The sequence below is a fragment of the Halomonas halodenitrificans DSM 735 genome (assembly GCF_000620045.1).
GTDB lineage: Bacteria > Pseudomonadota > Gammaproteobacteria > Pseudomonadales > Halomonadaceae > Halomonas > Halomonas halodenitrificans.
On record NZ_JHVH01000021.1, the window covers coordinates 1 to 54500 of the forward strand.

The following is a 54500-nucleotide window of genomic DNA, read 5'->3' on the forward strand; positions in this document are numbered from 1 at the left end:
CGATCGCGGAAGTCAGTATTGTTCGATGCTGTACCAATCGTTACTGACCCGCTACGAACTCCAGTGCAGCATGAGCGCCAAGGGCAATTGCTTTGATAATGCGTGCGCCGAGAGCTTTTTCCACAGCCTCAAGGTCGAGGCCATCCATGGCGAGCGATTCGAGACGCGGGATGCCATGCGACGACAGGTATTCGAATATATTGAGTTGGACTACAACCGGCAGCGCCGGCACAGTGCAATTGGGATGATCAGCCCAGAGGCTTTCGAAGCTCAAATGATCGCTTAGATCGGTGTCCACCAATGCTGGGTAAGATCACATTGATGGCCGGCTGCCCTGCCGTGGTAAAAACTTCGATAACTGGCTCAGCGAGTGCAGAACCTGCCAGGCAGGCAGATAGCCCGAAAGCCACTAGCCAGCGGCGTGGGTGGTGTCTCTCCATGCTTGCCACTCCAGAAGATCAAGGAACTGACAGAGCATTACCGGACACATCGAAACAGGCAGCAGGAAATGTTAATTCGCTTGCGAGATGTTTTCTGCAGCTGCCATCAAGGGCAAGCCCATCAATTCCCCCCACCACGACCCAATTCAATGAGCTTTATATTTCGAGATACATTGAGACTTGCTGTAACTGCCCTCATAATAGGGACAAACATTCACTCACCGTGAGGAAACGCATGTCCATTCTTAATACCTACATGCAGAAGGAACAGCAGCTGAAGCAGCTCCAGGAAGAGCTGGATAGGCTGAAGAATGACGACCGCCTGAAGACCGAGCTGGATTTCAAGAACCACCTCGAAGAACTGATGCACGAATACAACAAGTCAGCCGCCGACGTCATCAAGCTACTAGATCCGAAACCCGCGTCTACCAAGGCTACCAGCACCACGCCCACTGGCCGTGCCAGGCGTAAGCTGAAGATCTACGAGAACCCGCACACTGGCGAAGTCGTCAAGACCCGTGGCGGCAACCAGAAGACGTTGAAGGCGTGGAAGGATGAGCACGGAGCCGAGACCGTGGAGGGCTGGTTGGTTAAGACGGAAGATTAGTCAGCTTCAGCCCTGCCTGCTGCCACCAGCAGGCAGGGCTGCTTTCGGCCAGAAGCGGACATTCAACGATTGTTACAACTGCAATTCAATAAAGTTACAAGGAAATAAAAAAGTGGGTACATTCTTTTCCCCAACTAAGAATTAGACACATGGAGCAAGAAGCTAATATACCTAAGGACGGCCAGAAGCAGTCGCTTCTCATCTCAGTGAAGTACCTAGTACCACAGTCAAGCTAGGGGATTCTCCCAAACTGGTAAGCGTAATCGCATTGCTTTCTTGTCCGGAACAATGAAACCCAAGCTGTACCTAGCTCGCGTGATAGCAACATACAACTTATTCTGCGCCATCTCGGCATTTGCAGGAAAAGGAGTTGCGCCATCCAAGACGAAATGCATCTGACTGTCCACCGGCAAAATCAGCACGCGATCAAACCCCAATCCTTTGCTACCACCAAAGTTATAGCAGCGAGCCCAAGCAGGAAGAATCTTTTTTCCAGATGCCATATTCCAGCGCAGGACTACAGGATGATATGTCTTGATGTAATCGGTAACGTCAGATTGCTTGACGATGAAAACACCAATGTGATGGCTAAGCTCATTCGGCACATCGTCAACAGCTGATATAGTCGCCTCGTAAGCGCCTTTATGCACCTCGTCAGAAATAGCACAGATCGTTTGGATACTCCGAAAATTGCGCATGAGCGCCTCTTCTTTGAAGCCCATAGACTTAAACGCTGCAATCTTTTCTGCGGCCGTTTTAGGCGCCTTTTGGCCAAACGTTGTCTCGTAAACAGTCTGTCGGAAGTCTCCTACGCAAGTGATGGGTGATTTCATTTCTTTGCTCAGAGCCTTGAGTACTTCATAATCCCATCCAACCAGATCTTGCACTTCATCAAAATATATTCGGCTGTATATATCGCCGAGCCGAACTGCTGCAGCATTCTTCGTGGCCTTTGCGATCCGGGCCACCAGCTTAGCCAGAAAGCCTGTGTGAGCCTTAGTTTTGCACTGAGTAAGGAAGTGATTTGAGTTATAGCTCTTATCTTTTAGCTGTTCCTTGCGTCCGGGCAACATGTGTGTCGATCCCGGCTTCAGGTGAGGGTTTCGTTCGTTGAAAAATATTCCGTCGATCCGTTGCGAAAATAGAGCTTGCTGATACGGCCTCACCATATCTTCTAGGTAAAAAGAGAACAGGCCTTTCACTACGAACTGATCACTTTGTTTACCAAAAGAAGCTAGAAATCGACGCCGCAGTTCCTGCTGATTACTAATTGTGTAGGTTACTACTAAAACCTTGCCTCCGCGTTCAATCTCCGCTATCGACTCGGTGATGATCTTATGGGTTTTGCCTGATCCTGCTCCGGCTATACATAATATGTTAGTCAAAGCTCAGCACCTCACAGAGGAAGTCGGGATACTTGAATCGCTCTGTGGTATCAAACAACCTAATGGCCGAGTCGACCTTTCTCTTCCCCTTGCCATCGCCATCCTTGCTCTTGAACCACTCAACGATGAAAGTACGCTTGTCATCGAATGTTGGCTCCTTTGCTAGAAGGTTATATGTCTTGGCCGAGAGTACGATTTTCGCAAACGCCATCAGCTCTTTTTCCGATGTGGCATTTGCTGAGATCATTGCAGGCTCCAGTGAAAAATCATTGTTATCCGCAGATGAGATCAGCTTGACATTCGGATGCGCCGCGTACTCCTTTTGCGCTTCAACGACGTTGTTTAAATAATCACCATCGTTGTCCCGCAAGACATTTATTGCAGTACCTATTTCTTTTCCTATCTCGATGAACGTTTTGAATCCCACACCACGTACTACGATGATATCGATCCCATCCTGCTCAGGCAGACGCCCCTTATTATCTTTGTATATTTTCTTGATCACCAACTCATCAGATGGCCCTTCTACTAACACCACCTTTTTAGAAAGAGCGACACGCAGAGTATCGTAGCCTGGTAACCGCTTCAGCATCTTCACCACTTCTTTGTCTAAGAGGTTCAGCCGCTTATATGAGTCATGGAGTAAGCAGATCTTGTCAATGCTCAACTTGTTTAAAACATATGAACTGTGGGTAGTGATGAACAACTGCTTCTCGTCTCGCTGATCTTCGATATCTTTTACAAGCCTGCTCAGCTCGACGTGGGATAGGTGATTTTCTGGCTCTTCCATCATCACAAGATCAATGTCTTTCGACTTATTATGGAGGGCCAGTTTGATCTGGACCTTGCTCTGCTCACCCTTTCCTATCATGTGAAAAGGCACGGTTTCCACTTCCAGCTGTAAACCATTCTGGAGTGCACCTGCCGGCATCGTGTTAGCAGCAATGGTTAGCTTTTTATCGGTAATCCTATTATCTATATCTAATTCCCTGTTGACTTCTTTCACCTCCTCAGTGTCGTTAAATGATTGCAGGGTTTCACGATAATTGAGGCTCAAGCGGTACGCTTCATCCTTCTTGAGTGCGGTATTCAGGACATTCGAGATATACTGATTCTTGCCGAAGGTGGGATGAATGCGAGCCGGGTCGATGTATAATGCTCGGAACTTCTTGGTCATCGGCTTGATGACGTTCCATGCAAAGTCCATCCACTCTACTTTGTAAAATTCCACTGGTATGCTGGTTATTGGCGCTCCGGTGGCTAGATAGTCCTGATAGGCACCTAAGAAATCTGGATCGAAGCTCGCTTTGACTTGAACCCCCATTGCATCTTTCAACAGGCTGTTGTTCGCACCTCGGTAATCGGGCACGTTCTTCATATATGCCTCAATCACAAGGACTGGCAAGTCTTCAGGTGTTTTCGAAGATGCTAGGAATGCAGCGACTGCGTCACTGTTAAATAAATCGGGAGAAAACTCATTGTTGAACGGACGGCCACGATACTGGAAGTTGAGCACGATTTCCAATGCTTCTAGAACCGTGCTTTTTCCAGCGTTATTATCACCAACAAAGATATTTACATCCGGGTTGAACTCAAACGCTTGATCTTTGAACTTTTTGAAATTAAGCAAACGTAGCGATTCTACAAGCACTTTTCAACTCCCTATGATTTGAAACCGTCCTGTTGCGGAATGACAGCTTTGGGTCGCTAGCTGCCTTTTAAACTCCTAGAAAACCCTAGCCCAAGGCATGGATAATTGTCCAGCGATCAAAATCAAAAATGCTTACTCCTTGAGATAGCTCAGTGTCTGCTCCAGTAAGAACGCAGATTGGCCATGTTTTTCAGGATCCATCTTCCTGATATTGGCAAGCTTCCACATTACAGCGGGAAGTTGTCCTACGCCCGCGATAGGAAATAGCGACCAGTCAGGCTCTCCCTGTTTAAACGAAAGTAGAAAGTTAACATCATCATCGGTGACCAATTGGCCCAGCTGTTTCAACAACCTATGGCGCACATCCTCCAGCTGCGATAGCGGAATGTCGGTTATGGCCATGCCGACAAACTCCTTGTGGTAGATGGCCTCCAGGGACTTCATCCTTGGATTGAGGACTTCATTCATCGGCCTGGGATGACCGAGCAGGTAGACCAGAAAGCCCTCGAAGACGCTTCGATCCATGCCGCCTTGATCCAGCAACAGCTTCACATCGAAGAGATCCCGGGGATGCTGACGATCCAGCGCGGCGCAGAGCTTGCCGCCATAGAGGTCCGGCAGCGACACAGCCTGCACTGAGGCAAAGCCGTACTCGTCTTCTACGGCCTCTACAACATCGAGTCGTTGTGGTGGATACACGGTGCCGCGCAGCACCGGCGAGACTTCGACCTTCACCTGGCTCCGGCCGCGGCGTACCAGGATTCTCAACTCATCACGGCGGTTATCCTGAAGCTCGGCCTTTACCCCGGACAGTTGGGTACCGATCGCCTGTGCCAAGCGCTGCAGCGCCTGACGACAACGTTGCAGAGCTTCGTTACGAGGCTCCAGCGGCAAGTAGGCGAGATCGATGTCGACGGAAAGCCGCGGGAATGGCTGAACGAAGAGGTTGATGGCCGTGCCGCCTTTGAGGGCAAAGCAGGGCTCGTCGTTGAGAAAGGGCAGCAGCGCGACCAGCAGGCCCACCTGTTCGTGGTAGCGGGACTCAATGCTCATCCATGAATTCCTCCGGGACCGTGACCTGATACTCCTTGTCCAGCCGGCCCCCCTGGCAGAGCTGACGCTTGCCCTTGCCCAGGTCCAGACCCTCTGGATCCAATCGATGGTACCAGGCGTGGCCGGCATGGCGAGCCAACACCAGGAAAGCGCGCTTGGCTTTCACCGAGCGACACCCTGCCAGCAACGCCTGTAGGCGTCGCGGGCGCAGTGTATTGAGCCCGGTGAAAGTGTCCACGAGCTCACTGCTGAACAGCAGCTCGTTGGGCGTAATAGCGACCCACTCGAGGATAGCGCGCTCCGGCGTCGAGACCCGAAGGGAAAACCCCACTCTAGGCGGGTTGTAGTCAGTGAAGCTGCCGGGGAGGTGAGCCGGTAGCCCCTTATCCCGGTGCAGGTCGATAGCCCCGGCCCAGTCGGCTTGTTCCAGCCACAGCGGCAGCTGTGAGCGGCGCTCCGCCGCGTACAGGTGAGTGGCGGCATGCCCCATGGCTATGTAGTGGGCAAAGCCCTGAAGCGCCAGGGCGGTCTGACCGCCCGGCCAGAACGGAGGGGTAGCGGGGTCGCTCAGCGCCTGCAGTGCGAACACTCCACTTTCCCAGGTCAGCGAGTCGCCTGCTCGGCAGTAGGCGCCACGCCCGAGGCGACGCAACCAGCCGGCATCGGTGAGCTTGGCGGCATGGTTAGCGTTGATACCATGGGCATCTAGCCACACCGTGGTGATCACGGCGCCATGGGGGATCCGTTGCCACAGTTGGTTTATTTTCGTCACCACAGTTCGCCTAATCAGCCAATTCAGGTGTTATTTTTAAACCAATGCGGTTTAACTTCAACACCCAAAATGGAAGGTTAGGCCAATTGCAGCGACTTTTCTAAACCCACGCCTACTCCGTAGACCCGATGCCCCGGGCCTTGTCCAGCCGCTGAGCGATCTCCAACGTAGCCTCGAGCTCCGAACAGCCCCGCTCGCGCATCACCCGCATTCGCTCGGCCTTCTCCTCACCCTCGGTGCCGGCCAGGGCCAGGTAGAGGCTCGGCGGTACCACCCGGAACAGCGCCTCCAGACGCCCTGACAGCACCACCCCTTCGGTGTATTTCTTGGAGACCTTGGTGGCGGAGGCCATCAGCTTGCACTGGGTGGCAGTGAGCTCCTTGAAGCGGCTGACCTGCTCGATCTCGTCCGGGGGCATGTAGAGGCACAGCCAGAACTCGATCATGTTGAGCAGCTTGCGGGCCGCATCGGGAAAGTCCTCGAGGTTCTGGGTGGCCATCCAGATCCAGTGGGAGAGCTTGCGGCCCATCTTGCCCACCTTGACCAGGTAGGGGCTCAGCAGCGGGTTGACGGTGAGCAGGTGGCACTCGTCGATGACCTGGACGATCGGTCGCCCGCTGTACTGGTCGCGCTCGGCCAGGTTGGTGATCATGTTGGTCACGCTGATCACTGCCAGAGCGAGCTGGGCCTCATAGCCCTCCCGAGCGAAGTGGGCCAGGTCGATGATGGTCACGTCGCATTCGGGCCAGGCGGCACCGGGCCGGTTGAATACTTCGCCGTCGAAGCCGTCGCAGAACAACCCCATGGCCTCGCCCATATCATAGGCGCGGCGCTGACGCTCCTCCGGGATACCCGTGTCACGTGAGATCGTATAGAGCGCCTCGCGCACGTCCTGGGTCATGCAGTCGCGACCTTCGTCTCGGCAGCGCTCCGCCGCCCGGTAGATCGCATCGCGGACCATGCGCCGGTCGGCACGACGAAACTCCCGCTCCTCCTTGGGATCGCCGCCGGTGATCATCAGCCGGGCGGTGATCTCCATCTCCCCAAGCAGATCGCGCTCCTCGTCAGGCTGCCCCTCTTCCTCCTCCAGGGGCGCCTCCTCGAAGGGGTTGGCATCCTCGGCGTCTCGGGCCAGGCGCCTCTCTTCCACCTCGTTCTGCAGCAGCCGCGAGGCTGCCGCGAAGGGCGGCAGCCTCGCCCCGCAGCCCGGCGACAGCTTGACCTGATTGACGCTCATGCCCTTTCGCTCGAAATACTGGCCCAGCAACCCGAAGCTGTTGCCTACCTCGATGATAAAGAGCCGCGGACGGTGTATGGCCATGACCTGGCTCAGCACGCCGTTCAGAGTGGCCGACTTGCCCGCCCCGGTGGGACCGAACACCAGCATATGGGCGTTGGCCGAGCGGTCCTCGAGATTCAGTGGGTCGAAGCTGAAGGTTTCGCCGCCGCGATTGAAGAATGTCATGCCGGGGTGGCCGGTGCCGCGGCCGCGCCCGAACACCGGCGCCAGGTTGGCCAGGTGGTGGGCGTAATTGAACTGGGTGTACCAGCGATTCTTGCGATCCTGCTCCGGATCGAAGTTCATCGGCAGCCAGCGCAGGTAGGTGTTCAGGCCGGCGACCTCATCCTCCGGATCCACCGGTGAGAGGTTTACCTGCAGCAGCTGGGTAGCCAGCTCCATGCTGCGCTGCTGGAGATCCTGCTCATCCCCGCCCATCAGGTAAAACGCCAGTGTGCTCTGGTAGAGCTTGTGGTTTTGCCCCAGATAGAGGCGGGCAGTCTCGCAGTCTTCACGCACCTGGCGAGCCAGCACGCTATCGCCCACCGCCTTGTTGTGCAGGCGATTGATGTGGTCCTCCAGAGGCTCCTGGGGCGTGGCGACGATGGTCAGTACCGCCTCGGTGCCCTCGGGCAGTTTGTCCATCAGGGCGTTGCTCGCCTGGCCGTCGGAGCGACGCACTTCGCCTGTGAGATGCCCCACCACCGGCACCCGGCGCATCTCCTCCACCACCACGCAGCACTGCGGTAGTCCGTCGAACCACCAGAGCCCGGTCTCTACATCGCCCTGGGGCGAGTTGAAGAGCATTCCCTCGGCCAGATCGTAGTTCCAGGCCACCTCATCGGCTTCCTCGGGATAGTCGCACAGGGTATAGAAGCGCGACGGATCCTCCGGTGCCAGCCGCGGTCGCGGATTGAAGCGCGGCAGCAACCAGCGGTGAAAGGCGCGCCCGTCATAGCGCTTCAGGCGCAGGCCCGCGCCGTGCAGCGCAGCAGCCAACCGATCATAGACCTGATTGGCGGCCTGTTCGGGCGAAAGCCCCCGCTGGCGTTCTCCCGTCTGGCGTTTCTTGCCGAGCCAGCGGTAGAGCACCAGGCGCGTGCGGCGGGTCTGGCCTCGCCACTGGGTCTGGGTCACGCCGTCATCCTGAAACAATCCGCCTGGCTTGGAAATGGCCCTGAGATGAGCGCCCATGCTCATCAGCCAGTCCTGGGTAAACTCGGTCTCTCGAGCCCGAGGCCGCACATAATCACGCATGCGCTCCAGGTCGGGACGGGCATCGACTTCATCCTTGACGAAGAGCTGTACCACCCAGGGGTGCTGATCATACTCCGGCAGGCTGTCCTGGAAGGCGGCTTCAATCTGGTCACGAATTGCCTCAAGCGACTCCGGGGCGCGGCCCTCGGTGGCGATGGGGAAGACCTCGGCCACCACGCCTACCGACACCCCATCCTCCAGGAGGAAGCAGCCCGACTCCGGCAGGTACTCCACCCAGGGCAGATAGTTGCTGAACGACGGCGCCCGGCGGAAATGCGAGCGAAGCTCGGCCACGGAAGGCGCCTTGCCTCGCGGTAGGCTCAGAGGTCTGCCATGCATATCGTTGCTCAGCGCCGCCACCTCTGTGGGCGACGACGGCTCCGCAGGAGATATCGGCAGTGCCTCATCCAGGGGCTTCCCCTGGCCAGCCTTGGCGCTACCAAACAGCCGATTCACCAGATTATCGAACTGGGACATCAGAGTGCCCTCCCGTCGACCCACTCTGCGGTGGTTCGAGCGCTCTCCCCGGGCATCGCGTACTGGGTGCGCTGGTAGAAGGGGAACACCGTCGAGTAGCCGGGCACCGGCACCTGCTCCGTCCCGGCCAGGTGCGGGAAGACGTACATCACCAGATCCGGGTTGGGCAGACGGCGGAACTGGCTGTAGATCTCGTTGCCCACATCACGGCTGTAACGCAGCTGCTCAGTGATCATGTCGTCACCCTGCAGCGGACGGCGAAGTGCGCTGCGCGCGTCCAGCAGGCGACGCTCGTCGGTGCTGTAGCCGGCCTGGCTCTGCCAGATCTCCATCATGGTGGTACCTCCCACTGGCATCAGCTCCTCCTGGGAAGTGGCGCAGCCAACCACTGCCAGAGTGGTCATCAGGGCCATCAGTGGCCTGGCGGCGCTACGGCAGGCCGAGGTTGTCCGCACCAGAACGGTCATATCGCACCCTCCTTCCTTGTGTCTCATAGTCGATGGGCAGCTCGCGTTCAATATGGATGGCCACCGGCTGGCCGGGTGGCACATAGACGGCGTCGAAGGTCTGGCCGAAACGCTCCTGCACCCACTGGCGCACGTCGGAGACGCCGCCGGCCAGGGCCTGGCTGGCGGCATAGCGTCCAGAGTCACCGGTCAGGCCGCTGACCACGCCGCCGCTGTCCACACTGGTGGTGACCTCATTCATCGCCATGGCATCGGCACCGGCCTCGGCGGCGCCCAGAATGAAGCTGGTCAGCAGGAACTGCTGGGCGTTGGTCTTGCGATCTCCGGGAATGCAGGGCAGTCCGCGCGGATCGGAGAGCCAGCCGAGGGTGGCGCGATTCGAGCCATCACCGGAATTGACATCATCGGGAGTTGGCAGGGTGCGCACGGTGCCGTCCTCGAAGACGAAGGTCATCGAGTTGACCTGGCCACGCACGCAGGAGAGCGTCCAGTCGCCTGTCGCCGTGCCGCTGACAATGGCGCTCTCCACCTCGGGCAGGGTGACGCCGTTGGCGGTGAGGTTCTCGCGGCCGATCACTACCTTGAACGGATAGGGGTCATTGACGGTGCCGTCGATAGGTACCCGGCCCAGCAACGCCGTCATGGCCACCGAGCCCATCAGGGTGGAGTTCTCCGGCAGGGTATAGACAGGCTCCACGGAGGACTCATCGGGGCGACCGGTCACCCGACTCTCCACTGCGCTGGTGGCATGCTGGGCCGCTTCGCCAAACTGACCTGCCGCCTCGCCGAAGCGGGTGGGGAAGGCCGTTTCGCCACTCCCTCGCTCACCCTCCTGAGCGTCCAGCGGCTCGACCCAGGTCAGCGAATGCGTCGATCCAGGGCCTGAGTAGATCGTTCCGTTGTGACCGCCGCCACCTTCCAGACCGAGGCCAATGGGCAGATCCTCACTTCCCGTGTCATCCACCTGCTGACGCAGCTGATCCAATTGACGCTGAAGGGTGCTCAACAGTGGATTGCTCTGCTGTGTCTGTTCAACCTCCTGACGCAACCGTTCACGCTCGCGGCGCAGCGCCTCTTCGATGGCCCCATCCACATCCTGATCGCGACTCATCAGCCGTTCGTTCTGGTCGCGTAGCGCCTGGGTTTCCGCCTGTGCCCGCTCCAGGTCACGACGCATGGCCTGCACATGCCCAACGAGAGTGGCCACGGTATCCCGCGGGGTGTCCCCCTCGATGCCAAGTGCCTGCAACTCATCGTCATTCAGGGTCAGTGTCGGGTCTGTCTCCGCGGTTTCAGCATCTGTCCCAGCACCACCGCCACTCAGGCTGCGCACCACGATCAGCAGAACGATCACCAGCAGCGCAGGAACCAGCACCTTCAGCAGGGTATTACTGCGTTGCGTCATAAGGTGCCCTCCTTGGCGTCAGGCGCTTTCTCCAGCAAGCTCAGCGCCCTGTCCAGGCCACCGCCCCGGGTGACCAGAAAGACCGTAGTGGTATCCTCCAGGGAGCCCCGCGGAGCCAGGTAGGGGTGCATGAATGTCGCGGAGTAGAAGTCCCCCTGCAGCCAGCGCGGATCGAGCTCGAAGGCGCGCTGCCGGTCGTCGTTCTCCAGCATCACCGCCGTCACCGTCCAGCCATCGAACCGCCAGGCTCCCAGAGGCGTGGCAGTCACCGGTAGCGATGGCAGCAGAGTGTTCAGAGACTCGGGTAACCGCATGGGCACACGGGAGGCCCCTCGCAGAGGCTCGATGGTCCGCTGCGGCGCATAGAGGGACTGTGCCGCATGCCGGGTAAGCCGCACGGGTACTGGAGTGGCAGTCGGGTGCTGGACATCCCTGGGTGACGCGTCCTTCGTCGATGACGAGGCCTTCGTTACCTCCGCACCGCTACTGCCCGAGGAGGTGCTGTCTGAAGATGCCTCGCGGCTGTCCACCACCAGGACCTCCTCGCTGCTAGCTCCCTCACGGGCCAGGAGGTCCAGCAGCAGCACATCTCCACTCTCCACATCCTGAACTCGCACGCGGTGAGTCTCGAAGGCCTCAAAGGCTTTCAGGTAAAGCACACCCCCGGCACTCTGGACGCGCAGCACTTCAGAATTGGCCAGAGCCGATGGCAACCCTACCCGCACATTGCGCTTCAGGGTGACGATGCGTTCGTCACCCACCGGTAGCGGTATCTCCAGAGGACGGCGCTCCCAGTGCATGACCTCCACCGCCATGACATCGCCGATCAACACCGCACTCGTCAGGCAGGCCAATATCACGCGCTTCATAGCAGATCTCCTTCCTCCTCGCGGCCGGGCACGGCCAGGCGCTGCGGGGTGCCCTCAAAGCAGTCCACCTGAAGCCCCCAGGGGTTACGCTCTGGGTCCACGTCGGCCCGTACTACACGCAGCGGATAGCGAACGAACAGGTCGCGTACCGGCGTGCCGGCGTACCGCTCGTCGATAGCCATATCCAGGGTCACCACCCAGGCGTCGCGGCTTAGCACCTCGATGGCACTGGAGCGATACCCACGTCCGGGAATCTCGTAGATGCCACGCACGCGCCCGGAGAGCTCCTGACGGTGGTTGCGAGCCTCATAGTCGTTGCTCAGGTAGCGCTGACAGGAGGGGGTGAGAAAGGGCGAGTAAGACTGTAGATTGCGCTGGTAGTCGATCTGGCCATCGGCTGGCCAGCGGTTGATCTGCTGCCAGACATAAAACCCGAAGGCATAGACGCTCGACGGATCGACCTCCCACCAGGCGCGAGTGCTGCCGGAGCGCAGGTCCGGCGGGTTGTGGATGGTCAGGTTCTCCGGGGCCGACTTCCAGCCCCACCACAGACCGCCGCTCAGCAGTGCCAGTACCACAATGACCAGTCGCAGGGTGGTGATATGGGCATCCCGGGCGCTCAGGGCGTGACGAAAGCGACTCATGGCCGTCCCCCCGGCTGGTAGTGCAACCGACGCCGCGAGTAGGGACCGGAGCGGGTAATCAGGGTCTCGCCGCCCCACAGCCGGATGCCCTGCCGAGCCAGATGGAACTGCAGCCTGCGATAGAGCCAGGAGGCGGGTCGGCCGCGACGCAGCCGCCGCATGACGGCCCCGCCGAAGTAGAGCGACATGCCGGCACAGGCAAAGGCCACTGTGGGCACCATGGCGATGGCCCCCAGCAACCAGGCACCGATCACGCCCGGCAGCAGGCCCACGGCCAGGCCGCTCAGGGCCATCATCCCAACCTCGTGTCCGGTCATCCCCCGAAACACCACCGGTGCGGCGTTCAGACGGGTCGGCAGAAAGTCGAGACGGTTGGCCATCAGAGGATCTCCGCCGCCTTGGTCGCCAGCCAGATGATGGCGATGATCAGCACTACCCCAACGACTACTACCACGCCAAACTTCGACCACTCGCCGCGTACCCGGGCCTCGTTGAAGGTGGCGATAGAGGCGATGGCGACGATCAAGAAGGCCACCGTGGCCAGGATCAGGCCGCCCAGTGCGCCGAAGTCGAACAGATAGTTCTGGAGAGTGGTCAGCAGACCACCCCCCTCCCCTCGCGATGGCGCCTCCATGGTGGGTAGCCCCTGTGCCACGGCCTGCGGTACCAGCCCCACTGCGGCCAGGGCGGCAAAGCTTCGGGTACGGGCACGAGAAAAACGTGAACGCACGGTAGTCATAACGAGCTCCTTTTGCATGACAGAGGTGCGAGGCCAGTGGCCTCAGAGGAAAATCCAGAACATCACCACGATCAGGAAGACGGCACGCAGGGCGGCAAAGCCGAAGTCGTCGCCGCTAACACGCCTCTTGGCGTAGCCTCGATAGGAGGAAATGGCGCTCCAGCACGCCCAGAGCAGCACCACGGTGCAGCCCACTCCGGCGATCAGGACACCCAAGGGAGACGCCTCGAAGCCGGCACCGGCGGCAAAGGCCTCCATCAGTGCAGCTCCCGCAGGTAATCACCGGCGAGCGGTGCCGGCTGGCGAGGCGGCAAGCGAGGGGGAGCCAGTACCTCATCGATCCCCTCGGCGACGGACTCGATGTCACGACGCAGACGCGGCACATCCAAAAAGACGCGAGTGGTATCAGGATCAAATTCGCCGACACGGTTCTCGAGCCGATCCACAATGCGTTGGGTCTGAGTCAGCTGATCCTGGATCAAGGCCAGGTCCTGGCGGGCAATCTCATCGCGGATCCCATCACGCTCGGCGGCATGGACAGAGCCAGGTTGTGTGCCCAACAGTGTCAGAAGCAGGAGCGACAGGGCTTGTGGCAAGCGGCGAAGTGTCATGGCAAGACAGTCCATCCGTTGGCTGGGTTTTCCTCCATCCTGTCGCCCGCCTGGGTGCAGCGCAGCAGGAAACCATAAGCGCCGCACACGTTGTTTATCTGAGCCAGCTCAACCCCATAGATACGCAAGCGCCGGAGCCCGTCCAGGCTCCGGTGGGTGACGTCTGAAAAGCGGGTATACCTCAGAGGTACTTCTTGAAGCTCCCCGTGGCGATGCTGACTAACAGACCGAAGAGTGCCGCGCAAGGGAGAAGAAAGGCATTGGGATGGATGGCAAAGGGCACGCTCAGATAGAGCAGCCAGCCCACCACAAAGACCGGCGTGATGGCTCGTTTGGCATGGTGATAGACGAAGGCGGACTCGCGTCCCGCGCCGAAACGACGCAAGTCACGGCGTACCAGGCCGTCGACGAAACCCACCAGGGCCGCCAGGGCGAAGAGCGGCGAGGTCAGCAACAGGATGACCACCCGGGTCAGGGTCATCAACGTGACGTAGAGCGCCGCCTGCACGTAGATATGCAGGGTACCGAGCCAGCCGCCATGATGGGCGCTGTTCTCGAGCCATGCCGATATTCCACTCTTCACGAACAGCCACTCATGGGTATGGGTAACCGCCCGGGTCGCCAGGGCGACCGGGTCCGAGACCAGCAGCGAGCGGGTAAAGGTGGTATCCAGCCGGGCCACCTCCGCTTCCAGAGTCTCCAAGGCATGTTGTGCTCCGGGCTCTCCCCACCACTGCCAGTAAATCCCCGCCCACTCGACCAGCACGGACATCAGCAGCGACACCACCAGCACCGCCATGATCTGGAACGGCAGGCCGAACAGCATGGACAGCCAGCCGCGGCGTGTTTCCTGAGCTCGCTCAGCCGTGGCCACCTCAGTGCACCCTCACCGGCGTCAGCGAACAGAGTAGTGACCAGCGACGATCCTGGTAGTGCAGAATCAACCGCCCCTCATGAGGATGCTCGCCCTGCTCCCACACCGGCGAGAGCCCCTTGCGATAGGCGCGCTGAGTCAGCTCGATGCGGTCGATGCCGATGATCACGTAGTCGAGCAGCCCGAACAGGGTCTGAGGCAGCTCACTCAACGAGCCACTCTCCAGAGCGACGCTGGAGACAATGGCGGTTGCTGCGGTATCACTCGTCATGGGCGTTGTCTCGATGCTCATCATGGTTCTCCATCTCTTGAGCCAGCGGCCACTCGTCGAGCAGCTTATATTCGGCCTCCTCCCTGGAGGGCGCCTCAGCTCGAGATACTGTCTGAGTACGCGGCGCCTCTTGGGCATCATTGCGCTGCACCGCAAGCTCAGCCCCCAGATCCCCCAGTTCCAGGTTTACCGGCGGCGGCATCACCGCGGTCCACCACTGCTCGCCGGTGGTGTAGTCACGCTTCATCCGCTCGGCGAGCTCGGCGATGCTGCCGGGAATATCCTCGTGCTTGTCGGGCAGCGGTAGCGGCATACGTACCTTCCAGAGCTGGCCGCCCTCCAGCAGGGCGAAGGCTTGCCCCTTGGGCAGCGAGACCACGTCTGCCGGCTCGATCATCGGCACCTGTACGGTGCTGATGCGATCTCCGCCGGAGCTGGTGAAGTCGATATCGTTGGCGATATCACTGGAATCGGAGGCCATGCTGACCAGCATGCGCGTGGCCACATTGACCTGACGCAGCTGCCGAGTCAGCAGCTCGGCGGTCTTCTCCTCGCGCACCCGCAGCATCACCAGGTTGTTGAAGTTGCCGACCACCTGGCCGGCCTTGGCGGCACTGCCGATGCGCGCCTCGATGTCGGAAAGGGTCTGGGTGTAGGCGGTCACCTGAATCCCCGCGCCGCCCCCCTTGTTGATGAGCGGGATGAACTCGTCGCCCATCAACTCGTTGAACTCGTCGCAGTGCAGATTGATCGGCATCTTGCCCATGCGTTTGCCGTTCACTGCCGGCAAACCATCGTCGATGCCGTGCTTGTAGATATGGCCGGCCACCGAGACCAGGTCGGCGAACATCGAGTTGCCCACCGCCTGGGCTACCTCGAAGTCGCTCATGGCATCCAGCCCCACGTAGACGATGCCGCGCTTGCGGATGATCTGCTGCCAATCGATGATCGGCCGGGGGTCCTCGATGTCGTCATAGTCCGGCGAAAGCAGCTCGGCGATGCGCCCGGTGGTCAGCTTTTCCAGCAGCGGTAGCAGAGAGGCCACGATCTTGTCGAAGTAGGTCTTGTCGTAGCGCACGGCGCTGCGAAGCCCCTCGAGCACGGCGTCCACCACCTTGATCTGCTGCAGGTACTGCTCGATGGCCACCACTCGCTTGTCGCGCCCTTGAAACTGGCGTGGGATGTTCTTGTCGTTGAGCTTGCCCTCGATGGTGGTAATGCGCTCCCAGGCGTGCTGGTCATGGCGGGTCAGGGTCTGCTGGGCGTACTCGACCATCAGGCCATCGATGTTCACCACGTCCGAGAGGATCTGTTCATAGGTGGGACGCTGTCCCAGGGCATGACGGGCCCGGGCCACGATGTTGACGAAGCGCCAGGCGAACTCGCGGAAGGCGGCGCTGTTGCCCTCCCCGGAGAGCTGACCGGCGAGCCGGGTCGCCACTTCGGAGATGCGCCCGAAACGGCCTACGGCGTTGTAGCGCGCCGAAATATCTGGCCAGCCCAGGTGGAAGACATAGAACTCGTCGCCCCGGCCCGCCCGCTGGGCCTCGGCATACATGCGGATCATCAGATCGGCGTCGCCCTTAGGATCGAAGGCGATCACCACGTCGCCGCGGTGAATATCCTGAGTGATCAGGATCTCGGCGAGCCGGGTCTTGCCGACCCGGGTGGTGCCCTCCACCAAGGTATGGCCGACCCGCTCCCCGAGGGGCAGATAGACATCGCGCTCCCTCCACTCAACGGCATGCAGCGCCGGCATACCGCCCACCGGCGGCAGCGGGCGTACTGGATTCCAAGTCACATCCGCGGCGAGCAGCTTCACCAGCGGCCGACTGGTCCCATAGCGTTCCAGCCGATTCTCCAGCTCACGTGCCCAGCGGTAGGCTGGCCCCGGACGCAGATAGCGTTGCACGTGAGGCTGCTGGCTCTCATGGAGCCGCTGGGTGTGGCGCGCCTCCCACTTGAAGCCCTTGCCCATCCACAGCAGTCGCTGGCTGACCGGAATCTGCCAACTGCGCAGCGCGAAGCGCGGCAGGCGCTTCATGTTGCGACGGTAGCGAAGTACCAACCAGGCCTGTCGAACACGCCAAAACCCGAAGGCGGCAAAGCCTGCCGCCATGCCATAGCCCACGCTGGGCGACAAGGCCAGCGACCAGGGCGCCATGACGCAGAGCACCGCACAGGCCAGGCAGACCAGGGCAGTATTGAGCTCTACCGCTGGGCGCAGTAGCGCCTCCAGGGGGTGTGTCTGGTTCATCGCGCGTCCTCTACTGCTCCAGCCCTTGAGACGTCACCAGCACTGGGTAGTGAGCAAGTCCCAGCCGGCCGGCCAGGTCGTCCCCTGGCGTGGGCCGCAGCTCGAGCCCCGGCGCCGTCTCGCGCAAGCGCTGTAGTCCCTCGGGCGTGGCCACCTGAACGATCAGACCCACGGCGTTAAGCTCGCTCAGGATCTCCCCGCGAGCCTCCAGCCAGCGCAGCGACAGCGGATCGTCTCCGACCAGGAAGAAAGGCGTCATGCGGCCGGGCAGCTCAAGCGGGCGAAAGTCCACCTCCCCGGGGGATAGCCGCTCGCTGCTCACCGGCAGCATATCCGTCTCGCTGAACGCCACCGGCACACTGGGGGTCGGCACATAGCCCTCCGCCTCCGGCACATTAGCCATGCCGATGGCAACAAAGTAGGGACGGGCCGGTTCACCGCCATGATCGGCGAGCACCTCCAGCACAGGGCGCCCAGACGATGACATTCGGGCCATGGTTTCTGCCTGGGCACTGGCGACAAGTAGCCCGAAGAGCCCAACCATCAGCACAGATAAAGCCCGGCAGCGACAGTCACGCATCAGCATCAAGATCTTCCTCCAGCGCAACCTCACTGCTCTCCTCCCGATACTCTTCAGGGGAGCCATGGGCATCTCCGTGGCAGTAGTCGACGGGCGGCTCGATTTCGCGGGGCTCCCGCCAGGCCAGTGCCCCGCAGTAGGGGCAGCGATAGGGGGCAGAACAGGTCATTGATGGCATCTCCTTCAGTTGGCTGCCAGCTGCCGCTGGCGAGACGTGCTCAAGCGCTCGAGCTCTGCGGCAACGATGCGGCGATAGCGGGCCGCTGGCTCCCCGCCGGCGGGTCGGTGGTAGCGCCCGGCCGCCTGAACCCAGTCACCGGTGGCCTCGAAGTGGCCGCGCAGCAGCCGTGCCGCCTCCTCCAGGTTGGCGTAAGGGTTGAGGGCATCGCAGGGATTCGAGAAGCGCTTGCCGGCGCCGAATAGCTGCGGCTGCCAGCGCACGTTAAGCTGGGCAATGCCCACGTCCACCAGGCGGGTCTCCTGGAGGGCCTGCATCAGGGCGCTACAGGCCGCCCGGCGGGTTGCGAAGCGGAAGCCCTCCCCCGCCACGTTCAGCGTCCATGGCCAGGGACGGCGACCCGCCTTCAGGCTGACCACCGACTCAGTTGTCGCCACCGCATAGAGCACTTCAGGCGGGACTTGATGCAGGCTTGCTGCATCGAAATAGGCCGGAGGCACCGCTGCCGCCTTGGCCAGCGATGCCAGCACTGCCAGGCAACAACCTAGTGCCAGGCCCATCACCAGATGTGGACATGCTTTCCGCCCCATACTGACCGCCTCCCTCACCTGGGATAGACCTGGGGCAGCGACCCGACGGTGATACCCTGCTCTAGGTTCGGTTCGCCGTGGTTGAGGGTGATATCTCTTGCCCGCACGCGGGCAGCCGGCACATCCACGCGACGCGCCCAGTCGCGTATCACCGCATCGTCACCCCCGGTGTCGAGAACAAAGATATCCATCTGGGCCCCCTGGGCGATCAGCTCGCTGACGGTGCTGTCGCATCGCTCGCAGGCTTCGACCGCCACGTACACTGTCAATCGAGCCTGCAGTGAGCCCTCATCGGCGAAGTGAAAGGCTGATCGTGGCCGCAGGGTGAACTCGTTCACGGGCATCTCATCGGAGTAGAGGCGCTGCCAGGCTTTATCGTAGGCACGCTGGAATGCCAGCTCTCGCTCGGTGCGGGCGCGCTCCACCTCAACCAGCAGTTCTGCATAGCGGCGGCGCTCCTCGGGGCTGCGCGCCTCGACACCAAGGGTGGTAATGGGATCAAGGTTGGGCGACCAGATCCCTCGCGGCCCCTCCATCAGCGTCTCGTAGCGCTCCCAGTCTCGCTCGTTCAGCTTCCAGGCCTCGGCCTGCTCCGTCCGGGTACGGATGCGCTCACTCTCGAGCATCTGCTGCGCCTCTTGAATCACGGCGGAGGCATCGGACCGTCTCTCCAGGGTGGGCTCGGCACCACTCTGGCTTCCCAGCAGTGCCATGGCGACGGTCACCACGGACACAACAGAACGCTTCAGGTTTCTCATCTCAAGCTCTCCGGGGCCTCAGGGAATCTGGACGTCGACCGCGCGGCCGTTACGGTTGAAGACGGCGTGACTGCCGCGAATCCTGGTCAGCTCCCAGCCACCCTGGCGATCCCCGATGCCTAGCAGCCGGATATCGAGCAGGCTCGACAGGCCATTGGGTGACACGCCGACGTAGAGGCGGCCACCGCGGGACTCGACGCCGGTAACCTGGAACGGAGGAGACGGCGGAGCCGCTGACCGCGGCATCTTGCGGGCAGGTGTTGGGCGTGGCTCGGCCTGCTGACGCTGGCTCTGCTCAAGGCGCTCGCTCAGCGTCTGGATCTGCTCGTTCTGGGCGGTGACGCGCAGGTTGAGCTCGCTATCCAGGCGGCTCAGTTCCTCGGCCAGCCCAGCGAAGCGGGGCTCAATCTGCTTCAGCTGAGCTTGATTGGCAGCGCTTTCCTTAACTCGCTGCTCGGCCTGTTCGAGGCGCTGTCCCAGGTCCGTAAGGCGCTGCTCCAGAGTGGCCTGCTGGGACTCTACTCGAGCCAGTACCTCCTCCAGGGGCACCACCGCCCGCTGCACCTGGGACTGCACCAGGGATTCCACCGGCACCTCGTCGGGAGCCGCTCTCAACAGCAGGGCCCCTGACACCACAGCGCCGGCCAGGCTTACCGCCAGCAGGCCATATAGAGCCTTCCTGCTGCCCTTCCTGCTGCCTTTCCCTGCTCCTCGCTTGTCGCGATGCGGCGGCTCCATAGACTTGTGGTTGGGCGGCAGCTCGGTGGGCTCACTCATTGCTCACCTCCGCCACCGCTGCAGGGCTCTTATCGCGACTGTCGTCACCATGCTCCGGCATGTAGCGGATATCTCGCACCTGATAGCAGACCTCTCTGGCTACGGGATCGACCTCCAGCTCCCAGGCATCGCCTCCCAGTACCTGCAGGGCCTCACGTAACGGCATGGGGCCCAGCCGATAGTGAGCCGCCGGTAGCGGCTTGCGATAGAGAGTTCGCTGAGGTGGACCCAGGGTGGGACAGAGGGAGTAACCGGTATGGCGAAGGGTGTACTGCAGCGCATCCCCCACGCTGGCAGTCATCGACGCTGGAATGCGCACGTCGATGATCTGCTCCAGGAGATAGCGCTGACCCAGCGAGGCCCGAGTGGCAACAAGCTGGTAGCGCCCGGTACGAATCACCTCAACGGCAGGCAGATGGTCGCTGTAGATATCCGGTGCTACACCCCCGATCGTCGGGGGATTGGGGCCGGTGATCACGGCTTGATGCTTCTCTCCCTCGACGTCGGAGTCTGGCAACGAGAGCACCAGTGAATCGGTACTCGAGGATTCAGAAATCTGTGGTGGCTGATGGGCACAGCCCGCCAGCAGCGTGGCAGCGATCAGCGCAGCGGTCGAAAGGGTGGGAAGGTAGAGCATGCGTTGCCTCAAGGGAGTCCATTCAATGGCGTTGAGGCAGGAGGTTCTCGGGTTTGCGGTGGCGGGTCGATTGAAAAGCGTAATCAGGCGGGGAGAGGAAAAACGCCCCAGGTCGGGGCGTTCTCCGCATTCAGAAGATCGTCAATGTAGGGACATGACGTTGAGTGCCTCGAATTCTCGGCGCACATAGGGTCGATAGTAATGGTCCAGAGCCAGCTGCAGCCTTAGGCGTTCTGCTTGCTTGCGAAGCCAGCGCGCTGAACTGAAATTATCGGCCAGGGCAATCTCTTCCCTGGCCTGCTGCTCCAGTGCTTGCTCACGCTCATGTAGCACACTCTCTTCCTGAGCGGTCGGAGGCATAAGCCAAGCGAAGGCGCCCAGCGCAAAGCGCGCTGCTGCCGCAAGGCGCCCATGACGGTCCCGTACCTCAGCGTGAGAAGGTGTCACCTCGGGACCGATATGGGCAAGGAGCTCGGGCTCCCTGTGGACGATCTCGGTTACGGTCGAAAAACAACCGGCATTGATGATTGTCGTCACCTCGAACCAGGGGTTTGAGGGGTCGGTATCATCGTACTCCCAGCGTGTCCCGTGGATCGTTAGACGAAACTGCTCTCGCAGTGCCGCTTCCCGAATCAGAGCACCAGTGACCGCATAGGGATGAGGGACAAAGCGTTCCATTGAGGCTCTCCAAGTCATTGGCAATCCAGGGAGAACCTCTCCCGGCGGGGAGGTGGCTCCCCGGCTGGGTGGTTTGATGAAAACGTTACTGATCAGTGCATGGCCGGCGAATCGAACGAACCAGCCGCTTCTCCTGAGTGGGCAGTGGCATAACCACTACCGGTCTCGGACTGCCCTGCTGAGCCAGCGGAGCTGAGGTTGCCGACACCCTGCCCATCGCGACGAGGGGCCTGATAAACCATCTCGCCGTTCACCTTGATCCAGCTGATGAACAGCAGACGTGCCTTGAGACTGACGCCGGTCTGGCCGGCCTTGTCACCCTTCGAGTAGATGAAAGTATCCGTCCAGAGGTCGCCTAGCTTGAAGCCGATCAGCACCTTGCGACCCTCGTACACCGCCTGGCGGCAGCGTTTGACGAGCACTTCGGCATCACGGCCGCTGATCCGACAGTCGAAGCGGGTATAACCCACATCGTCTGCGGGACCATTCAGGGCCGCAATATCGCATGCCCAGAACGCTTCTCCGCGCTTCGGCTTCACCTCCCGAATCCGGTTGAGATAGCCAAGGCCGGTGATATGGAGGTCGAAAAAGCCAGTGGTGGCACTCTGGTGAGTAGTGATTGTCATGGTGTATCTCCTCGGTGATTTCAGGCTGCGCCCGGGAGACACTCGCCCCCTATGGGAAGTCGAGCAGCTTCCCGGGTGAGCAAGGGGGTGAGTTCAGACGCTGACTCAGCTCATCAACACGCAGTGGTGCCGAGAGCCTGCCAGGGTGCTGTTGCAGCAATCGCAGGGCGATGTCGAGAACACTTCATCCTGCTCGCTATCGCCGGCGACGAGGTAGTCCCCATCGCGCTGCACTGCGGCGATGGAGTCACGCACATTTCGCTCGCGAACGGCGGCGTTCTCTTCATCCAGGAAGTAATCCAGCCCGGTGGCATCGTCATTGGCGATGATCATCAGGCAGTCAGCACAGACCATGACATGGTCGTCGACAATCGTGGCCATGGGGCATTCCTCCAGATTTCCAGGGGGTCCGCCCCCTGGGGAGGCATCTCCCCGGATGGGTGGTAGCAGTGGCATCCTGCCCTGATGGGCGGCCTCGTCTCGGGATGCGCGAGGCCTTTGGAGGTGGCGTACCGCCAAGCGGTGCACCCTTGAAACGCCAGGATGCCAGGGTGTCTCGGTTGGAGCCGGTCGAGACCACCGGGCCGCCAGCGGCGGCACTTGCTCACTGGGAAGCTGCCTGTCATCCCGGCAGCATCTCCTCGCTATCTCCACTCGCAAGACGCGGCACGCCACGCCTTGGGATTGAAGACCATAGAGGGCATTAACAGGGTCGTCGCCGTACCGACAAATACCAGGGTGTCCGCCATGCAACTAGAGCCAAGACATGCCCCTCGTTGTCATGCTTCGCTCACGGTAGCACCCGAATCTCTTCGCGGACGCATTCGGTCGATCAAGCACAGATCCCTGTACAAAGGGCTCCCGTTGGTGATGCGGCGGGCTCCGCAGAAGGGCAGGTGTTTCCAGCGTGGAGACGTCAACCGGCCTGCCGGCTACCCTGGTTCAAGGTAGCTGGCAGGCCGGTCGTCGTATGAGACAGGTGGCCAACTAACCAAGCTGGCCTGGGACTAATGAACCTCGAACCCCGACTGTTGATGATGCAGTGTGAGCCGTATAGGCGGGATGGGGCGTATTCGTCTCGCGAGGTGCGAATACTTTGGGGGATTGAGCGTTGATGCTCAAAGGGCGTTGCGTGATGACCGTCAGCAACCAACGGGGTACATGTTCCATTATTGAGCCTACCCCTTTCACGGTCAAGGCGATGGAGCCTTACGCCGGCTGCCAGCGCCTTTCCTGGGCGCCCTGTCGCGCAACAGGCCACGGCACTCCGGATAGCGCGAGCATCCCCAGAAAGCACCGTACTGGCCCTGACGCTTGCGCATGGGCGCCTGGCACTCCGGGCACGCCTTGCTCTCTTGCTGAGGCATCGTCACCGTGGACTCCCTCGCATGATGCACCAGCTTCTCCACCATGCTGGTCTGACGTGTCATAAAGTCCTCTAGTGCCAGGCGTCCTGCCGCAACATCATCCAGCGCCTGCTCCCAGAGCGCCGTCATCCCGGGGTTGGTGATGACGGAAGGCAACGCATCGATCAGCTGCTGGCCGGTCGGTGTCGAGACCAGGGCACGCTTCTGCCGTTTCATGAAGCCACGCTTCAACAGCGTTTCGATGATGCCGGCCCGCGTTGCCTCGGTACCGATTCCGGCAGTCTCCTTGAGGCGAGCCTTCAGGCGCTCATCTGTCACGAAGCGAGCTGCATGCTTCATGGCGGCGATCAGCGTGCCCTCGGTGAAGGCCTTGGGCGGTGTGGTCCGCTTGGACAGCACCTCGAGGTGCCGGGCCTGACAGGGTTCGCCCTCGCTGACCGGCGGCAGCGGTGGCACTCCCTGCTCCTTCTCACTGCTCTCTTCTGCCGCCATCCGGGTAAAGAGTACGCGCCATCCCTCCACAAGCACCTGGCGCCCCGAGGCTACAAACACTTCCCCCTCCAAGCCTACCCGCACCTCGGTCTGATCATACGCGTGAGCCGGCAGAAACTGGGCCAGGTAGTGGCGACGGATCAAGTCATAGACATTGTGTTCGGCATCGCTCAGCTTGATCATATCGCATGTTGCCGTCGGGATGATGCCGTGGTGGGCGGTGATCTTGCTATCGTTCCAGACACGGCTCTTGCGATTCGTGTCCAGAAGCTGGCGAAGCGGCGACAGCGCCTCGTCCGAGTGCAGCAGCATCGTCACGATGCGGTCGGCATCCTCAAGCTGCGACTCCGGCAGATACCGACAGTCGGTGCGCGGGTAGCTTGTGGCCTTGTGAACTTCATAGAGTGACTGGGCAATATCCAGTACCTGCTGGGCGCCGTAACCAAAGCGTCGTGAGGCTTCCTGTTGCAGTGATGACAGATCCATCACCAGCGGCGCGGTCTCCTTCTTGCGGCTCGTTTCAAGATGGTTGACACTCCCCTGCTGCCCGGTAACTCGCTGAGCCAGCGACCGGGCGGCTGCCTCGCTGATACAGCGCCCTGCGACATCCTGGATCGAGGCGTCATGCGGCTGCCACTTAGCCTGAAAGGTCCCACCAGCCACCTGCAAGTGAGCCACGACTTCCCAGAAGGGTTGGGGCACGAAGTTCGCAATCTCACGGTCGCGATCCACGACCAGTCGTAGTGCAGGCGTCTGCACACGCCCCACCGAGAGTACACCCTGATACCCCTGCCGCTGGGCCAGCAGCGTATAGGCCCGGGTCAGATTCATCCCGACCAGCCAGTCGGCCCGGCTACGCCCAAGCCCAGCCAGATATAGCGGGTAGGTCACCTCTCCCGGTCTGATACTGGTCAACGCCTTGCGAATCGAGGCGTCGTCCAGGGCCGAGAGCCACAGGCGGGCAACCCTTCCCCTATAACCACAGTAATCCAGCAGCTCACGGGCAATGGTTTCCCCTTCCCGGTCGGCGTCGGTGGCCACCACCACCTCGGTCGCCTGGCCCAGCAGCTTCTTCACCACGCTGAACTGCTTGCGGCTGCTCTTCTTGATTTCCATCTTCCAGGTTGAAGGCAGAATCGGCAGTGTTTCCAGGGACCAACGCTTTAGCGCCGGCTCGTACTGCTCCGGTGGGGCCTGCTCGAGCAAATGTCCGAATCCCCAGGTCACGACACTGCCTTCCCCCTTCAGGAAGCCCTCACTGCGCTTCCCGGCGCCTATCACACGAGCGATATCTCGAGCCTGTGAGGGCTTCTCGCACAGAAACAAACGCATTGGCTCACCTCTCTCATGAACATAGCGAGCAGCTTGGCAAGCTCATCAAAGAGACCGAACAAAGAAGGAAGACGTCAATCCTGGTTGTTTACAACACTCTCGTTCTCTTCAGGATGCTGGATGCCCTGGGGAGAATTCATGCTTACCTGAGCCACTCGGTGAGGCAAGATAGCCACCCGTTCTGCCTGCACCTTGAACGCCGTGCGCGTCTCGCCATTCTGCTCCCAGCTGTCCTGAACCATCTTGCCTACCACCACGATCCGCATACCTCGCTGATACAGTCGAGACCAGCGCTCGGCGTCGCGGTGCCACCACTCCACATCTGCCCAGAAACCGCCACGATCCACGACCTCTCCGTCCTTGGGGACGAGGTTATCGAATCGCACATTGAGCCTGAGCAACGTGCGGGGTGGCTGATTATCACGCACTGGAAAAGTCCGAACCTCCGGATCGCTGCCGATATTCCCCTCGCCGTAGAAGCGCGTGCCCATGAGAATTCTCCTTGATCGTTATCGCTGAAAAGAGACCGCATACTCGATATCCGACAGTGCCTTGCCAATTCGCTTGATCGCCCCGTTGATGGTGGCCGCCTTGGCATTGAACACGCAGCGCCTGACCTCCAGGTCAATGATCGACTGCCGTATCGACTCGGGGATATCGTCTCGCGAAAGAAAGGCCTCCAGCAGCCAAAGCCCCATGCTCTTCTGCTTGTTATCACGCCACTGCAGGGTTCTGGCAGGAATGCCTGACTTACCCCATGGGGTCAGCCAAAGACCACTCGACCGCAGCAAGCCGCCATTCGCTTGCGATGCCATATCGATCGCCTCTTGCCGTGCTGCTCTTGCCGATACTTCCAGCTCATCACGGAGTCGAATCAGCTCCCCCTTACCCTTAAAGGGTTTTAAAAAACCCTTTGCGTAACTATTGAATGTGTCATTGCCGTAGCTATTCGATGCGCTGCTCACCATGCCCCCATGCTCTCTGTGATTACAGTGGAATCACCCCGAGAGGCTCCCTCGGCACGCCACCCAGGTGATTACAGTGGAATCACCTCCAGGAGACTCCCCCGGCATGGCCCCCAGGTGATTACAGTGGAATCACTTCCGGGAGACTCCCTCGGCATCGCACCCAGGTGATTACAGTGGAATCACTCCTGGGAGACTCCTCGGCACCTCGCCCATGTGATTCCAGTGGAATCACCATGAAAGAATTTTTCGCTACTCTTCAGCGGAAGCCGGCGGGGTACCTTTCGGCCCGTCTTCGCTAGTGGGCGCCCTGGCCTCCGCCGTCCTGGCAATCGGCGGTGCAAATTCGCTGCGTCTCTTGCCGGAGAGCACATCATCAGGCAGTACACCGAATTTCTCGATGGCATCTCGGGCCTTGGCATTGTTGGCAGCGAAATCGTCCCGGGTGGCACCGCTGAAGCCTGGGTACTTCTGGGTGCTCGCGCACAGGCTGCGCAGAAGATGACCGCCCAGCCGGACGTACTCTTCCATCTGTCGCCGGCCAATCAGGGCAATATGGTGAGCAAGCATGACGCGCCTGACGAAGCGATCGAAGTCGATCAGCAGGCGCAGAGCGAGCCAGCCATGCTGCCCGCCGGTATAGACGGGGAGCTTCAAGGGCTGCTGGTTGAGGTTCTCTTCTACATTCAGCTCCGGTGGCAGCTGTGCCATCAGGCTATCCAGCTCCTGGAGACGTTGATCCAGTTGAGTACGCGTGTCGGCAAGCTTGTCATCCAGCTGCAACAGCCAATGATCTGCATAGGGGTCGTCCTTGGCTGCGTTCTGCTTGATCGCGCCGCAGATCAGCAGGAACTGCCGCATGCCGATGATCTGTGGGCGACCCGTCTCGACTCCTCGGCCCTTCCAGATTCGTGCTGCATGGTGGGTATGAAGCGTCAGCTCGACCTTGCTGCGTAGTGCTCCCAGACGATCAACGGCCATGTCGCGTTGTCCTCATGCTGATGTGTGCCCGCGGTATGGCAGACACTGTCAATCAGTTGATGCCGGGAGAATAGGAGAATCGTTAATGGCTGCTGAGTGGTTTTTCCCCGCCTGAAGGCCATAAGCCCAGCGAGCGTAGGCACTGTTCTCGCGCTGCTTGGGCTTCCTCAGGTGAGGTGGTACCCACCTCGGTGCTCGATGGCGCCGAGGCCTGTGGGGATGGCGATACAATCCTTTGAACCGCCGGCTGCTTTACGGCGGCAGCAGGGCTCTGCTGCGCCATCCCCGTCCGGCGCTCCGCCTGCGCCTGGGCATAACCGGTCACCACGAACTCGCCGCTGATGGCCCGCTTGATCAGCCCTCGCAGGAAGCCTTTGGGGTTTCGCACCGAGCCACCGCTCACACGTCCTGCCGCCTCATCGAGAATCGCCTGTTGGGTGTCGCCGGCCAGATCCGCCATCAGAAGCTGGATCGCCTGACGTTCGCTCCCATCCATCGAGAGACATGCCGGCCAGTGCAGGCTCACGGCTGAGGTACTTGTAGGTTTTACACAGTGTGAAGTACGTACTGTACGGGAAGAACTATCCGAGTTTTCGTCGAGAACTGTCCCGATAGCCAGGTAAGCTTTTGATTCTAGACTTGGTTCTCTCTGAAAACCCGGGGGACTCTCTCTGCTGACCCGGCCGGGTTCTTGCTGAGAACTTGGCACCGGGACTTGGTTTCCTCCCTGGTTCTTCTGCTCACTCGCGCTGGAGAACTGTGTGTCCTGACGCTTAACCGATGAAGTGTCCCTGGTATTTTGGGAACGAGATACCAGGGTCTCGAGACGCGTTGGCAGCTCATGCAGGGCCCCGGCCTCCTGGAGCTCCTCGAACACCATGGCAGCGACGGTCTTGACCACCTTGTTCTGGTGATCCAGGCAGCGGCAGACATACTCCACGTAGTCGGCATCCAGCACCGAAGCTTCCGCGGGCGATAGCGGTTCGTCGTGCAGGATATAGACGTTGCCGATGATGCGACCGTTCTGGGTGTTGCGCGCCCGATGGCCGAGACTGACCCAGCGAGTCAGGCGCAGAACAGCGATAACGCGGGCGACCGTGGCCCTCGAAGCCTTCTGGCCCGGAGCTCCCCGCAGCAAGGGCTGCAGCTCATCATAGGTCGGCACCGCGGTGGTTCGGTCCGGATTGACCAGCATCCGCATCATCTGCCAGCCCAGCTTGTCGACGTGCCCGAGGCGAGGGTCCAGCAGCAGCGCCCGTGGTACGGTCTCATGAGGGTTTCCGAAGAACAGCAGGCCATCAAGATCTGATGCTGACGCTCCAGACCTCCCCGTCTCACTGTTCACAATGTCAGACGCCGGGGGCTCGCCCCGGCGCAGGGTCATCTCGGAGGCCGCATGGCCAATCAGGCGGTCCAGCCCCTTCCGAGTGGCATCACGCAGCTGCACCATCACCGCCCTCCCTCAGGAGACGTCCACTCTTCGGTCGGAGGCGCCGTGCGCGGCTGGCCGGGGTCGCCCCACTGCTTGATCAGATGCCACACCACCGCCAGCGGGATCTCGGTTTCCTCGGCCAGGGTGACCATGCCCTGCAGATCGTCTTCCGCCTTGGGGTCCAGAGCAATGTGCTGCCAGCGCTCCCAGGCATCATGCTCTACCTGCTCCGATGGCATCGCCAGACGACCTTGGCGCGGTGCTATGCCCAGCAGCTGGCGACGAGTCGAGCAGTCGTTGCCGGTCAGACCGAAGAAGGCTCCCATCATGCTGACACTGGCCCCCAGCCTCAGGCAGCGATCAATCAAGGTCTCACGATCCTGGTCACGATCGATGCGTGCCAGAACACCACGCAGGGCGGCATGGTCCACAGAAAAACGTGCCACCACCGGCCCTGCGCAGGCCAGCGAGTCGATATCGCTCGCTCTCAGCCGTCGCAAGGTGCGTAGCTCATCCTCGCTGAAACCGAGGGCCAGCGCTCGGCGCATATTGCCCTCCCGAAGAAACCCCATGACCTGGCTGAGCAGCGCCTGATTCAAGTTTGCGGATGAAGAGCTCATGACTAGGTCTCCTGCTGTCCCTGAAGATGTTCACGAAGGCGGCGGATCAACCGCACCAGACGAAAGAAACGAAGCAGTACCGAGTCGTCCCAGGCACTCTCATCGCCCTCTTCCCGATGGGTGCCAAGCAGCGCTCCCCATAGGGTGGCATCCGCGGGGTACTCGGGATTGAGCTCACCGCGAAGGCTCGCCAGCGCCTGCCAGGCGATGCGTGAACGACGGTCGGCGGAATCCGGCAACGGGTTGAGGTCGAAGCCGATACTCTCGTCATCGGCGACCACCACATCGCTGCCGCCGAAGCCACCCCAACGCGCAATCACCTGCACCAGTTCACGGATACGAATACGCAAAGAGCGGGGCTCATCCTCTACCCCCTCGATAAACCAGACGTCGGCAATGGGTGGGGTAATCTCGCCGGAGAGTACCGGTGCCGCCAGAGGGGCCAGCTGCTCGAAGTCGAAGCTCGGCACCCCGAGCTCGCTGGCCAGATGGTGGCGATAGCCGCGCTTTCCCGGGCTCTCTTCCCAGCTGGACTGAGTCAGCCCCTCCAGACGGGCGCCCCGTTCAACTTCTGTCCGAGCGGCCCCCTCTGGCCAGTCGACCGCCTCCTCTGCGGCCGCGGCCATGAGTACAGGCCCAGGTTCCGAGACTGGCTCACCAAACTCAGGCATTACAGCGGACTGCGATTCGCTCAGCCGCTTCTTTTCACGCTCCAGCGCGGCAACCTGCTCACGAAGTCGGAGCAACTCGGCACTCTCCACCCTCTCGCCATCGGCAGGCGCCTCTCTACCAAGAGTTCGCGGCGATGGCAGCTGCTCTACTTGTGGTTCAGAGCCAGGCACGGGGTTCTGTGCCTTCGACGCACTATCTGCAGAGGAATCGGCAGCGCTATCAGGTAGCGGTGGATAGAGTGAGGGCGGCTGGGCATCAGGATCGCGCATCTGCTGTAATTCAACGTCCAGTGCCTCGAAGGCTTGGTGCTCTTCCAGGTCCCAGCGGCGCTTGCGATAGGTGACGATATTGTCGAGCGTCAGTTCACAGATGTTGAAATGGACCCCGGTATCATCCGACAACATTCCGCACAGCCGATCCACCACGATGCTCCAGTTCATCTCGGTCTGGCCCTCGTCATCGAACCAGGCCATGGTCTGGTGCCAGGCTTCGGCAAAGCCTTCGGGTGCGACTTCTTCGGTACAGCGCTCCCAGATCAGCCGGCAGGCTTCCCGGTAGCTGATCAGTTTCTCGACCTGTGGCCGCCCCAGGCCGCTGTAAAGGGTATTGGGCAGTGTGGGCAGCAGGTGCTCGACGGTGTAGAGCATCTTGCTGATGTGACTCTGGGCAACCTGATAGCCATCCTCGGCAAGGCGCTTGACCAGCTCACGCTGCGAGAGTGTGTCACTGCTCTCTTCCTCATACATCACCTTGGCATCCACCACGCCCTTGGCACGCTCGATCCAGAGTAGCTGGCCACGATTGTCGTTCTCGCTGAGATGCCCCGTCAGCATCTTTACTTCCGACTGCCAGGGTCTGTAGAGGGCATAGAAGGCATGGAAGTGCGAGTCACCGGTCTCCTCATAGAGCTCGCGCAGGATCTGCAGGCGGGTATTGCCTCCATCACAGATCGTGTATTGCTTCTCGCCCGGTCGCTGGGTAACAGGTGGCTTATGCTTGAGACCCGCAGCGCGGATCGACGCCTTGATCTCCTCGTACTTGGGGTTCTGTACCTGCCGGGGGTTGTGCTCGTAGGGCTTGAGCATATCCAGCGTGACCCAGACGGCCATCTCCTGATCGGGTGGTGTCACGGCTTCCACGGGCTGCCCCTGACGCCTGGGGCCCGGCTGCATCAAGCGTTCGCGAAGCTGCTGGTCGGTAGGACGTTTCATTGACTGATTTCCTTGGTGACGGTGCTGACAGAAGCGATGCCGGCGGCCGGCATCTGACTGCTGATGACAGTGGAATCACTCGTCATGACGGCACCTCTGCTGCCACTCCGCCCGGCGCAGCTGGGAACGTGCATTCAGCTCGGCCCGGCGATCCTTGGTGGTGAAGGAAGTGAAGACCGGGGCACAGCCCGGCTTGCTGAATCTCAGGTGCCCACCGCTGGTACGCTGCACTTCCCAGCCACGAGTTGCGGCATAGCGCACCAGACGCTGCATCCCCTTGCATCCACGTGCTGCTGAGAGCGACTTATTCATCGTTGGCCTCCTCGATCTCCCAGAAGCGTTTCAACAAGGCATCACCGTCCTCGACGAAGGTGTGGATCTCATGGCCGCTATAGGTAGCCATCTGAATCACCGCGAGGGCTGCCTCCTGCAGGTCCACATCGAGCCCACGCAGGCGTTGCATCTCGAAGGGCCAGCGGTAGCCGTTGTAGAGTCCGAGGAGGAGGCGTCGCAGGTGATGAGACTGGCCACTATGGCCCTGGGCCGCATGGATCAAGTGCTCAAGAGCGGCAAGGCCTTGCTGCTCGGCCTCAAGCTGACGCAGACGGGTCTCATTCATGACCTGAGCCAGTGCCTGTGAAAGACGGGAGCGATGCTCGGGTGTACGCACGCGATACTGGCTCATGAGGCTACCTCCTGATGCTGCCAGGCTAACGGCTTGAAGCACGCCGACTCCCCTTGGAACGTCAGGTGAACGGTTCCAGTAGGCCCGTTGCGCTGCTTACCCAGAATCAGCTCGGCCAGGCCGTGACTCTCCTCGTTGTCGGGGTGATAGACCTCGTCGCGGTATATGAAAGCGATGACATCGGCGTCCTGCTCCAGCGCACCGCTGTCACGCAGGTCGGCCATGCAGGGACGCTTGTTGGGGCGGGTTTCCAGGGAGCGGTTGAGCTGCGACAAGGCAATCACCGGGGCGCGCAGCTCCTTGGCGGTCTCCTTGAGAATGCGACTTATCTTGCCCACCTCGAGAGTGCGGTTTTCGCTGCCCGGCTCCTGAAGCAGTTGCAGGTAGTCCACCAGGATCATGGAGGGCCGCCCGAAGCGCCTCGTCATGCGGCGAGCACGAGCCTTCAGGCTGGAGGCGGTGATCCCGGAGGCATCATCGATCAGCAGCTTCCCGTCCAGCTGAATGAGCCGACTGACCGCAGCGGTTACCTTGGGCCAGTCCTCGTCTACCATCTTTCCGGTACGCAGCTTCTGCAAGGAGACATCCCCGAGGCTGGCGATCAGCCGCAGCATCAGCTGCGATTCGGGCATCTCCAGAGAGAAGATAAAGACCGGACCTGCTACCTGCTCTGCCGTCAGCGCATACTCCGCGAAGCCGAGCCCCATGGCGGTCTTGCCCATGGAGGGGCGGCCGGCCAGGATGATGAGGTCTCCGGGCTGCCAGCCCGCTGTCATGGCATCCAGCTCACCAAGTCCGCTCGGAAGGCCCGTCACTCCACCCTGGGCATTGAAGGCCTGGTCGATGACGTTGATGGCCTCCCCCAGCATCTCCTTCATGGAGCTCAGCCGCTCATGACGCGCCTCCGTCAATGCGAAGAGCTTCTGCTCCGCTTCCTCGATCAGCTCGGCGGCCGAGCGGCCTTGGGCACTAAGAGCCTTCTGGTTAAGCGTGAAGCAGGTGTGAACCAGCTGACGCAGTGCATGGCGGTCACGCACGATCTCGGCATAGGTCGTTACATTGGCCGCGCTGGGCGTATTGCGGGCCAGCTCTGCCAGAAAGGCGAGCCCTCCCACCTGCTCCAGCTGCTGTGTCTCCTCCAGTGCTTCGGAGACGGTCACCACATCCATGGGCTGGTCCCGCTCGGCCAACGTCTTGATTGCCTGAAACACCAGACGATGGGCCTGCTGATAGAACATCGCCGGCGCCAGGCGGTCGGCGATTTCATCCCACATGACGTTATCCAGCAGCAGGCCGCCCAGCACTGACTGTTCGGCTTCCAGGCTGTGGGGAGGCAGATAGCGGGCTTCGGGTCGCTCTTCGGCTATCCGAAGGTCGACCAGGTTCTCAATGGCACTCATCGTGGCACCCCCCCAGCATGGTGGTGGTACTGACCATGGCGTCGATCAGCCGCTGCCAGTCGGCGTTGAGCTCACAGGCCATCAGCTTGACCTGATCGGCAGCGGCGGGCGACTTGCGGCCGGCAGGCTTGCGCGGTTCGAACTGGTGAGCCGGCAGACCAGCACTGGCCGCCTGTCGGAAGGCGACTCCTGCGCGGATAGTGCTCTGCATGACGGTGACGCCCTGATCGCCGGCGGCGAACATCTCCGCCAGCGTCTGGTGGATGCCCCGCGCATCGGCGGTTTCATCCAGGCGGTTCACAAGCACGGAAACGGGGGGAACAGAAAGGTGGGTGAACTGGCTGAGCGCCTCGAGATCGCGTAGCAGACCAACGGTGCCGCGCACGAACTCACGGGCGGAAAGCAGCTCGGGGGTGATGGGAGAGAGGGCATGATCGGAGGCCAGGACCGCCATCTCAAGGGTGATCGAACGTGCCCCCTGGGTGTCGATCAATATGAGGTCATAGTCCGACATGCTGGAGAGCAGCTGGGCGAGTCGGAAGCGCCCATCCGGGGCGTTGAGCAGCAATTGGGGGAGCTGACCGGCATGATCGTTGGAGATCACCACATCCAGGTTGGGATGGGCCGTCTGCGATATGACGCGGTCAGGAGCCGTATCGCTGAGTGCGATCAGCTCGTAGGTGCCGCCAGGGGCTTCGGTACGAAGGGGATAGTAGCTGGAGAGCGTGGGTTGGCTGTCCAGGTCGATGAACAGGACCTTGAGGCCCGCATCAGCCAACAGGCCACCCAGGTTGGCGGTGACAGTGGTTTTACCCACGCCACCCTTGGTCGAAACAACGGATACAACGCGCATAACCTCACCTCGGTTCCAGATGGAAACAAGTGTGAGGCTGATGATCTGTCTCTATTTCACGAAGCTGCCGGCGCTAAGCCACCCTGACAGAGCTTCCTTATCGTGCTGCCAAGCCGATGATTTTCAAGGCTTTCAAATGGTGCCGACACCAGGAGTCGAACCCGGGACCTACTGATTACAAGTCAGTTGCTCTACCAACTGAGCTATGTCGGCAATAGCCGCACTGAAGGCGACATGGAGGACCACTCCTCCCTGGCGAGAAAAACCGTGAACTCGTGTTCACGGTCTTCCTGAAACAGGGTTGGCGATGGCTGGGGTACCAGGACTCGAACCTGGGAATGCCGATACCAAAAACCGGTGCCTTACCACTTGGCTATACCCCAGCAGCTTGGTGGCCAGAGAGGGAATCGAACCCCCGACACGGGGATTTTCAATCCCCTGCTCTACCGACTGAGCTATCTGGCCCCTTGCCAACGGTGCGTATTAAACCCCAATCGGCTGTTTCCGTCAACCCCTTTCTTTTCATCAAGATGAGGGCGGGACGTAGCCCTCGGCCTGGTCGGTCTCCCGGTTGTCGAGGAAGCGCTCCATCTGCTCCATCAGATACTCTCGAGTGGCGGGCTCGAGCATATTGAGGTGCTTCTCATTGATCAGGCGAGTCTGCAGGGCCTGCCACTCCTCCCAAGCCCGGCGCGAGACGCTGGCCTGAATCTCCTGGCCCTTCTTTCCGGGCAGGGGCGGGAACGGCAGGGCCTCGAGCTCCTGCTGATACTTGCGGCAGAATACGGTCTGACTCATGAATGAACTCCTTGGCAGTTGAAGACTCAGGGCCCCGGCGGGGTTGTCAGGGTGAAGGTCGCCAGCCCGGCCAGCAGCGCCTTCACCGGCGCCGCCAGGCCCACGGCATCGGGGTGATCGGGATCGTACCAGCGGCGCGTCTCACCTATCGAATCGAGGCGCTCGACCCTCGCCGGCTGGGGCGTGATCTCCAGGCGAAAGTGACTGAAGACATGCGTGAAGGCGGCGCCGGGCGCATCGAGCCGGCTGCCCGGGGCATGGGTATCGAGCCAGGCCTCGAGTGACGGCGCATCATCGAACTGGGGCAGGCCCCAGAGCCCACCCCACAGGCCACTGGGCGGGCGTTTCTCCAGCAATACGCGGCCACGCGCATCCCGCAGCAGCAGCATGCGAGTCGTGCGTGTGGGCAGCACCTTCCTGGGCTTGGATTCCGGGAAGCGCCGCTCCTCGCCTCGCGCATGGGCCACGCAGACATCGTTGAAGGGGCAGCGGTCACACTCCGGAGTACCCCGCCGACACAGGGTCGCCCCGAGATCCATCATCGCCTGGGTGTAGTCGGCCAGGCGCTGGTCGGGAGTGTAGTGATCGGCCAGCGCCCATAGCCGGCGCTCCACCGCCGGGCGCCCCGGCCACCCCGCCACGGCATGCAGCCGGGTAAGGCTACGCTTGACGTTGCCATCGAGGATCACCGCTCGGCGCCCCCGGCTCTGGGCGATGATAGCCCCGGCGGTGGAGCGGCCGATTCCCGGCAAGGCCGACATTTCGTCGAGGCTATGGAGCGGAAACTCGCCGCCGTGGTCCTCGACCACCACCCGTGCGGCCTTGTGGAGGTTGCGCCCCCGGGCGTAATAGCCGAGCCCGGTCCACAGGTGCAGCACCTCGTCCTGGTCCGCCGCCGCCAGGCACCCTACATCGGGGAAGCGCGCCATGAAGCGCTCGAAGTAGGGAATGACGGTGGCGACCTGGGTCTGCTGCAGCATGATCTCCGAGACCCACACCCGATAGGGCGTGCGTCCATGCTGCCAGGGCAGGTCATGGCGTCCATACCGGTCGAACCAGTCGAGCAGGCGCCGCTGAAAGGTCGCGGGGTCGAGCACGGGTGCCGGCATCTGGCCCTCCCAAGCGTCGGTCCCGCTCATTCAAAGAGGCCCTTCAGGGCATCACGAATCTGCCCACCGGTCTCTTCTCCGACGCTTTCCTCGAGCTTGTCGAGGGCGCCCTCCAGGCGCTGCTCCACTTCGTCACCGGCCCGGCTGCCTATTTCTTCGCGCAGAGCGTCACCGATGGCGGCCTGGAAGCCTTCGCGGTCGAAGCGGCACCACTCGGCGCTGTCACCGGCGAGACGTCCCTCGCAACGAACCGGCAGGGGCAGGCGCTCGAGATGCGGATTGACCTCACAGGCCGCATCGGCGGTATCCACCACCCGTGCCGCGGCACGCAGGTCGAAGCGCTCGCTGGTCAGGTCGAGGCTGCCCTCGCCACCGATGTCGATACCCGGCAGGGTAACGGCGATATCATCGCTTTCCACCACGCCGTCGCGCACCTTGAACGTTGCCTCGGCATGCTCGAAGCGGGTCTCCGGCGCCCATTCGCGCTGGATCTTCTCGCCCTGCAGGGTTGCCACAGCACTACAGAGCTCCCGGGAGACATTGACATCAAGGATGGCACCATCACTCAGGCGCGTGTCGAGGCGCCCGTTGAGGCCACGCTTCATTGCCGGCCAGGTGTTGCCCCGGGTCGTCAGCTCCCCCTCGACAAAGGCGCGGCCGCGCAGCGGTGCTGGCTCATTATCCTCGCCCAGCGCCTCGAGCAGGGTGTCGACATGCACGCGCTCCAGGCGTGGCGACAGCCGCCAGGCAACGGGGTCTCCCGTCAGGTCCAGCTCACCCGTAGCGGCCAGGCTGCCTCCGTAGAAGGAGGACTCCAGCGATGTCAGCCGCTGCCGGCCGTCGCTACCCTCGAGCCGCAAGGAGACATCCCGAAAATCCAGGCCGGCCAGCTGCAGGCGGCTCAGGGCCAGGTTGCCGTCCAGCGCCAGCTCACGCAGCCACTCAACGGGCAGCAGCCCCTCGTCCTGCTGGGCATAGGCCCCCCGGATGCCGGGCAACCCGAGGCCAGCGGCGCCCGAGGCCTCCGGCGAGGAGGCTGGCAGGTAGGCGTCCAGATTCAGGCTGTCGCCCTGCAGATCGACCTCCAGGCCATGACCATCGAGATCCGCCGCCATCTGTCCAGTGAAGGTGCTGTCGTCCAGCACCAGGGTCATGCCGGTAAGGTTCACCCGTTCGAGATCACCCTCCAGAGGAGTCGTCAGCGCCACGTCGGACAGCGCCTCGGCGTCGGCCATCGTCGGCAGGCTATCGAAGCGTTCGAGCCACGGTCGCAGCGAGAGCGGGGCCAGGCGTAACTGACCATCATAGCGGGGGGCATCATAGAGGCCGGCCAGGTTGAGATTGCCCCTGAGACGGAGGCCGTCATCACCGCTCAGCGTCAGGTCGCGCAATTGGGCGCTGCCGGCGGCAAGGTCAGACTCCAGGGCAAATTCCATGACCAGGGAAAGCGGCTCCTCACCCAGCGCGGCATGCTCCAGTGTCGCCTTCAGCGTGCCGGGCTCCAGGCGCAGATGCTGATCCGTCATATCGACCACCAGGCGCTGGCCGTTCAGTTCCAGCTGCTGTGGGCTCTTCAGGCCCGCCAGCCGATTGCTGGTCACCAGGGAAAGGTCCTCCAGGGCATAGCGGCGCTCGGCCAGGTCCATGGCGAGGCGTCCTTCCAGGGTGACGTCACTGGCCACTTGCGGCACGGTGTCACCGGCGCCCGCAGGCGTATCATGGCCAAGCAGCTGGAAGCTCGCCGAGAAGGGAAAGGGCTGTCGAGGATTGACGTTGCGCCCGGAAACGGAGAGCCCCTTGAGATGCAGCGAATGGCCGACGGCATGATCGGCGTAGCTGACCTCACCGTCCTTGACCTCCACGCTGGCGATATTGAACGCCACCGAGGGTCCGCTGTCACCGCCGGGCACCGGCGCCGCCGAGGCACCGACCGGCGCCGGCAACTTCTCGTCACCGGCGGCCAGCCGCTCTATCAGCGCCTCCCAGTTACCGCGACCACTCTCATCCCGGGACAGATTGAGACGCAGACCGTCCAGGGTCATGCCATCGATGGCCACCTCGCCACGCAGCAGCGACGTGAAGGCCAGGCTGACTTCGGCACGCCGAAAGGCCATGAAGGGCACGTCATCGTCGACCGACTGCTCAGGTAGCCAGGCATCCGCCTTCTCCACGCCGACGCCCAGCCGCGGATAGAGCGACCAGGAGATCGGCCCTTCGAGGGCGAGGGTCAGCCCGGTCTGCTCCTGAACGACATTCTCCAGCTGGGGCTTGAGGTCTTCGGGGTCGAGGAAGGTGGTAACGTAAATCACGGCGCCCACGGCCAACACGGCGAGGATGCCGATGGCGGCCAGTAAAGTGCTCAGCAGACGCTTCATTGCGGCGCCTCCGGGGAATGGCCAGCCGGCAGGACGAGCTCATAGTGGTCACCGCTGCGGTCGAGGCGATAGCCGAGCCGCGCGAGCATCATCTGATCGGCCATCTGCAGCTGGGACGCCTCCGCGCGCAGCGGCCTGCCATCGGCACCCGCGGCCTCGGCGACCAGCGTCAACAGGCGTGAACCGACGCCCCGGCGGCGTGTCGGCTCGCGTACGCAGAAGTGCGATAGCCACCAGGCGTCTCCATCGTCGCGCAAGGCCACGGCACCGATCAGGCGATCATTGAAGCGCGCGCAGAGAAATGTCCCTCCCGAGGCCAAATGCTCCTCGATGAAGACATCCGGGGGGAAGGGAAGACGCTCGGCGGGAGCATCGGCATAGATTCGGGCGAGGTCGGTTCGGGCCTGGGCGTCAGCGTCACAGGCGCTCCGGTCGACGGGGTACAGTGTCACCGGCATAGATGGATCTCCTGGGCCGGGGCGGCGTGAGTCGCCGCCGCGCGATGGGGCATTGTAGCGGATGGGGTCGGCGATTCTCTATAATGGCAGTTTTCCGGTCGCAGGCGCGCCCTGCTACCGCCCCGTTTCTGCGGGCCGCCACTACCGGCCGCCCGCCTCGAATGCGCCCAGGCGCTGGAGTTGCCTCAATGTCCGAGCGTATCGCCACGGTCAGCCGTGACACCCAGGAAACCCGCATCAGTGTCAGCGTCAATCTCGACGGAAGCGGCAAGTTGACCTGCGAGACCGGCGTCCCCTTCCTCGACCATATGCTCGACCAGGTGGCCCGCCATGGCCTGATCGACCTCGACATCAAGGCCGAGGGCGATCTGCATATCGATGACCATCACACCGTCGAGGACCTCGGCATCACCCTCGGCCAGGCCTTCGCCCGGGCCATTGGCGACAAGCGTGGCATCCGTCGCTACGGCCACGCCTATGTGCCGCTCGACGAGGCCCTCTCCCGGGTGGTGGTCGACTTCTCCGGCCGCGCCGGCCTGTTCATGGACGTGGCGTTCACCCGCGCCGCCGTGGGCAGCCTGGATACCCAGCTGTTCTGGGAGTTCTTCCAGGGCTTCGTCAACCATGCCATGGTCACCCTGCACATCGACAACCTGAAGGGCTTCAACGCCCACCACCAGGCGGAGACCATCTTCAAGGCCTTCGGCCGGGCCCTGCGCATGGCCCTGGAGACCGACCCCCGCATGGCCGGCCAGATGCCCTCCACCAAGGGCAGCCTGTGAACCTGCTAGACGACCCCACGAGGAGCGCCCCATGACCATTGCCGTCATCGATTACGGAATGGGCAACCTGCATTCCGTCGCCAAGGCACTGGAGCACGTCACCCACGAGAACGTGGTGATCACCCGCGATCCGCGTCGCATCCTCGGCGCCACCCGCCTGGTACTACCGGGCCAGGGGGCCATTCGCGACTGCATCGGTGAGCTGGAAAAGACCGAGCTGCGTGGCCTGGTGGAGGAGCTCCTCACCAGCCAGGAAAAGCCGCTGCTGGGCATCTGCGTGGGCCAGCAGATGCTCCTCGATCACAGCGAAGAGAACGGCGGCATCGACTGTCTGGGCTTCCTCGGCGGCGAGGTAAGGCGCTTCCCCACCGATATGCGTGATGACCTGGGGCAGCGCCTCAAGGTCCCCCACATGGGCTGGAATCTGGTGCACCAGCAGCGCGAGCATCCGCTCTGGGAGGGCATCGACCAGGACGAGCACTTCTACTTCGTGCACGGCTACTATGTCACGGCCAGCGATGAGGCCACGGTGTTCGGCACCATCGACTACGGCCGAACCCAGGCCCATGTGGCCATCGGCCGCGATGCCACCTTCGCCGTGCAGTTCCACCCCGAGAAGAGCTCCCGGGCCGGCCTCAGGCTGCTCGAGAACTTTATTAACTGGGCGCCCTGAACCGCGCCGGGATCAACAGGACACTGACATGCTGGTAATTCCCGCTATCGACCTCAAGGACGGCCAGTGCGTACGCCTCAAGCAGGGCCGCATGGACGACTCCACCACCTATGGTGACGACCCGGTGGCCATGGCCGAGCGCTGGGTCGCCGCCGGCGCCCGGCGCCTGCACCTGGTGGATCTCAACGGCGCCTTCGAGGGCAAGCCGGTCAATGGCGATGCCGTCACCGCCATCGCCCGACGCTACCCAGAGCTGCCGATCCAGATCGGCGGCGGCATCCGCTCCGCCGAGACCATCGAGCACTATCTCGCCGCCGGGGTCAGCCATGTGATCATCGGCACCAAGGCGGTCAAGGAACCCGACTTCGTCGGCGAGATGTGCCGCGCCTTCCCCGGCCATGTGATCGTCGGCCTGGACGCCCATGACGGCTACGTGGCCACCGACGGCTGGGCCGAGGTCTCCGAGGTGAAGGCCGTCGACCTGGCGAAGCGCTTCGCCGACGACGGGGTCTCGAGCATCGTCTACACCGATATCGCTCGAGACGGCATGCTGAATGGCGTCAACGTCGAGGCCACCGCGGCACTCGCCCGGGATGGCGGCCTGCCGGTGATCGCCTCGGGCGGGGTCACCAACCTCGACGACCTGCGCGCCCTGGTGGCCGCCCAGGAGCCGGGCATTCTCGGCGCCATCACCGGGCGCGCCATCTACGAGAACACCCTGGACCTGGCCGAAGGCCAGCGACTGTGCGATGAACTCGCCGCCAACGGGAGCTGAACATGGGACTCGCCAAACGCATCATCCCCTGCCTCGACGTCGATGCCGGTCGCGTGGTCAAGGGCGTCAACTTCATCGGCATCCGCGACGCCGGCGACCCGGTGGAGATCGCCCAGCGCTACAATCAGCAGGGCGCCGACGAGATCACCTTCCTCGATATCACGGCCAGCCACGAGAATCGTGACACCACCGTGGAGATGGTCGAGCGCATCGCCGGCGAGGTCTTCATCCCGCTGACCGTGGGCGGCGGCATCCGCACCTGCGACGATATCCGCACCATGCTCAACGCCGGTGCCGACAAGGTCTCCATCAACACCGCGGCGGTCACCAATCCCGAGTTCGTGCGCGAGGCCAGCGAGCGTTTCGGGAGCCAGTGCATCGTGGTGGCCATCGATGCCAAGAGGGTCTCCGCCGAGGGCGAGACGCCACGCTGGGAGATCTTTACCCATGGCGGACGCCGTCCCACCGGCCTGGACGCCGTGGAGTGGGCCAGGAAGATGGTGGAATACGGTGCCGGCGAGCTGCTGCTGACCAGCATGGACCGCGATGGCACCAAGGTCGGCTTCGATCTGGGCGTCACCCGCGCCATCGCCGATGCCGTCAGCGTGCCGGTGATCGCCTCCGGGGGCGTCGGCAACCTCGACCACCTGGTAGAGGGAGTGCTCGACGGCGGCGCCGACGCGGTGCTCGCCGCCAGCATCTTTCACTTCGGCGAACACACCATCCCCGAGGCCAAGCGCTACATGGCCGAACGCGGCGTGGCTATGCGTCTGTGACCGCCGGCGTCAGTCGGCCGACAGGCCGAGGTTGCTGACGCCGTCGTTGTACCCCAGCCGACGCAGTGCCTTGAGGGCGTCGCGATCCAGCGCGCCCTCCTCCACCGCCTCCAGCACGGCATCCTGGAAGTCATTCTCGTCTGCCATCAGCGGGTGCTCACGCACCAGGACCGCCAGGCGCTCGCCGTCGTCCTCGCCCTCGGTCAGTTCGATAAAGGCACGCACGCCACTCCGCGAGGCGCGGCTCACCTCCAGCACCGCCTCCGGCGCCTCCCCCTGCAGGGTATCGAGCAGCGCCGACGGCGCCGCCACCGCCTCGGTGGCACGCCGGGCCCCGAAGCTGTCGTCGTCTTCCCGCGGTGCCAGCTCGGCCAGCTTCTCGGCCTGGCGCTCGAAGTCGATCTTCGCCCCGGCAATGGCCAGCCGCTCCCAGACCAGATCGAGAATCGCGCGCAGCCCGGCCGGGTTGCCCTGCCCGCCCGTCTGGGCATGGAGCGCATAGTTGGGCAGCAACCGCTCGCACAGCGCCGCCATGAAGGCCTGCTGACGGCGCGGCTCGAGGGCCTGCAGGCGCTGAAAGAAACCGCTCATGGGCTCTCCTTGGAATGTACTGTCAAAACCTCGCTGAATCACGAGGGGCGTCGGGGGCGGATCGCCATATGATTCACGGCCACATGCGCTCCACGGGAGCACGGCCGCGGGCATCCAGCAGTACCCCCTCGGCGGCCAGGCGCTCGCGCTGCTCGGCAGCGCCGGGATGGTCGGCCAGCCGGCGCGAGGCGGTGATGATGCGATACCACGGCAACTCGTGCCCTTCGGGCAGGTCGCGCAGGGCCCGGGCCACCAGCCGCGGCGAGGCACCCTCGGCCATGGCGGCAATGCGCCCGTAGGTGGTCACCCGTCCCGGCGGGATCTCGGCAATCACGGTCAGGACCCGCTCTCGCCAGCTAGCCTGCATGCTGCCTCCGCTCATTCACCGGTTTCTCCATCGCGCTACCGCTGCTCCCTCGACCATTCCCGAACAAACACCAGGCAGCTATCCCAGTCGCCCACATGCAGGAAGTGGCCCGGTTCATGCTTTTCCAGCTGGTAGCGATACATGGGGTCATAGTATTCGGTCAGCAATGGCGCCAGCCACGCCTCGTGGGCTTGGGAATTGCCACGCTCATGCTCGCGAAAGGCCAGCGCCTGAAGCCGCTGCAATCGAGCCAGGCGGGCGCTGCCCAGGCGCTTGCGCAGCCTGGACAGGGCGCCCTCCAGCTGCTTGCGCATCAGGGCCCAGCCCAGCCATTCGCCGAACTGCCCACGATAGACCGCCCACAGCTCCTCGATATAGTCGCGGTGAATCTGGGCCAGGCGCCAATCCAGCGGCATCTCCACGCGCACCCGCGGAGCACGCCGCATGCCCTCCCAGAAGGCCTGGGGCAAGTTGGAGCCGCCGATATGGCGAGACTCATCCTCGATCACCACCGAGCCCGGCAGCGCCAGCAGACGCAACCCCATGGCGTGCTCGAAGTCGATCTGGCTCGGTGCCTGCAGCGGGTGGCGGCCGAAGGCGGAGCCCTTGTGGCGAGCACAGCCCTCCAGGTCCAGGCCGTTGTCGAGTGCCAGCACCAGGTCGGTCTTGGCGCAGCCGGTGAGCCCGCCCACCACCAGCAAGGGTTGCTCGGCGGCGGCATCGATGCGGGCACAGAGCGCTTGGCGCATCGCCTTCCAGCCGCCGCGGATGCGCGGCCGATCGATTCCCGCCTCGCCAAGCCAACGCTGGGCGATCTGGGAACGCAGCCCACCGCGAAAACAGTAGACGATGGCATCGGGATGACGCTCGAGCTCGGCCGTCCAGGCGGCCACTCGCGCCGCCTTCAGCTCGCCGCCGACCAGCCGCTCCCCCAGGGCGATGGCCGCCTCCTGGCCACGCTGCTTGTATTCGATGCCGACACGACGCCGCTCCTCGTCATCCATCAGCGGCAGGTTGACTGCCCCGGGCAGGGCCCCCTGGGCGAACTCCACGGGCGCGCGCACATCGATGAGGCGCCGCCCCTCGCTCAACAACGTCGGGTCAGGCTCGGCCAGTGGCAGTTCGCTCATCGCAGTCTCCTCGCAATCGATAGCGCGTATTCTACATCAGGGCCCCGACTCACAGGGCCTCGAGGGCATCGGCGAGCTTGTCCACCGCGACGACCTCCATGCCATCCGGTGCGCGCTTGGGGACATTGGCCCGCGGCACGATGGCACGGGTGAAGCCGTGCTTGGCGGCCTCGACGATACGTTCCTGGCCGCTGGGCACCGGGCGGATCTCGCCGGACAGCCCCACCTCGCCGAACACCACCAGCTCGCGGGGCAACGGGCGGCTCTGCAGGCTGGAGACCACCGCCAGCAGTACCGCCAGGTCGGCGCTGGTCTCCAGCACCTTGACCCCGCCCACCACGTTGAGGAAGACATCCTGGTCGCCGGTAAACAGGCCGCCGTGGCGGTGCAACACGGCGAGCAGCATCGCCAGGCGGTTTGCATCGAGGCCCACGGCGACACGCCGCGGGTTGCCCAGCGGCGAATCATCGAGCAGCGCTTGCACCTCCACCAGGATCGGCCGGGTCCCTTCCCACACCACCATCACCAGGCTGCCGGGGGCCTGCTCCTCGGGGCGTGACAGGAAAATGGCGCTGGGGTTCTTCACCTCCTTGAGGCCGTGTTCGAGCATGGCGAACACGCCCAGCTCATTGACCGCGCCGAAGCGATTCTTCTGGCCCCGCAGGGTGCGGAAGCGCGAGTCGGCACCGCCCTCCAGCAGCAGCGAGGCATCGATCATGTGTTCCAGCACCTTGGGCCCGGCGAGGCTGCCATCCTTGGTCACGTGGCCCACCAGCAGCAACACGGTATTGCTCTGCTTGGCGAAGCGGGTCAGGACCGCGGCGGACTCGCGTACCTGGGCCACCCCTCCCGGGGCGGAGGCGATATCCTCCAGGTGCATGGTCTGGATGGAGTCGATGATCAGGATCTCGGGGCGTTCACGCTCGGCTACCGCCAGCACCGTCTCGACGCTGGTCTCGGCCAGCATCTTCAGCCCCTGAGTCGGCAACTGCAGTCGATGGGCACGCATGGCCACCTGGGTGAGCGACTCCTCGCCGGTGACATAGAGCACGCCGCGGCCCTGAGCCAGCTTGCAGGCGGTCTGCAGCAGCAGGGTCGACTTGCCCGCCCCGGGATGGCCGCCCAACAGCACCGCCGAACCGGGCACCAGGCCGCCGCCCAGCACCCGGTCGAACTCGGCGAAGGTGGAAGAGAGCCTGGGTACCTCGCTGAGATCGACCTGGCCCAGGTCCACCACGTCGCGGGTCAGGGCACCCGCATAGCCGCCCCGCCCCGGGCTCCCGGCGGCCGCCGAGGCCCCCGGGCGCGTCGGGGCCAGGCGCACCTCGCTGAGAGTGTTCCATTCACGGCAGCTCGTGCACTGCCCCTGCCACTTGCGGTACTCGGCGCCGCACTCGGTACAGACGAAGGCGCTCTTTGCCTTGGCCATGGTGTCTCTCGTCGATGGATGGGTCGTAAAAACGGCAGGGGCGGCCAGAAGGCCGCCCCCATCGGATCACCCGACACGCTTGACGCGGGATTACCGACGCTTGAGCTGCAGCATCTCGCTGTTCTGGAAGCGACGACGCTCGGGGTCGATCAGCTCCAGGGTCTGGGGGTCGAGGCGCAGGAAGTAGTAAATCTGCCCTTCGCCATCGGGAGTGAGCTCATAGACGGTAGCCTCGGGCTGGTTGGCGGTGCCTGCCAACACCTCCCAGTTGCCGGCGTAAGTCTCGTCCGGGGGAGTCTGCGGATGGTTGCGATAGGAGGCACTCAGCTCGAAGGTGCGATCCGCGGCGGCGGCCTGCTCATCGCCCCGCATCAGCACATCGAGGTCGATACCATCACAGTTGCGGCACGGCAGCGTGCCCTGATAGCGCTCTTCGTCGGGTTCCACGGCGGTGCCATCCGGGCCACCCGCGGGTCCGGTGGCACAGCCGGCCAACAGCGCAAGCAAGGCCGATCCGGCAAGCAGGGTCCTGATTTGCATACATCTCCTCCTGGGCAGTGGTCATTGCACCGTGTGTACGGCCATCCGGGTCACAGCATAACCGCTGATACGGCCGACGCACAGCTCTGCGGCGCCATCAACCGCCGACACCAGCATGCACGTAGGCGAAGACCAGCGCCAGCACCCCCGGCATCACCACCAATGAGCCGAGGTTGCCGATCAGCACCAACGAGGCGACCTTGTGGGACTCCTGGCGGTACTGCTCGGCCACGAGATAGTTGAGGACCGCCGGCGGCAGGGCGGCGAAAACCCAGAGCCCCGCGGCCTGGAGGCCGTTGAGCTCGAGCAGCCAGACCAGCGGTGCGGCAAGCACCAGGCCCGACAGCGGACACAGCACGGCACCCAACAGGCCGACCTTCCAGTCCGAGAAGTCGACATCGAGCATGCGCACACCCAGCGCGAAGAGCAGCAGCGGAATGCAGACTTCGCCCAGCATATGCAGCGCTTCCAGTAGCCAACCGGGCAGCGCCACGCCAAGCAGGTTGACCGCCAGGCCGGCGAAGGTGGCAAGCACGATGGGCAGGCGCAGAATCCGCCACCACGAGGAGCCGGGGCTCAGCATCCACAGCCCCACCGTGAAATGCAGCAGCATCTCGACGATAAACAGCACCACCGCGGCGGGAAGTGCCGCCTCGCCGAAGGCCAGCAGCAGCAGTGGGATGCCCATATTGCCGGAATTGTTAAACATCATCGGCGGCAGGAAGGTCTTCACTTCCAGCCCCAGATACTTCACCAGCGGCCACAGCAGCAGCCCGGAACCCAGCACCACGACGGTCCCGCCCAGTGCCAACCCCATATACTCTTCCAGCGGCGCCTGACCATCGGCTAGTACGGCAAACACCAGCATGGGCACGAAGAGCTCCATGTTGAGGGTGTTGAGCGTGGTGATATCGGGATTGCGCAGGCGACCATAGAGAGTGCCGCATCCGGCAATCAAGAATACCGGCAGCAGTGTGGCAAGGATCTGAGTAGTCATCGCGACGTCACTGTCATCAGGAAACAAGGGGGCCCAGCCTAGCATGGCTTGCGCGGCCCGGCTGGGCGGGTCACCATGCCTGCATTCCCTCCATGATCCGAGCGAGAGCCATGAGCAAGTTCTGGAGCCCCGAGGTACGCGAACTGACGCCCTACATCCCCGGCGAGCAGCCCCGCGAGCAGTTGATCAAGCTGAATACCAACGAGAACCCCTACCCGCCGGCCCCGGGCGTCGGCAGCGTGCTGCGCGATTTCCCCAGCGACCATCTACGCCGCTACCCGGACCCCGAATCCTGGGCCCTGCGCGAGGCGCTGGCCGAAGAGCTCGGCGTCGAGCCCCGGCAGGTATTCGTGGGCAACGGGTCCGACGAGGTGCTGGCACTGGCCTTCCAGGCCTTCTTCCGGCAGGGCCTGCCGCTGGAGATGCCCGAGATCAGCTACAGCTTCTACCCGGTCTACTGCCGTCTCTACGGCATCGAGCGCCAGGCCCTGCCACTGGCCGCCGATTGGTCGGTGGACCTCGACGCCTTCTCTGCCACGGCCGGAGGCACCATCTTCGCCAACCCCAATGCCCCCACCGGCCACGGGCACACTCGTCAGGCCCTCGCCACCCTGCTCGAGCGAGTCACCGAATCGGTGGTACTGGTCGACGAGGCCTACGTGGACTTCGGTGGCGAGAGTGCGGTGCCGCTGGTGGAGCGCTTCCCCAACCTGCTGGTCACCGGCACCTTCTCCAAGTCGCGTAGCCTCGCTGGCCTGCGTCTCGGCTATGCGGTGGGTTCCAGGGAGCTGGTCGAAGGGCTGGAGCGGGTCAAGGACTCCTTCAACTCCTACCCCGTGGATAGCCTGGCCAGCGCCGTGGCCATCGCCTCCCTGGCCGATCGCGAACACTTCACCGCGTGCCGCGAGCAGGTGATCACCACCCGCGAGCGCACCCGCGACCGCCTCGAGCGGCTGGGCTTCGAGGCACTGCCCTCCCAGACCAACTTCCTGCTGGTGCGCCATCCCGAGCAGGATGCCGCTCAACTCTTCGTGGGGCTGCGCGAGCGCGGCATTTTGGTACGCCATTTCAATACCGAGGCGCTGCGCGACCATCTGCGCATCAGCATTGGCACCGAAGATGAAATGCAGAGCCTCGCCGAGACCCTGGAAATCCTCTGCCAGACGCCTGCCTGAGCCTTCGTCCATGAAAAAAGCCCCGCGACGCTCAGGCGTCGCGGGGCTTTTCATGGGATCATGCCGACTCAGAAATGCGGCTTGAGCTGCTTGACCAGGGCCTTGTAGAGGCGGGGGCCGGCGGCCATCAGTTGATCACCCGCTTCTACTCGGGGCTGACCATCCGGGGTACCCATCAACGCACCGGCCTCCTTGAGCAGCAGGCTGCCGACATGCAGATCCTGCTCCTCGAGGCCCAGCACGAAGGCGGCATCGGCGCGCCCGGAGGCCAGCTCGGCAAGATCGAGCAGACCACTGCCCGAGGCACGCTGCACCTCGACAAGCGGGCCCAGCTGCTGCGCCAGTGTCAGGTAGGCGGGCAGATAACGGTTGCGTAGTGCGGCATCGGGCAGCCCCATGGCGATGCGCGTACCGGTCACGGCATGCTTGCCGGGCACGCGGATACGCTTGCCGTTGTGCTGGGCACCGCGGCCACGGCTGGCCAGATACTCATCATCGCTGAAGGGACAGATCACCACCGCATGCTCCGCACGCCCCTTGACCAGGCAGACCAGCGACAGCGCGAAGCCGGGAGCGGCCACCTCGAGGTTCGAGTAGCCATGGAAGGGTTCGATGCGCCACAACACATCCTCCCCTTCGCCTTCACCCTCGCGGTGAGGCGTGAAACGACCGACGACACCATGCTGGGGGTAGCCGCGGGAGAGCTGACGCACGATCAGCGTCTCGGCATTGCGCGCGGCATCTTCCAGCAGGCGCTCGAGATTGTGTTCTTGATGAGAGTTCTCGATGCGCTCACGAATGCGCAGGAACTGTTCTCCAGCGCTGCGGGCGGCGCGCAGCGCGAATTGGACCATCGGATGCATGATCGGGCCTTGGGGAGTCGGTGGTGTTAAAGAACGGGACGTTCACTCGAAACGATGCCGCGAATCCTAGCAGAAGCGCCAGGGGCACGCCATCCACCACGACGCTCACATGCTAGACTGCGCCCCCTAAACTTTCTGCAGCCCCGGATCCTGACCCATGCTCGAGCGCATCCGAATCGTTTTGATCGGCACCAGCCATCCCGGCAATATCGGCGCCACCGCCCGCGCCATGCATAACATGGGCCTGAGCGACCTGAGCCTGGTCGCACCACGCTGCGAGCCGATTACCGCGGACAGCGTGTCTCGGGCCTCCGGTGCCGACCATGTGGTGCACGACGCCCGGGTGGTCGACACCCTCGAGGAGGCGGTCGCCGACTGCACCCTGACCGTGGGCGCCAGTGCCCGCTCGCGCACCCTGCCCTGGCCGATGCTCTCGCCTCGAGAGCTCGGCGACCGACTGCCTCAGGAGCTGGCCGGACCAGAGGCCCGAGTGGCACTGATATTCGGCCGGGAAGACAGCGGGCTGACCAATGCCGAGCTGCAGCGCTGCCATGCCCATGTGCATATTCCCACCAACCCGGACTTCAGTTCGCTCAATCTGGCCGCCGCGGTGCAGGTACTGGCCTACGAGTGCCGACAGGCCTGGCTGACGGCCGAGCCCGCCGCTGCCGACGAGGCTCTGGCCTGCGAACCGGCTCCCGACCTGGCCCTCGCCAGCCATGCCGAACTCGAACACTACTTCGCGCATCTGGAACGCACCCTGGTCGCCATCGGCTTCCATGACCCCGCCAAGCCTCGCCAGCTGATGGCGCGACTCCGCCGCTTTACCCTGCGTGCCCGCCCGGAACGCATGGAGCTCAACATCCTGCGCGGCATCCTCTCGGACACCGAAAAGCTCGCCCCGCCCCGCGAAAGGCGGTGACAGACACCCGATGCGCGCTAAAGGGATCAGGCAATTGTCGAAGGCAGGTGGCGCCGGGGCCAGCCCCAGGCAAGAGGGCCTTCCGGCAAGAACCCGGCGGAAAGTGCCCGGCTCGCCTTGAAGGCCCTCAACGACGCCCCCACACTGAAAAGACCATCCGCGGCGGCTGCCGCCCTGCCCTCCAAGCCCAAGGACCGCTGCATGTTTCAACGCCTGCGTGAGGACATCAACAGCGTTTTCGACCGCGACCCGGCGGCACGCAACTTCCTCGAAGTACTGACCAACTACCCGGGCCTGCACGCCCTGCTGATCCACCGCCTGAGCCATCGGCTGTGGCGCGCCAATCTGCGCTGGCTGGCGCGCAGCCTTTCCACCTTCTCGCGCTGGCTGACCGGCGTCGAGATCCATCCCGGTGCCACCATCGGTCGACGCTTCTTCATCGACCACGGCATGGGAGTGGTGATCGGCGAGACCGCCGAAGTGGGCAACGACGTCACCCTCTACCAGGGCGTGACCCTGGGAGGCACCAGCTGGAACAAGGGCAAGCGTCATCCCACCCTGGAAGATGGCGTGATCGTCGGCGCCGGCGCCAAGATACTGGGCCCCTTCAGCGTCGGCACCGGGGCCAAGATCGGCTCCAACGCCGTGATCACCAAGGAAGTCCCCGCCGAAGCCACCGTGGTGGGTATCCCCGGCAAGATCGTCAAGCGCGCGGAGCCAGATACCGCCGATGCCCCGGAAGTCGACCCCGAGCGCCGCGAGGCGATGCGGCGCAAGTTCGGCTTCGACGCCTACGGGGTCAGCGAGGACATGCCCGACCCGGTGGCACACTCCATCCAGGCGATGCTCGATCATATGCACGCCGTGGACGAGCGCCTCGAACGCATGTGCCAGACCCTGCGCAAGGTCGACGCCAGCTACCGTGTCGGCGAGCTGCCCGAGCTGCGTGACGAGGACTTCGCCGAGGTCCTCGACGACGCCTGCCGGATGCCGGAGAAGGCGCCGGAATCCGCCGAGTCGCGTGACAGGGGCGACGGAGACCGCGACGCAAATGGTTGACCGCGATGCTGGGTCTTTCCCATAATGATTGTTCGACCCGCGCTCCCCGAGGAGCCGAAGATGACTTAACGCCGCTCCGGCGACGCCGAGGACACCATGCGCCTGACCACCAAGGGACGCTACGCCGTCACCGCCATGCTCGACCTGGCGATGAACGCCCCCGGCGGGCCCATCTGTCTGGCCGATATCTCGCGCCGCCAGGAGATATCGCTCTCCTACCTGGAACAATTGTTCGCGCGCCTGCGCCGCGCCGGGCTGGTGGAGAGCGTTCGCGGTCCGGGCGGAGGATATCTGCTCGCCCAGACTCCGGATGCGATCTCGGTGGCCCGGGTGATCGATGCCGTGGACGAGTCCGTGGATGCTACCCGCTGCGGCGGCCTCTCCGACTGCCAGCAGGGCGATACCTGCCTCACCCACCACCTCTGGTATGAGCTGTCGGAACACATCCACGGCTTCCTCGACGGCGTCACCCTCGGCAAGCTGGCCGAACGTCAGGAAATTCAGCGGATCGCCAACCGTCAACGTCGTCGCCTCGATGGCGATAGCATCCTCGCCTCGGCGCCCTGATCGCCAGGCCGAACTCGAGACTTCCCGAGGCCATGACTACACCCGTTTATCTCGACTACGCCGCCACGACCCCCGTCGACCCCCGGGTTGCCGAACTGATGGCGAGCCACCTGACCCTCGATGGCATCTTCGCCAACCCTGCCTCGCGTAGCCACATGCTGGGCTGGCAGGCCGAACAGGCGGTGGAGAACGCCCGCCGCCAGGTGGCGGATCTGATCGGCGCCGACCCCCGCGAGATCGTCTGGACCAGCGGCGCCACCGAGGCCAACAACCTGGCCCTGACCGGCTTCTTGCGTGCCAACCGCCACCGTGGCCGTCACCTGATCACCTCCATCGTGGAACACAAGGCGGTGGTCGATACCGCCCATGCACTGGAGGACGAGGGCTTCGAGGTGACCTGGCTGACGCCGGGGCAAGACGGACGGATCAACCCGGCACAGCTGCGTGACGCGATGCGCGAGGACACCGCCCTGGTGTCGTTGATGGCGGTGAACAACGAACTGGGGGTCATCCACGACCTGGCGGCGCTGGCCGAGGTGGCCCACGCCGGCGGTGCCGCCTTCCACGTCGATGCCGCCCAGGCGGTCGGCCGGCTGGACCTGGACGCGCCGCAGCTCGGTATCGACCTGATGTCGCTATCCGGGCACAAGGCCTACGGTCCCAAGGGCGTCGGCGCCCTCTATGTCAGGCGTCATCCCGACATCCGCGTGGAAGCGTTGATTCACGGCGGCGGCCACGAGCGCGGCATGCGCTCCGGCACTCTGCCCACTCATCAGATCGTTGGCATGGGAAAGGCCTTCGCCATCGCCGACGCCGAGGGCGCGACCGATCAGGCACGCATCGAATCGCTGCGCAATCGACTGCTCGATGGCCTGGCCGACATCGGCGGCATCCATTGCAATACCGCCATGGAAACCGCCGTGCCCAATATCCTCAACCTGGCCTTCGAAGGCGTAGGGGGAGAATCACTATTGATGGCACTTCGCGACATCGCCCTTTCCACCGGCTCGGCCTGCAACTCGGCGAGCGTGGAACCGTCCTATGTACTGAAGGGCATCGGCCTGCCGCGAGCGCTGGCGCTCGCCTCGCTGCGCTTCAGCTTCGGACGCTTTACCACCGAGGCCGATATCGATCGGGCCCTGGAGGCACTGCGCCACGCCCTGATCGGCCTGCGCCGCCAGGTCAGCTGACACACTCAGCGACACCGGCGTCATCACCCTTGCCCACTCACAGGAGAGAGACCCATGGCGCACCTCACTATCACCGACGCTGCCGCCAAACAGATCCATCAGGTGCTTGACGAACGCGGCCAGGGCCTCGGCCTGCGCGTGTCGGTCAAGCCCAGCGGCTGCTCCGGCTACAGCTACGTGCTCGATTTCGCCGACGAAGCGGCCAATGACGACACCTGTTTCGAGGAACACGGCGTCAAGGTCTTCGTGGCACCCGATGCCCTGGAGATGCTCGACGGCAGCGAAGTGGATTACGTCAACGAGGGGCTCAATCGCTACTTCCGCTTCAACAACCCCAACGTCAAGGATGAGTGCGGCTGCGGCGAGAGCTTTTCTGTCTAACCTCACACCGGGACGACGATTGTTCAACGCCGCCCCGGGACGCTATAATCCCCGCCCAGTCGGCGCAGCGCCGCAGCGCCGCAGCGTCGTACGCCGAACCGCACCATCCGATTCGTCGCACTGCCCTGGCTTTTCACGAGCCTCTGGGCAGCGCGACGCTATCTCTCGATACCCTTTATCACCTACTGGAGACAAGCCCATGGCTACCCAGCGCACCCTGTCCATCATCAAGCCCGACGCCGTTGCCAAGAACGCCATCGGCGACATCATCTCACGCTTCGAGAAGGCCGGCCTCCAGGTCGTGGCCGCCAAGATGCTCAAGCTGGATGACGACAAGGCCGGCGGTTTCTATGCCGAGCACAAGGAGCGCCCCTTCTTCAAGGATCTGGTCGGCTTCATGACCTCAGGACCGGTGGTCGTGCAGGTGCTCGAAGGTGATGATGCCATCGCCAAGAACCGCGACCTGATGGGTGCCACCAACCCCAAGGAAGCCGCACCGGGCACCATCCGCGCCGATTTCGCGGAGACCATCGATGCCAACGCCGTGCACGGTTCCGACTCCCCCGAGTCCGCCGAGCGCGAGATCGCCTATTTCTTCGAGAGCAGCGAAATTTGCCCGCGTTGATCGAGGCCCCGGGCGGGGATTTGTCCCCGCCTCCCCTGCTCTCATTCCTTCCCCGACCCGCTGACCGCCATGACCGCTGAAACCGCACTCCAGAAGACCAACCTGCTCGGCATGTCCCGCCAGGAAATGGAAGCCTTCTTCCTCTCCATCGGCGAGAAGAAGTTCCGTGCCGCCCAGGTAATGAAGTGGATCCACCACGAGGGCAGCGATGACTTCGCGGGCATGACCAACCTCTCCAAGGCACTGCGCGAGAGGCTCGCCGACGTCGCCGAGATTCGCGGCCCCGGGGTAGTCTACGAGGGCACCTCCAGCGATGGCACCCGCAAGTGGGTCCTCGAGGTCGAGGATGGCAGCTATGTCGAAACGGTGCTGATCCCCGCCGACAACGGCAAGCGCCGGACCCTGTGCGTCTCTTCCCAGGTGGGCTGCTCGCTGGATTGCAGCTTCTGCTCCACCGGCAAGCAGGGCTTTCAGCGTAACCTCACCGCCGCCGAGATCATCGGCCAGGTGTGGGTGGCTCAACGTAGCGTGGGCCCACGCCGGGACACCGCCAACCGCCCCGTCACCAACGTGGTGATGATGGGCATGGGCGAGCCCTTGATGAATTACGCCAACGTCGTGCCGGCCATGAAGCTGATGCTCGAAGACGACGGCTATGGCCTCTCCAAGCGCCGCGTGACGCTCTCCACTTCCGGAGTGGTGCCGATGCTCGACAAGCTCGGCGACGAGCTCGACGTGAGCCTCGCCGTCTCGCTGCATGCCGCCAACGACGAGCTGCGCAACGAACTGGTACCGCTTAACCGCAAGTACAACATCCGCAGCCTGCTGGATGCCTGCCAGCGCTATCTGGCCAAGTGCCACGACACCCGCCAGGTAACCATCGAGTACACGGTGATCAAGGACGTCAACGACCAGCAGGAGCACGCCGAACAACTCGCCGCCCTGCTCGAGGAACTGCCGTGCAAGATCAACCTGATCCCGTTCAATCCCTTCCCGCACTCGGGCTACGAGAAGCCGTCGCGCAAC

General features: G+C 62.9%; 61 protein-coding genes and 3 tRNA genes (1 of these 64 running past the window's edge). 14 read left to right on the forward strand and 50 right to left on the reverse strand.

The window, feature by feature from the left end; all coding sequences use genetic code 11:
• Both Q358_RS0110480 and Q358_RS0110485 read left to right on the forward strand, forming a co-directional pair.
• Nucleotides 1-286 (forward strand): IS3 family transposase (locus Q358_RS0110480; RefSeq protein WP_027961799.1); only part of this gene is annotated, 286 nt, incomplete at its 5' end.
• A 389-nt stretch (nt 287-675) separates the two neighbouring features.
• Complete coding sequence (locus Q358_RS0110485; protein WP_027961986.1) at nt 676-1047, forward strand: histone-like nucleoid-structuring protein, MvaT/MvaU family; 372 nt, start codon at nt 676-678, stop codon at nt 1045-1047.
• 227 nt (nt 1048-1274) lie between these two features.
• On the opposite strand, the gene Q358_RS0110490 is transcribed toward Q358_RS0110485, so the two are convergent.
• The 43 genes from Q358_RS0110490 to Q358_RS0110700 form a co-directional block, all read right to left on the reverse strand.
• Nucleotides 1275-2432 carry a UvrD-helicase domain-containing protein gene (locus Q358_RS0110490; protein ID WP_027961987.1) on the reverse strand — a complete coding sequence of 386 codons (1158 nt, stop codon included), beginning with the start codon at nt 2430-2432 and terminating at the stop codon, nt 1275-1277.
• Entirely contained in the window at nt 2425-4083 is a 1659-nt protein-coding gene (locus Q358_RS0110495) for an ATP-dependent nuclease (RefSeq protein ID WP_027961988.1), read from the reverse strand. Before Q358_RS0110495 ends, Q358_RS0110490 begins: the two co-directional genes overlap by 8 nt.
• Nucleotides 4084-4215: 132 nt before the next feature.
• Nucleotides 4216-5136 (reverse strand): nucleotidyl transferase AbiEii/AbiGii toxin family protein, encoded by a 921-nt coding sequence (locus Q358_RS0110500; protein ID WP_027961989.1) that lies wholly within the window; start codon nt 5134-5136, stop codon nt 4216-4218.
• A complete protein-coding gene (locus Q358_RS0110505) occupies nt 5126-5908 on the reverse strand; it encodes a type IV toxin-antitoxin system AbiEi family antitoxin domain-containing protein (RefSeq protein ID WP_043488121.1) in 783 nt (260 codons plus the stop codon). The genes Q358_RS0110500 and Q358_RS0110505 overlap by 11 nt, the downstream gene beginning before the upstream one ends.
• A 112-nt stretch (nt 5909-6020) precedes the next feature.
• Nucleotides 6021-8921, reverse strand: coding sequence for a conjugative transfer ATPase (locus tag Q358_RS0110510; protein ID WP_027961991.1), 2901 nt, complete (start codon nt 8919-8921; stop codon nt 6021-6023).
• Entirely contained in the window at nt 8921-9388 is a 468-nt protein-coding gene (locus tag Q358_RS0110515) for a TIGR03751 family conjugal transfer lipoprotein (protein WP_051530311.1), read from the reverse strand. Before Q358_RS0110515 ends, Q358_RS0110510 begins: the two co-directional genes overlap by 1 nt.
• A complete protein-coding gene (locus Q358_RS0110520; protein WP_027961993.1) occupies nt 9351-10793 on the reverse strand; it encodes a TIGR03752 family integrating conjugative element protein in 1443 nt (480 codons plus the stop codon). Before Q358_RS0110520 ends, Q358_RS0110515 begins: the two co-directional genes overlap by 38 nt.
• The gene (locus Q358_RS0110525; protein WP_051530312.1) at nt 10790-11662 is read right to left on the reverse strand and encodes a TIGR03749 family integrating conjugative element protein; all 873 of its coding nucleotides are present in this window, start codon (nt 11660-11662) and stop codon (nt 10790-10792) included. Before Q358_RS0110525 ends, Q358_RS0110520 begins: the two co-directional genes overlap by 4 nt.
• Nucleotides 11659-12306 (reverse strand): PFL_4703 family integrating conjugative element protein, encoded by a 648-nt coding sequence (locus Q358_RS0110530; protein WP_027961995.1) that lies wholly within the window; start codon nt 12304-12306, stop codon nt 11659-11661. The genes Q358_RS0110525 and Q358_RS0110530 overlap by 4 nt, the downstream gene beginning before the upstream one ends.
• Entirely contained in the window at nt 12303-12686 is a 384-nt protein-coding gene (locus Q358_RS0110535; protein ID WP_027961996.1) for a TIGR03750 family conjugal transfer protein, read from the reverse strand. Before Q358_RS0110535 ends, Q358_RS0110530 begins: the two co-directional genes overlap by 4 nt.
• The gene (locus Q358_RS0110540) at nt 12686-13045 is read right to left on the reverse strand and encodes a TIGR03745 family integrating conjugative element membrane protein (protein ID WP_229332888.1); all 360 of its coding nucleotides are present in this window, start codon (nt 13043-13045) and stop codon (nt 12686-12688) included. Before Q358_RS0110540 ends, Q358_RS0110535 begins: the two co-directional genes overlap by 1 nt.
• A 42-nt stretch (nt 13046-13087) precedes the next feature.
• Entirely contained in the window at nt 13088-13303 is a 216-nt protein-coding gene (locus Q358_RS0110545) for a TIGR03758 family integrating conjugative element protein (RefSeq protein WP_027961998.1), read from the reverse strand.
• Entirely contained in the window at nt 13303-13656 is a 354-nt protein-coding gene (locus Q358_RS17960; RefSeq protein ID WP_169735514.1) for an integrative conjugative element protein, RAQPRD family, read from the reverse strand. The genes Q358_RS0110545 and Q358_RS17960 overlap by 1 nt, the downstream gene beginning before the upstream one ends.
• 181 nt (nt 13657-13837) lie before the next feature.
• Nucleotides 13838-14530 carry a TIGR03747 family integrating conjugative element membrane protein gene (locus Q358_RS0110555; protein ID WP_027961999.1) on the reverse strand — a complete coding sequence of 231 codons (693 nt, stop codon included), beginning with the start codon at nt 14528-14530 and terminating at the stop codon, nt 13838-13840.
• A gap of 1 nt (nt 14531) precedes the next feature.
• The gene (locus Q358_RS0110560) at nt 14532-14822 is read right to left on the reverse strand and encodes a hypothetical protein (RefSeq protein ID WP_156940892.1); all 291 of its coding nucleotides are present in this window, start codon (nt 14820-14822) and stop codon (nt 14532-14534) included.
• Nucleotides 14791-17058 (reverse strand): type IV conjugative transfer system coupling protein TraD, encoded by a 2268-nt coding sequence (gene traD, locus Q358_RS17185; protein ID WP_084286522.1) that lies wholly within the window; start codon nt 17056-17058, stop codon nt 14791-14793. Before traD ends, Q358_RS0110560 begins: the two co-directional genes overlap by 32 nt.
• Nucleotides 17059-17068: 10 nt before the next feature.
• Entirely contained in the window at nt 17069-17554 is a 486-nt protein-coding gene (locus Q358_RS0110570) for an integrating conjugative element protein (protein ID WP_051530323.1), read from the reverse strand.
• 76 nt (nt 17555-17630) lie between these two features.
• Entirely contained in the window at nt 17631-17807 is a 177-nt protein-coding gene (locus Q358_RS18590; protein WP_156940893.1) for a hypothetical protein, read from the reverse strand.
• Nucleotides 17808-17821: 14 nt separating this feature from the next.
• Nucleotides 17822-18406, reverse strand: coding sequence for a transglycosylase SLT domain-containing protein (locus tag Q358_RS0110580; protein WP_051530315.1), 585 nt, complete (start codon nt 18404-18406; stop codon nt 17822-17824).
• A 14-nt stretch (nt 18407-18420) separates the two neighbouring features.
• Nucleotides 18421-19164: a TIGR03759 family integrating conjugative element protein gene (locus Q358_RS0110585; protein WP_027962003.1), complete on the reverse strand. Its 744-nt coding sequence runs from the start codon at nt 19162-19164 to the stop codon at nt 18421-18423.
• Nucleotides 19165-19182: 18 nt separating this feature from the next.
• Nucleotides 19183-19941 carry a hypothetical protein gene (locus Q358_RS0110590; RefSeq protein ID WP_027962004.1) on the reverse strand — a complete coding sequence of 253 codons (759 nt, stop codon included), beginning with the start codon at nt 19939-19941 and terminating at the stop codon, nt 19183-19185.
• Nucleotides 19934-20578: a PFGI-1 class ICE element type IV pilus protein PilL2 gene (pilL2, locus tag Q358_RS17190; protein ID WP_051530316.1), complete on the reverse strand. Its 645-nt coding sequence runs from the start codon at nt 20576-20578 to the stop codon at nt 19934-19936. The genes Q358_RS0110590 and pilL2 overlap by 8 nt, the downstream gene beginning before the upstream one ends.
• Before the next feature lie 141 nt (nt 20579-20719).
• The gene (locus Q358_RS0110600) at nt 20720-21256 is read right to left on the reverse strand and encodes a hypothetical protein (protein WP_027962005.1); all 537 of its coding nucleotides are present in this window, start codon (nt 21254-21256) and stop codon (nt 20720-20722) included.
• A gap of 92 nt (nt 21257-21348) precedes the next feature.
• On the reverse strand, nt 21349-21882 hold the full coding sequence (locus Q358_RS0110605; protein WP_027962006.1) for an STY4534 family ICE replication protein: 534 nt from the start codon (nt 21880-21882) through the stop codon (nt 21349-21351).
• A 105-nt stretch (nt 21883-21987) separates the two neighbouring features.
• Nucleotides 21988-22263 carry a hypothetical protein gene (locus Q358_RS17195; protein ID WP_043488123.1) on the reverse strand — a complete coding sequence of 92 codons (276 nt, stop codon included), beginning with the start codon at nt 22261-22263 and terminating at the stop codon, nt 21988-21990.
• Nucleotides 22264-23075: 812 nt separating this feature from the next.
• Nucleotides 23076-25073 (reverse strand): DNA topoisomerase III, encoded by a 1998-nt coding sequence (locus Q358_RS0110615; protein WP_027962007.1) that lies wholly within the window; start codon nt 25071-25073, stop codon nt 23076-23078.
• A gap of 74 nt (nt 25074-25147) precedes the next feature.
• The gene (locus Q358_RS0110620) at nt 25148-25564 is read right to left on the reverse strand and encodes a single-stranded DNA-binding protein (protein ID WP_027962008.1); all 417 of its coding nucleotides are present in this window, start codon (nt 25562-25564) and stop codon (nt 25148-25150) included.
• An 18-nt stretch (nt 25565-25582) separates the two neighbouring features.
• Nucleotides 25583-26041, reverse strand: a complete 459-nt coding sequence (locus Q358_RS18240; RefSeq protein ID WP_084286523.1) for a DUF3158 family protein — start codon at nt 26039-26041, stop codon at nt 25583-25585.
• A gap of 249 nt (nt 26042-26290) precedes the next feature.
• Nucleotides 26291-27019: a PFL_4669 family integrating conjugative element protein gene (locus tag Q358_RS17200; RefSeq protein ID WP_051530317.1), complete on the reverse strand. Its 729-nt coding sequence runs from the start codon at nt 27017-27019 to the stop codon at nt 26291-26293.
• 82 nt (nt 27020-27101) lie between these two features.
• Nucleotides 27102-28469 carry an STY4528 family pathogenicity island replication protein gene (locus tag Q358_RS0110635; protein ID WP_027962010.1) on the reverse strand — a complete coding sequence of 456 codons (1368 nt, stop codon included), beginning with the start codon at nt 28467-28469 and terminating at the stop codon, nt 27102-27104.
• Nucleotides 28469-29071, reverse strand: a complete 603-nt coding sequence (locus Q358_RS17205) for a DUF2857 domain-containing protein (RefSeq protein WP_051530318.1) — start codon at nt 29069-29071, stop codon at nt 28469-28471. Before Q358_RS17205 ends, Q358_RS0110635 begins: the two co-directional genes overlap by 1 nt.
• 2 nt (nt 29072-29073) lie before the next feature.
• Nucleotides 29074-30954 (reverse strand): ParB family protein, encoded by a 1881-nt coding sequence (locus Q358_RS17965; protein WP_027962011.1) that lies wholly within the window; start codon nt 30952-30954, stop codon nt 29074-29076.
• A gap of 75 nt (nt 30955-31029) precedes the next feature.
• The gene (locus tag Q358_RS0110650) at nt 31030-31266 is read right to left on the reverse strand and encodes a hypothetical protein (RefSeq protein WP_027962012.1); all 237 of its coding nucleotides are present in this window, start codon (nt 31264-31266) and stop codon (nt 31030-31032) included.
• Complete coding sequence (locus Q358_RS0110655; protein ID WP_051530319.1) at nt 31259-31639, reverse strand: DUF7673 family protein; 381 nt, start codon at nt 31637-31639, stop codon at nt 31259-31261. Before Q358_RS0110655 ends, Q358_RS0110650 begins: the two co-directional genes overlap by 8 nt.
• Nucleotides 31636-33039: a replicative DNA helicase gene (gene dnaB / locus Q358_RS0110660; protein ID WP_051530320.1), complete on the reverse strand. Its 1404-nt coding sequence runs from the start codon at nt 33037-33039 to the stop codon at nt 31636-31638. Before dnaB ends, Q358_RS0110655 begins: the two co-directional genes overlap by 4 nt.
• Entirely contained in the window at nt 33026-33892 is an 867-nt protein-coding gene (locus Q358_RS17215; RefSeq protein WP_051530321.1) for a ParA family protein, read from the reverse strand. Before Q358_RS17215 ends, dnaB begins: the two co-directional genes overlap by 14 nt.
• Before the next feature lie 137 nt (nt 33893-34029).
• A tRNA-Thr gene (locus Q358_RS0110670) sits at nt 34030-34105 on the reverse strand.
• Nucleotides 34106-34200: 95 nt separating this feature from the next.
• Nucleotides 34201-34275: transfer RNA gene (locus tag Q358_RS0110675), tRNA-Gln, on the reverse strand.
• 6 nt (nt 34276-34281) lie between these two features.
• Nucleotides 34282-34357 (reverse strand) — tRNA-Phe (locus tag Q358_RS0110680).
• A 60-nt stretch (nt 34358-34417) separates the two neighbouring features.
• Nucleotides 34418-34690, reverse strand: coding sequence for an oxidative damage protection protein (locus tag Q358_RS0110685; protein WP_027962015.1), 273 nt, complete (start codon nt 34688-34690; stop codon nt 34418-34420).
• A gap of 26 nt (nt 34691-34716) precedes the next feature.
• On the reverse strand, nt 34717-35799 hold the full coding sequence (gene mutY, locus Q358_RS0110690) for an A/G-specific adenine glycosylase (RefSeq protein ID WP_027962016.1): 1083 nt from the start codon (nt 35797-35799) through the stop codon (nt 34717-34719).
• 26 nt (nt 35800-35825) lie between these two features.
• The gene (locus tag Q358_RS0110695; RefSeq protein WP_027962017.1) at nt 35826-38174 is read right to left on the reverse strand and encodes an AsmA family protein; all 2349 of its coding nucleotides are present in this window, start codon (nt 38172-38174) and stop codon (nt 35826-35828) included.
• The gene (locus tag Q358_RS0110700; protein ID WP_027962018.1) at nt 38171-38632 is read right to left on the reverse strand and encodes an acetyl-CoA sensor PanZ family protein; all 462 of its coding nucleotides are present in this window, start codon (nt 38630-38632) and stop codon (nt 38171-38173) included. The genes Q358_RS0110695 and Q358_RS0110700 overlap by 4 nt, the downstream gene beginning before the upstream one ends.
• Before the next feature lie 188 nt (nt 38633-38820).
• Here Q358_RS0110700 and hisB point away from each other — a divergent pair, with 188 nt between their 5' ends.
• Genes hisB through hisF form a run of 4 tightly spaced genes read left to right on the forward strand, consistent with a single transcriptional unit; the run spans nt 38821 to nt 41638 of the window.
• A complete protein-coding gene (gene hisB / locus Q358_RS0110705; RefSeq protein ID WP_027962019.1) occupies nt 38821-39414 on the forward strand; it encodes an imidazoleglycerol-phosphate dehydratase HisB in 594 nt (197 codons plus the stop codon).
• A gap of 31 nt (nt 39415-39445) precedes the next feature.
• Nucleotides 39446-40087 (forward strand): imidazole glycerol phosphate synthase subunit HisH, encoded by a 642-nt coding sequence (gene hisH, locus Q358_RS0110710; RefSeq protein ID WP_027962020.1) that lies wholly within the window; start codon nt 39446-39448, stop codon nt 40085-40087.
• Between the two features lie 28 nt (nt 40088-40115).
• Nucleotides 40116-40862, forward strand: coding sequence for a 1-(5-phosphoribosyl)-5-[(5-phosphoribosylamino)methylideneamino]imidazole-4-carboxamide isomerase (gene hisA, locus Q358_RS0110715; protein WP_027962021.1), 747 nt, complete (start codon nt 40116-40118; stop codon nt 40860-40862).
• Between the two features lie 2 nt (nt 40863-40864).
• Nucleotides 40865-41638, forward strand: a complete 774-nt coding sequence (hisF, locus tag Q358_RS0110720; protein WP_027962022.1) for an imidazole glycerol phosphate synthase subunit HisF — start codon at nt 40865-40867, stop codon at nt 41636-41638.
• Between the two features lie 9 nt (nt 41639-41647).
• Here hisF and Q358_RS0110725 read toward each other — a convergent pair whose 3' ends face one another.
• The 6 genes from Q358_RS0110725 to Q358_RS0110750 form a co-directional block, all read right to left on the reverse strand.
• Entirely contained in the window at nt 41648-42229 is a 582-nt protein-coding gene (locus tag Q358_RS0110725) for a YjaG family protein (RefSeq protein ID WP_027962023.1), read from the reverse strand.
• A gap of 73 nt (nt 42230-42302) precedes the next feature.
• Nucleotides 42303-42611, reverse strand: coding sequence for an MGMT family protein (locus Q358_RS0110730; RefSeq protein WP_425402550.1), 309 nt, complete (start codon nt 42609-42611; stop codon nt 42303-42305).
• Between the two features lie 20 nt (nt 42612-42631).
• Nucleotides 42632-43726: a tRNA 2-selenouridine(34) synthase MnmH gene (mnmH, locus tag Q358_RS0110735; RefSeq protein WP_027962025.1), complete on the reverse strand. Its 1095-nt coding sequence runs from the start codon at nt 43724-43726 to the stop codon at nt 42632-42634.
• Nucleotides 43727-43775: 49 nt separating this feature from the next.
• Nucleotides 43776-45155, reverse strand: coding sequence for a DNA repair protein RadA (gene radA, locus Q358_RS0110740; protein WP_027962026.1), 1380 nt, complete (start codon nt 45153-45155; stop codon nt 43776-43778).
• A 90-nt stretch (nt 45156-45245) separates the two neighbouring features.
• Entirely contained in the window at nt 45246-45695 is a 450-nt protein-coding gene (locus Q358_RS0110745; protein WP_027962027.1) for a copper resistance protein NlpE N-terminal domain-containing protein, read from the reverse strand.
• Nucleotides 45696-45792: 97 nt separating this feature from the next.
• Nucleotides 45793-46692, reverse strand: coding sequence for an AEC family transporter (locus Q358_RS0110750; protein ID WP_027962028.1), 900 nt, complete (start codon nt 46690-46692; stop codon nt 45793-45795).
• Between the two features lie 110 nt (nt 46693-46802).
• Here Q358_RS0110750 and hisC point away from each other — a divergent pair, with 110 nt between their 5' ends.
• Nucleotides 46803-47867 (forward strand): histidinol-phosphate transaminase, encoded by a 1065-nt coding sequence (gene hisC, locus Q358_RS0110755; protein ID WP_027962029.1) that lies wholly within the window; start codon nt 46803-46805, stop codon nt 47865-47867.
• A 68-nt stretch (nt 47868-47935) separates the two neighbouring features.
• Here hisC and Q358_RS0110760 read toward each other — a convergent pair whose 3' ends face one another.
• On the reverse strand, nt 47936-48730 hold the full coding sequence (locus Q358_RS0110760; protein ID WP_027962030.1) for an inositol monophosphatase family protein: 795 nt from the start codon (nt 48728-48730) through the stop codon (nt 47936-47938).
• A gap of 157 nt (nt 48731-48887) precedes the next feature.
• Between Q358_RS0110760 and trmJ the strand changes: the two genes are divergently transcribed.
• From trmJ to rlmN, 7 genes are all read left to right on the forward strand, one after another.
• Nucleotides 48888-49652 (forward strand): tRNA (cytosine(32)/uridine(32)-2'-O)-methyltransferase TrmJ, encoded by a 765-nt coding sequence (gene trmJ / locus Q358_RS0110765; protein WP_027962031.1) that lies wholly within the window; start codon nt 48888-48890, stop codon nt 49650-49652.
• 201 nt (nt 49653-49853) lie between these two features.
• Nucleotides 49854-50711, forward strand: coding sequence for a serine O-acetyltransferase (gene cysE, locus Q358_RS0110775; RefSeq protein ID WP_027962032.1), 858 nt, complete (start codon nt 49854-49856; stop codon nt 50709-50711).
• 96 nt (nt 50712-50807) lie between these two features.
• Nucleotides 50808-51278: a Fe-S cluster assembly transcription factor gene (locus Q358_RS0110780; protein WP_027962033.1), complete on the forward strand. Its 471-nt coding sequence runs from the start codon at nt 50808-50810 to the stop codon at nt 51276-51278.
• Nucleotides 51279-51310: 32 nt separating this feature from the next.
• Nucleotides 51311-52468, forward strand: a complete 1158-nt coding sequence (locus Q358_RS0110785; protein ID WP_027962034.1) for an aminotransferase class V-fold PLP-dependent enzyme — start codon at nt 51311-51313, stop codon at nt 52466-52468.
• A 54-nt stretch (nt 52469-52522) separates the two neighbouring features.
• Nucleotides 52523-52849, forward strand: a complete 327-nt coding sequence (locus Q358_RS0110790; protein WP_027962035.1) for a HesB/IscA family protein — start codon at nt 52523-52525, stop codon at nt 52847-52849.
• A 199-nt stretch (nt 52850-53048) separates the two neighbouring features.
• Complete coding sequence (ndk, locus tag Q358_RS0110795; RefSeq protein ID WP_027962036.1) at nt 53049-53474, forward strand: nucleoside-diphosphate kinase; 426 nt, start codon at nt 53049-53051, stop codon at nt 53472-53474.
• 69 nt (nt 53475-53543) lie between these two features.
• Nucleotides 53544-54500 carry the 5' portion of a dual-specificity RNA methyltransferase RlmN gene (gene rlmN / locus Q358_RS0110800; RefSeq protein WP_027962037.1) on the forward strand. It continues 171 nt past the right edge of the window, so only the first 957 of its 1128 coding nucleotides appear in the window; the start codon lies at nt 53544-53546; the stop codon falls past the right edge of the window.

Excerpts from the sequence above, each read along its gene's own strand:
- radA (WP_027962026.1), bottom strand. The coding sequence starts at position 45,155 with ATGGCCAAGGCAAAGAGCGCCTTCGTCTGTACCGAGTGCGGCGCCGAG.
- Q358_RS0110580 (WP_051530315.1), bottom strand. The coding sequence starts at position 18,406 with ATGGGGCGGAAAGCATGTCCACATCTGGTGATGGGCCTGGCACTAGGT.
- traD (WP_084286522.1), bottom strand. The coding sequence starts at position 17,058 with ATGAACCAGACACACCCCCTGGAGGCGCTACTGCGCCCAGCGGTAGAG.
- Q358_RS0110570 (WP_051530323.1), bottom strand. The coding sequence starts at position 17,554 with ATGGCCCGAATGTCATCGTCTGGGCGCCCTGTGCTGGAGGTGCTCGCC.
- Q358_RS0110695 (WP_027962017.1), bottom strand. The coding sequence starts at position 38,174 with ATGAAGCGTCTGCTGAGCACTTTACTGGCCGCCATCGGCATCCTCGCC.
- hisC (WP_027962029.1), top strand. The coding sequence starts at position 46,803 with ATGAGCAAGTTCTGGAGCCCCGAGGTACGCGAACTGACGCCCTACATC.
- Q358_RS0110540 (WP_229332888.1), bottom strand. The coding sequence starts at position 13,045 with ATGACTACCGTGCGTTCACGTTTTTCTCGTGCCCGTACCCGAAGCTTT.
- Q358_RS0110525 (WP_051530312.1), bottom strand. The coding sequence starts at position 11,662 with ATGAAGCGCGTGATATTGGCCTGCCTGACGAGTGCGGTGTTGATCGGC.
- Q358_RS0110655 (WP_051530319.1), bottom strand. The coding sequence starts at position 31,639 with ATGAGCCAGTATCGCGTGCGTACACCCGAGCATCGCTCCCGTCTTTCA.
- Q358_RS0110485 (WP_027961986.1), top strand. The coding sequence starts at position 676 with ATGTCCATTCTTAATACCTACATGCAGAAGGAACAGCAGCTGAAGCAG.
- Q358_RS18240 (WP_084286523.1), bottom strand. The coding sequence starts at position 26,041 with ATGGTGAGCAGCGCATCGAATAGCTACGGCAATGACACATTCAATAGT.
- Q358_RS0110545 (WP_027961998.1), bottom strand. The coding sequence starts at position 13,303 with ATGGAGGCCTTTGCCGCCGGTGCCGGCTTCGAGGCGTCTCCCTTGGGT.
- Q358_RS0110750 (WP_027962028.1), bottom strand. The coding sequence starts at position 46,692 with ATGACTACTCAGATCCTTGCCACACTGCTGCCGGTATTCTTGATTGCC.
- Q358_RS0110520 (WP_027961993.1), bottom strand. The coding sequence starts at position 10,793 with ATGACGCAACGCAGTAATACCCTGCTGAAGGTGCTGGTTCCTGCGCTG.
- pilL2 (WP_051530316.1), bottom strand. The coding sequence starts at position 20,578 with ATGCTCTACCTTCCCACCCTTTCGACCGCTGCGCTGATCGCTGCCACG.
- Q358_RS0110650 (WP_027962012.1), bottom strand. The coding sequence starts at position 31,266 with ATGAATAAGTCGCTCTCAGCAGCACGTGGATGCAAGGGGATGCAGCGT.
- mnmH (WP_027962025.1), bottom strand. The coding sequence starts at position 43,726 with ATGAGCGAACTGCCACTGGCCGAGCCTGACCCGACGTTGTTGAGCGAG.
- Q358_RS0110785 (WP_027962034.1), top strand. The coding sequence starts at position 51,311 with ATGACTACACCCGTTTATCTCGACTACGCCGCCACGACCCCCGTCGAC.
- mutY (WP_027962016.1), bottom strand. The coding sequence starts at position 35,799 with ATGCCGGCACCCGTGCTCGACCCCGCGACCTTTCAGCGGCGCCTGCTC.
- Q358_RS17195 (WP_043488123.1), bottom strand. The coding sequence starts at position 22,263 with ATGGCCACGATTGTCGACGACCATGTCATGGTCTGTGCTGACTGCCTG.
- Q358_RS0110515 (WP_051530311.1), bottom strand. The coding sequence starts at position 9,388 with ATGACCGTTCTGGTGCGGACAACCTCGGCCTGCCGTAGCGCCGCCAGG.
- Q358_RS0110635 (WP_027962010.1), bottom strand. The coding sequence starts at position 28,469 with ATGGTGCAGCTGCGTGATGCCACTCGGAAGGGGCTGGACCGCCTGATT.
- Q358_RS0110760 (WP_027962030.1), bottom strand. The coding sequence starts at position 48,730 with ATGCATCCGATGGTCCAATTCGCGCTGCGCGCCGCCCGCAGCGCTGGA.
- hisF (WP_027962022.1), top strand. The coding sequence starts at position 40,865 with ATGGGACTCGCCAAACGCATCATCCCCTGCCTCGACGTCGATGCCGGT.
- Q358_RS0110535 (WP_027961996.1), bottom strand. The coding sequence starts at position 12,686 with ATGGCCAACCGTCTCGACTTTCTGCCGACCCGTCTGAACGCCGCACCG.
- Q358_RS0110790 (WP_027962035.1), top strand. The coding sequence starts at position 52,523 with ATGGCGCACCTCACTATCACCGACGCTGCCGCCAAACAGATCCATCAG.
- Q358_RS0110620 (WP_027962008.1), bottom strand. The coding sequence starts at position 25,564 with ATGGGCACGCGCTTCTACGGCGAGGGGAATATCGGCAGCGATCCGGAG.
- Q358_RS0110590 (WP_027962004.1), bottom strand. The coding sequence starts at position 19,941 with ATGAGTGAGCCCACCGAGCTGCCGCCCAACCACAAGTCTATGGAGCCG.
- Q358_RS17960 (WP_169735514.1), bottom strand. The coding sequence starts at position 13,656 with ATGACACTTCGCCGCTTGCCACAAGCCCTGTCGCTCCTGCTTCTGACA.
- cysE (WP_027962032.1), top strand. The coding sequence starts at position 49,854 with ATGTTTCAACGCCTGCGTGAGGACATCAACAGCGTTTTCGACCGCGAC.
- Q358_RS0110560 (WP_156940892.1), bottom strand. The coding sequence starts at position 14,822 with ATGAGCATCGAGACAACGCCCATGACGAGTGATACCGCAGCAACCGCC.
- Q358_RS0110500 (WP_027961989.1), bottom strand. The coding sequence starts at position 5,136 with ATGAGCATTGAGTCCCGCTACCACGAACAGGTGGGCCTGCTGGTCGCG.
- Q358_RS0110730 (WP_425402550.1), bottom strand. The coding sequence starts at position 42,611 with ATGAGCGGAGGCAGCATGCAGGCTAGCTGGCGAGAGCGGGTCCTGACC.
- Q358_RS0110615 (WP_027962007.1), bottom strand. The coding sequence starts at position 25,073 with ATGCGTTTGTTTCTGTGCGAGAAGCCCTCACAGGCTCGAGATATCGCT.
- Q358_RS0110780 (WP_027962033.1), top strand. The coding sequence starts at position 50,808 with ATGCGCCTGACCACCAAGGGACGCTACGCCGTCACCGCCATGCTCGAC.
- Q358_RS0110725 (WP_027962023.1), bottom strand. The coding sequence starts at position 42,229 with ATGAGCGGTTTCTTTCAGCGCCTGCAGGCCCTCGAGCCGCGCCGTCAG.
- Q358_RS0110510 (WP_027961991.1), bottom strand. The coding sequence starts at position 8,921 with ATGTCCCAGTTCGATAATCTGGTGAATCGGCTGTTTGGTAGCGCCAAG.
- ndk (WP_027962036.1), top strand. The coding sequence starts at position 53,049 with ATGGCTACCCAGCGCACCCTGTCCATCATCAAGCCCGACGCCGTTGCC.
- Q358_RS17965 (WP_027962011.1), bottom strand. The coding sequence starts at position 30,954 with ATGAAACGTCCTACCGACCAGCAGCTTCGCGAACGCTTGATGCAGCCG.
- Q358_RS0110605 (WP_027962006.1), bottom strand. The coding sequence starts at position 21,882 with ATGACAATCACTACTCACCAGAGTGCCACCACTGGCTTTTTCGACCTC.
- hisB (WP_027962019.1), top strand. The coding sequence starts at position 38,821 with ATGTCCGAGCGTATCGCCACGGTCAGCCGTGACACCCAGGAAACCCGC.
- Q358_RS0110745 (WP_027962027.1), bottom strand. The coding sequence starts at position 45,695 with ATGCAAATCAGGACCCTGCTTGCCGGATCGGCCTTGCTTGCGCTGTTG.
- hisH (WP_027962020.1), top strand. The coding sequence starts at position 39,446 with ATGACCATTGCCGTCATCGATTACGGAATGGGCAACCTGCATTCCGTC.
- hisA (WP_027962021.1), top strand. The coding sequence starts at position 40,116 with ATGCTGGTAATTCCCGCTATCGACCTCAAGGACGGCCAGTGCGTACGC.
- Q358_RS0110700 (WP_027962018.1), bottom strand. The coding sequence starts at position 38,632 with ATGCCGGTGACACTGTACCCCGTCGACCGGAGCGCCTGTGACGCTGAC.
- Q358_RS17205 (WP_051530318.1), bottom strand. The coding sequence starts at position 29,071 with ATGAGCTCTTCATCCGCAAACTTGAATCAGGCGCTGCTCAGCCAGGTC.
- Q358_RS18590 (WP_156940893.1), bottom strand. The coding sequence starts at position 17,807 with ATGACCTGTTCTGCCCCCTATCGCTGCCCCTACTGCGGGGCACTGGCC.
- Q358_RS0110530 (WP_027961995.1), bottom strand. The coding sequence starts at position 12,306 with ATGAGTCGCTTTCGTCACGCCCTGAGCGCCCGGGATGCCCATATCACC.
- Q358_RS0110685 (WP_027962015.1), bottom strand. The coding sequence starts at position 34,690 with ATGAGTCAGACCGTATTCTGCCGCAAGTATCAGCAGGAGCTCGAGGCC.
- Q358_RS0110585 (WP_027962003.1), bottom strand. The coding sequence starts at position 19,164 with ATGAGAAACCTGAAGCGTTCTGTTGTGTCCGTGGTGACCGTCGCCATG.
- Q358_RS17200 (WP_051530317.1), bottom strand. The coding sequence starts at position 27,019 with ATGGCCGTTGATCGTCTGGGAGCACTACGCAGCAAGGTCGAGCTGACG.
- Q358_RS0110600 (WP_027962005.1), bottom strand. The coding sequence starts at position 21,256 with ATGGAACGCTTTGTCCCTCATCCCTATGCGGTCACTGGTGCTCTGATT.
- Q358_RS17215 (WP_051530321.1), bottom strand. The coding sequence starts at position 33,892 with ATGCGCGTTGTATCCGTTGTTTCGACCAAGGGTGGCGTGGGTAAAACC.
- dnaB (WP_051530320.1), bottom strand. The coding sequence starts at position 33,039 with ATGAGTGCCATTGAGAACCTGGTCGACCTTCGGATAGCCGAAGAGCGA.
- trmJ (WP_027962031.1), top strand. The coding sequence starts at position 48,888 with ATGCTCGAGCGCATCCGAATCGTTTTGATCGGCACCAGCCATCCCGGC.